This is a genomic window from Pseudomonas sp. ADAK21, from assembly GCF_012935735.1.
In the GTDB taxonomy this organism is placed as follows: Bacteria; Pseudomonadota; Gammaproteobacteria; order Pseudomonadales; family Pseudomonadaceae; genus Aquipseudomonas; species Aquipseudomonas proteolytica.
This window is the reverse complement of sequence record NZ_CP052857.1, coordinates 4,073,069-4,127,885: the sequence shown is the minus strand read 5'-3', so window position 1 is coordinate 4,127,885 and position 54,817 is coordinate 4,073,069. Positions and strand designations below refer to the sequence as shown.

The 54,817-nt window shown below is 60.1% G+C and carries 55 protein-coding genes, 1 tRNA gene and 2 pseudogenes (2 of these 58 cut by a window edge); 34 read left to right on the top strand and 24 right to left on the bottom strand.

Features of this window, described 5'->3' with window-relative positions; translation table 11 throughout:
- Positions 1 to 406: the 5' portion of an AAA family ATPase gene (locus HKK57_RS18735; RefSeq protein ID WP_169390540.1), read on the bottom strand. The gene continues 80 nt to the left of window position 1, outside the view; only the first 406 of its 486 coding nucleotides appear in the window; it begins with the start codon at positions 404 to 406; its stop codon lies off the left edge, out of view.
- Between the two features lie 201 nt (positions 407 to 607).
- Between HKK57_RS18735 and HKK57_RS18730 the strand changes: the two genes are divergently transcribed.
- From HKK57_RS18730 to HKK57_RS18710, 5 genes are all read left to right on the top strand, one after another.
- Entirely contained in the window at positions 608 to 1,663 is a 1,056-nt protein-coding gene (locus HKK57_RS18730; protein WP_169390539.1) for an NAD(P)/FAD-dependent oxidoreductase, read from the top strand.
- Between the two features lie 128 nt (positions 1,664 to 1,791).
- Complete coding sequence (locus tag HKK57_RS18725) at positions 1,792 to 2,478, top strand: MOSC domain-containing protein (RefSeq protein WP_133715124.1); 687 nt, start codon at positions 1,792 to 1,794, stop codon at positions 2,476 to 2,478.
- Between the two features lie 90 nt (positions 2,479 to 2,568).
- Positions 2,569 to 3,828 (top strand): hypothetical protein, encoded by a 1,260-nt coding sequence (locus tag HKK57_RS18720; RefSeq protein WP_029294050.1) that lies wholly within the window; start codon positions 2,569 to 2,571, stop codon positions 3,826 to 3,828.
- 271 nt (positions 3,829 to 4,099) lie between these two features.
- Positions 4,100 to 4,267, top strand: coding sequence for a DUF2986 domain-containing protein (locus HKK57_RS18715; protein WP_081041749.1), 168 nt, complete (start codon positions 4,100 to 4,102; stop codon positions 4,265 to 4,267).
- Positions 4,268 to 4,336: 69 nt separating this feature from the next.
- The gene (locus HKK57_RS18710; RefSeq protein ID WP_029294048.1) at positions 4,337 to 4,969 is read left to right on the top strand and encodes a glutathione S-transferase family protein; all 633 of its coding nucleotides are present in this window, start codon (positions 4,337 to 4,339) and stop codon (positions 4,967 to 4,969) included.
- A 51-nt stretch (positions 4,970 to 5,020) separates the two neighbouring features.
- On the opposite strand, the gene HKK57_RS18705 is transcribed toward HKK57_RS18710, so the two are convergent.
- Genes HKK57_RS18705 through HKK57_RS18685 form a run of 5 tightly spaced genes read right to left on the bottom strand, consistent with a single transcriptional unit; the run spans position 5,021 to position 11,710 of the window.
- A complete protein-coding gene (locus HKK57_RS18705) occupies positions 5,021 to 5,317 on the bottom strand; it encodes a DUF3144 domain-containing protein (protein ID WP_029294046.1) in 297 nt (98 codons plus the stop codon).
- Between the two features lie 54 nt (positions 5,318 to 5,371).
- Positions 5,372 to 6,067, bottom strand: a complete 696-nt coding sequence (locus tag HKK57_RS18700) for a tRNA (adenine(22)-N(1))-methyltransferase (protein WP_029294044.1) — start codon at positions 6,065 to 6,067, stop codon at positions 5,372 to 5,374.
- Entirely contained in the window at positions 6,064 to 7,521 is a 1,458-nt protein-coding gene (locus HKK57_RS18695; protein WP_050492822.1) for an efflux transporter outer membrane subunit, read from the bottom strand. Before HKK57_RS18695 ends, HKK57_RS18700 begins: the two co-directional genes overlap by 4 nt.
- On the bottom strand, positions 7,518 to 10,619 hold the full coding sequence (locus tag HKK57_RS18690; protein WP_169390538.1) for a MexW/MexI family multidrug efflux RND transporter permease subunit: 3,102 nt from the start codon (positions 10,617 to 10,619) through the stop codon (positions 7,518 to 7,520). The genes HKK57_RS18695 and HKK57_RS18690 overlap by 4 nt, the downstream gene beginning before the upstream one ends.
- Complete coding sequence (locus tag HKK57_RS18685; RefSeq protein ID WP_029294038.1) at positions 10,616 to 11,710, bottom strand: efflux RND transporter periplasmic adaptor subunit; 1,095 nt, start codon at positions 11,708 to 11,710, stop codon at positions 10,616 to 10,618. Before HKK57_RS18685 ends, HKK57_RS18690 begins: the two co-directional genes overlap by 4 nt.
- Positions 11,711 to 11,832: 122 nt before the next feature.
- On the opposite strand from HKK57_RS18685, the gene soxR reads away from it, so the two are divergent.
- From soxR to HKK57_RS18665, 4 genes are all read left to right on the top strand, one after another.
- A complete protein-coding gene (gene soxR, locus HKK57_RS18680) occupies positions 11,833 to 12,306 on the top strand; it encodes a redox-sensitive transcriptional activator SoxR (RefSeq protein WP_029294036.1) in 474 nt (157 codons plus the stop codon).
- 248 nt (positions 12,307 to 12,554) lie between these two features.
- Entirely contained in the window at positions 12,555 to 13,853 is a 1,299-nt protein-coding gene (locus tag HKK57_RS18675; RefSeq protein WP_050492821.1) for an MFS transporter, read from the top strand.
- Between the two features lie 291 nt (positions 13,854 to 14,144).
- On the top strand, positions 14,145 to 15,035 hold the full coding sequence (locus HKK57_RS18670) for a bestrophin family protein (protein ID WP_169390537.1): 891 nt from the start codon (positions 14,145 to 14,147) through the stop codon (positions 15,033 to 15,035).
- Positions 15,036 to 15,172: 137 nt separating this feature from the next.
- Complete coding sequence (locus HKK57_RS18665; protein ID WP_169390536.1) at positions 15,173 to 17,032, top strand: DUF3857 domain-containing transglutaminase family protein; 1,860 nt, start codon at positions 15,173 to 15,175, stop codon at positions 17,030 to 17,032.
- On the opposite strand, the gene HKK57_RS18660 is transcribed toward HKK57_RS18665, so the two are convergent.
- Positions 17,013 to 17,513 (bottom strand): DUF2938 domain-containing protein, encoded by a 501-nt coding sequence (locus HKK57_RS18660; protein WP_029294028.1) that lies wholly within the window; start codon positions 17,511 to 17,513, stop codon positions 17,013 to 17,015. The two genes, HKK57_RS18665 and HKK57_RS18660, sit on opposite strands and share 20 nt — an antisense overlap.
- A 111-nt stretch (positions 17,514 to 17,624) precedes the next feature.
- On the opposite strand from HKK57_RS18660, the gene HKK57_RS18655 reads away from it, so the two are divergent.
- Both HKK57_RS18655 and HKK57_RS18650 read left to right on the top strand, forming a co-directional pair.
- Positions 17,625 to 18,287, top strand: a complete 663-nt coding sequence (locus tag HKK57_RS18655) for an ArsR/SmtB family transcription factor (RefSeq protein WP_169390535.1) — start codon at positions 17,625 to 17,627, stop codon at positions 18,285 to 18,287.
- Positions 18,288 to 18,307: 20 nt separating this feature from the next.
- Entirely contained in the window at positions 18,308 to 18,745 is a 438-nt protein-coding gene (locus tag HKK57_RS18650) for an N-acetyltransferase (protein WP_029294024.1), read from the top strand.
- Here HKK57_RS18650 and HKK57_RS18645 read toward each other — a convergent pair.
- On the bottom strand, positions 18,739 to 19,356 hold the full coding sequence (locus tag HKK57_RS18645; RefSeq protein ID WP_029294022.1) for a helix-turn-helix domain-containing protein: 618 nt from the start codon (positions 19,354 to 19,356) through the stop codon (positions 18,739 to 18,741). The genes HKK57_RS18650 and HKK57_RS18645 overlap by 7 nt on opposite strands.
- Positions 19,357 to 19,515: 159 nt before the next feature.
- Between HKK57_RS18645 and HKK57_RS18640 the strand changes: the two genes are divergently transcribed.
- The 4 genes from HKK57_RS18640 (at position 19,516) to HKK57_RS18625 (ending at position 22,891) form a co-directional block, all read left to right on the top strand.
- Positions 19,516 to 20,652: an NAD(P)/FAD-dependent oxidoreductase gene (locus tag HKK57_RS18640; RefSeq protein ID WP_169390534.1), complete on the top strand. Its 1,137-nt coding sequence runs from the start codon at positions 19,516 to 19,518 to the stop codon at positions 20,650 to 20,652.
- 27 nt (positions 20,653 to 20,679) lie between these two features.
- Entirely contained in the window at positions 20,680 to 21,063 is a 384-nt protein-coding gene (locus tag HKK57_RS18635) for a RidA family protein (protein ID WP_169390533.1), read from the top strand.
- A 96-nt stretch (positions 21,064 to 21,159) separates the two neighbouring features.
- Entirely contained in the window at positions 21,160 to 22,221 is a 1,062-nt protein-coding gene (locus tag HKK57_RS18630; RefSeq protein WP_070994557.1) for a YkvI family membrane protein, read from the top strand.
- 211 nt (positions 22,222 to 22,432) lie between these two features.
- Positions 22,433 to 22,891 (top strand): GNAT family N-acetyltransferase, encoded by a 459-nt coding sequence (locus tag HKK57_RS18625; RefSeq protein WP_029294013.1) that lies wholly within the window; start codon positions 22,433 to 22,435, stop codon positions 22,889 to 22,891.
- A 98-nt stretch (positions 22,892 to 22,989) separates the two neighbouring features.
- On the opposite strand, the pseudogene HKK57_RS26820 reads toward HKK57_RS18625, so the two are convergent.
- Positions 22,990 to 23,345, bottom strand: a pseudogene (locus tag HKK57_RS26820) (integrase); the annotation flags it as partial.
- A gap of 79 nt (positions 23,346 to 23,424) precedes the next feature.
- On the opposite strand from HKK57_RS26820, the gene HKK57_RS18620 reads away from it, so the two are divergent.
- Positions 23,425 to 24,057, top strand: a complete 633-nt coding sequence (locus HKK57_RS18620) for a hypothetical protein (protein ID WP_070994558.1) — start codon at positions 23,425 to 23,427, stop codon at positions 24,055 to 24,057.
- A gap of 25 nt (positions 24,058 to 24,082) precedes the next feature.
- On the opposite strand, the gene HKK57_RS18615 is transcribed toward HKK57_RS18620, so the two are convergent.
- Complete coding sequence (locus HKK57_RS18615) at positions 24,083 to 24,652, bottom strand: DJ-1/PfpI family protein (protein WP_029294009.1); 570 nt, start codon at positions 24,650 to 24,652, stop codon at positions 24,083 to 24,085.
- Positions 24,653 to 24,667: 15 nt separating this feature from the next.
- On the opposite strand from HKK57_RS18615, the gene HKK57_RS18610 reads away from it, so the two are divergent.
- A complete protein-coding gene (locus tag HKK57_RS18610; protein WP_143007497.1) occupies positions 24,668 to 24,928 on the top strand; it encodes a hypothetical protein in 261 nt (86 codons plus the stop codon).
- 73 nt (positions 24,929 to 25,001) lie between these two features.
- Here the strand turns inward: HKK57_RS18610 and HKK57_RS18605 are convergent, their stop codons facing one another.
- Positions 25,002 to 25,487 (bottom strand): Lrp/AsnC family transcriptional regulator, encoded by a 486-nt coding sequence (locus HKK57_RS18605; protein ID WP_070994559.1) that lies wholly within the window; start codon positions 25,485 to 25,487, stop codon positions 25,002 to 25,004.
- A gap of 324 nt (positions 25,488 to 25,811) precedes the next feature.
- Here HKK57_RS18605 and HKK57_RS18600 point away from each other — a divergent pair, with 324 nt between their 5' ends.
- Both HKK57_RS18600 and HKK57_RS18595 read left to right on the top strand, forming a co-directional pair.
- A complete protein-coding gene (locus tag HKK57_RS18600; RefSeq protein ID WP_154906878.1) occupies positions 25,812 to 26,234 on the top strand; it encodes a DUF2000 domain-containing protein in 423 nt (140 codons plus the stop codon).
- A gap of 197 nt (positions 26,235 to 26,431) precedes the next feature.
- Positions 26,432 to 27,052 (top strand): LysE family translocator, encoded by a 621-nt coding sequence (locus tag HKK57_RS18595; protein ID WP_154906877.1) that lies wholly within the window; start codon positions 26,432 to 26,434, stop codon positions 27,050 to 27,052.
- Positions 27,053 to 27,084: 32 nt separating this feature from the next.
- Here HKK57_RS18595 and HKK57_RS18590 read toward each other — a convergent pair whose 3' ends face one another.
- On the bottom strand, positions 27,085 to 28,029 hold the full coding sequence (locus tag HKK57_RS18590) for a LysR family transcriptional regulator (protein WP_070994561.1): 945 nt from the start codon (positions 28,027 to 28,029) through the stop codon (positions 27,085 to 27,087).
- Between the two features lie 97 nt (positions 28,030 to 28,126).
- Here HKK57_RS18590 and HKK57_RS18585 point away from each other — a divergent pair, with 97 nt between their 5' ends.
- A complete protein-coding gene (locus HKK57_RS18585; protein ID WP_169390532.1) occupies positions 28,127 to 29,125 on the top strand; it encodes a cyclase family protein in 999 nt (332 codons plus the stop codon).
- 31 nt (positions 29,126 to 29,156) lie between these two features.
- Complete coding sequence (locus HKK57_RS18580) at positions 29,157 to 29,576, top strand: RidA family protein (RefSeq protein WP_070994563.1); 420 nt, start codon at positions 29,157 to 29,159, stop codon at positions 29,574 to 29,576.
- A gap of 39 nt (positions 29,577 to 29,615) precedes the next feature.
- On the opposite strand, the gene HKK57_RS18575 is transcribed toward HKK57_RS18580, so the two are convergent.
- From HKK57_RS18575 to HKK57_RS18570, 3 genes and pseudogenes are all read right to left on the bottom strand, one after another.
- Positions 29,616 to 31,751 carry a TonB-dependent siderophore receptor gene (locus HKK57_RS18575; RefSeq protein WP_169390531.1) on the bottom strand — a complete coding sequence of 712 codons (2,136 nt, stop codon included), beginning with the start codon at positions 31,749 to 31,751 and terminating at the stop codon, positions 29,616 to 29,618.
- A gap of 112 nt (positions 31,752 to 31,863) precedes the next feature.
- Positions 31,864 to 31,944 (bottom strand): annotated as a pseudogene (locus HKK57_RS27045) (ParA family protein); the annotation flags it as partial.
- Between the two features lie 122 nt (positions 31,945 to 32,066).
- Positions 32,067 to 32,142: transfer RNA gene (locus tag HKK57_RS18570), tRNA-Asn, on the bottom strand.
- A gap of 174 nt (positions 32,143 to 32,316) precedes the next feature.
- Between HKK57_RS18570 and HKK57_RS18565 the strand changes: the two genes are divergently transcribed.
- A complete protein-coding gene (locus tag HKK57_RS18565) occupies positions 32,317 to 32,940 on the top strand; it encodes a hypothetical protein (RefSeq protein WP_169390530.1) in 624 nt (207 codons plus the stop codon).
- 15 nt (positions 32,941 to 32,955) lie between these two features.
- Here the strand turns inward: HKK57_RS18565 and HKK57_RS18560 are convergent, their stop codons facing one another.
- Positions 32,956 to 34,188 (bottom strand): CaiB/BaiF CoA transferase family protein, encoded by a 1,233-nt coding sequence (locus tag HKK57_RS18560; protein ID WP_133715141.1) that lies wholly within the window; start codon positions 34,186 to 34,188, stop codon positions 32,956 to 32,958.
- A gap of 281 nt (positions 34,189 to 34,469) precedes the next feature.
- On the opposite strand from HKK57_RS18560, the gene HKK57_RS18555 reads away from it, so the two are divergent.
- From HKK57_RS18555 to HKK57_RS18540, 4 genes are all read left to right on the top strand, one after another.
- Entirely contained in the window at positions 34,470 to 35,327 is an 858-nt protein-coding gene (locus tag HKK57_RS18555) for an IclR family transcriptional regulator (RefSeq protein ID WP_169390529.1), read from the top strand.
- 68 nt (positions 35,328 to 35,395) lie between these two features.
- Positions 35,396 to 36,550, top strand: coding sequence for an acyl-CoA dehydrogenase family protein (locus HKK57_RS18550; RefSeq protein ID WP_169390528.1), 1,155 nt, complete (start codon positions 35,396 to 35,398; stop codon positions 36,548 to 36,550).
- Between the two features lie 206 nt (positions 36,551 to 36,756).
- Entirely contained in the window at positions 36,757 to 38,031 is a 1,275-nt protein-coding gene (locus tag HKK57_RS18545) for an MFS transporter (protein WP_029293985.1), read from the top strand.
- A 142-nt stretch (positions 38,032 to 38,173) separates the two neighbouring features.
- The gene (locus tag HKK57_RS18540; RefSeq protein WP_169390527.1) at positions 38,174 to 38,902 is read left to right on the top strand and encodes an alpha/beta fold hydrolase; all 729 of its coding nucleotides are present in this window, start codon (positions 38,174 to 38,176) and stop codon (positions 38,900 to 38,902) included.
- A gap of 126 nt (positions 38,903 to 39,028) precedes the next feature.
- On the opposite strand, the gene HKK57_RS18535 is transcribed toward HKK57_RS18540, so the two are convergent.
- Complete coding sequence (locus HKK57_RS18535) at positions 39,029 to 40,540, bottom strand: nucleobase:cation symporter-2 family protein (protein ID WP_029293981.1); 1,512 nt, start codon at positions 40,538 to 40,540, stop codon at positions 39,029 to 39,031.
- A gap of 172 nt (positions 40,541 to 40,712) precedes the next feature.
- Between HKK57_RS18535 and HKK57_RS18530 the strand changes: the two genes are divergently transcribed.
- Both HKK57_RS18530 and HKK57_RS18525 read left to right on the top strand, forming a co-directional pair.
- Positions 40,713 to 41,663, top strand: a complete 951-nt coding sequence (locus tag HKK57_RS18530; RefSeq protein ID WP_169390526.1) for a LysR family transcriptional regulator — start codon at positions 40,713 to 40,715, stop codon at positions 41,661 to 41,663.
- A gap of 142 nt (positions 41,664 to 41,805) precedes the next feature.
- Positions 41,806 to 42,639 (top strand): nucleoside-binding protein, encoded by an 834-nt coding sequence (locus HKK57_RS18525; protein ID WP_104910656.1) that lies wholly within the window; start codon positions 41,806 to 41,808, stop codon positions 42,637 to 42,639.
- Here the strand turns inward: HKK57_RS18525 and punC are convergent.
- Positions 42,636 to 43,820: a purine nucleoside transporter PunC gene (gene punC / locus HKK57_RS18520; protein WP_029293975.1), complete on the bottom strand. Its 1,185-nt coding sequence runs from the start codon at positions 43,818 to 43,820 to the stop codon at positions 42,636 to 42,638. The two genes, HKK57_RS18525 and punC, sit on opposite strands and share 4 nt — an antisense overlap.
- Before the next feature lie 122 nt (positions 43,821 to 43,942).
- Here punC and punR point away from each other — a divergent pair, with 122 nt between their 5' ends.
- Complete coding sequence (gene punR / locus HKK57_RS18515; protein ID WP_029293973.1) at positions 43,943 to 44,860, top strand: DNA-binding transcriptional activator PunR; 918 nt, start codon at positions 43,943 to 43,945, stop codon at positions 44,858 to 44,860.
- Here punR and HKK57_RS18510 read toward each other — a convergent pair.
- Positions 44,852 to 46,018 carry an aspartate aminotransferase family protein gene (locus tag HKK57_RS18510; protein ID WP_169390525.1) on the bottom strand — a complete coding sequence of 389 codons (1,167 nt, stop codon included), beginning with the start codon at positions 46,016 to 46,018 and terminating at the stop codon, positions 44,852 to 44,854. The genes punR and HKK57_RS18510 overlap by 9 nt on opposite strands.
- 98 nt (positions 46,019 to 46,116) lie before the next feature.
- On the opposite strand from HKK57_RS18510, the gene HKK57_RS18505 reads away from it, so the two are divergent.
- A complete protein-coding gene (locus tag HKK57_RS18505; protein WP_169390524.1) occupies positions 46,117 to 47,022 on the top strand; it encodes a LysR family transcriptional regulator in 906 nt (301 codons plus the stop codon).
- Here HKK57_RS18505 and HKK57_RS18500 read toward each other — a convergent pair.
- Together HKK57_RS18500 and fabV are read right to left on the bottom strand one after the other, a co-directional pair.
- Complete coding sequence (locus tag HKK57_RS18500; protein ID WP_029293966.1) at positions 47,019 to 47,642, bottom strand: HAD family hydrolase; 624 nt, start codon at positions 47,640 to 47,642, stop codon at positions 47,019 to 47,021. The two genes, HKK57_RS18505 and HKK57_RS18500, sit on opposite strands and share 4 nt — an antisense overlap.
- A gap of 209 nt (positions 47,643 to 47,851) precedes the next feature.
- Complete coding sequence (fabV, locus tag HKK57_RS18495) at positions 47,852 to 49,045, bottom strand: enoyl-ACP reductase FabV (RefSeq protein WP_029293964.1); 1,194 nt, start codon at positions 49,043 to 49,045, stop codon at positions 47,852 to 47,854.
- 328 nt (positions 49,046 to 49,373) lie between these two features.
- On the opposite strand from fabV, the gene ppnN reads away from it, so the two are divergent.
- The 4 genes from ppnN (at position 49,374) to HKK57_RS18475 (ending at position 52,018) form a co-directional block, all read left to right on the top strand.
- Complete coding sequence (gene ppnN / locus HKK57_RS18490) at positions 49,374 to 50,747, top strand: nucleotide 5'-monophosphate nucleosidase PpnN (RefSeq protein WP_092231573.1); 1,374 nt, start codon at positions 49,374 to 49,376, stop codon at positions 50,745 to 50,747.
- 174 nt (positions 50,748 to 50,921) lie between these two features.
- Entirely contained in the window at positions 50,922 to 51,179 is a 258-nt protein-coding gene (locus HKK57_RS18485) for an AbrB/MazE/SpoVT family DNA-binding domain-containing protein (RefSeq protein WP_029293960.1), read from the top strand.
- A complete protein-coding gene (locus HKK57_RS18480) occupies positions 51,176 to 51,571 on the top strand; it encodes a PIN domain-containing protein (protein ID WP_070994575.1) in 396 nt (131 codons plus the stop codon). The genes HKK57_RS18485 and HKK57_RS18480 overlap by 4 nt, the downstream gene beginning before the upstream one ends.
- A 72-nt stretch (positions 51,572 to 51,643) precedes the next feature.
- Complete coding sequence (locus HKK57_RS18475; RefSeq protein ID WP_029293956.1) at positions 51,644 to 52,018, top strand: hypothetical protein; 375 nt, start codon at positions 51,644 to 51,646, stop codon at positions 52,016 to 52,018.
- A 23-nt stretch (positions 52,019 to 52,041) separates the two neighbouring features.
- Here HKK57_RS18475 and HKK57_RS18470 read toward each other — a convergent pair whose 3' ends face one another.
- The 3 genes in view from HKK57_RS18470 to HKK57_RS18460 are tightly spaced (at most 14 nt apart) and all read right to left on the bottom strand, a layout consistent with a single transcriptional unit that may run on beyond the window.
- On the bottom strand, positions 52,042 to 52,947 hold the full coding sequence (locus tag HKK57_RS18470; protein WP_169390523.1) for a DMT family transporter: 906 nt from the start codon (positions 52,945 to 52,947) through the stop codon (positions 52,042 to 52,044).
- A gap of 14 nt (positions 52,948 to 52,961) precedes the next feature.
- Positions 52,962 to 53,933 carry a 2OG-Fe(II) oxygenase gene (locus tag HKK57_RS18465; protein ID WP_169390522.1) on the bottom strand — a complete coding sequence of 324 codons (972 nt, stop codon included), beginning with the start codon at positions 53,931 to 53,933 and terminating at the stop codon, positions 52,962 to 52,964.
- A gap of 2 nt (positions 53,934 to 53,935) precedes the next feature.
- Positions 53,936 to 54,817 carry the 3' portion of a hypothetical protein gene (locus HKK57_RS18460; RefSeq protein WP_169390521.1) on the bottom strand. 111 nt of this gene lie beyond the right edge of the window, so 882 of the gene's 993 nt are visible here — the last part of the coding sequence; the start codon falls outside the window, past its right edge; the stop codon is at positions 53,936 to 53,938.

Below are 54,817 nucleotides of genomic sequence, written 5' to 3'. Positions count from 1 at the left end.
CATCTGTCGCAGAAAACTCATGTTCGGCGCGGCGGTTGCGCCTATGCAACCGGCCTCGACATATGTCCTCGTCCACCTCAAGGTAGTGGACACAATGGGGAACCTCGGCTGAATCAGCGAGGCTGCGCAACCATCGTCGATCTTCAGGTGTGTTGGCGGGAAAATCCAAGACCACCGTCACGCCCGTATTGAGCATATCGATGACGAGCGGGCCCAGCACCTCTCTAATCTGACGTGAAAGACGCACGTAATCGGTGACTGACTTGATCTGATCAGGGTAAAGCCGCGACAGCCAATTATCCTCACTCAGCAGGATCGCCGACTGTTCGGCTGCCAAGTTTTTGGCCAGCGTTGATTTACCGGATGCAATCTTGCCTGACATCAGATGAAGCACGGGTTTTGGCATAGGGGCGTCTCCTTGTCGAAGCCTGATGATGCTCATACAAAAGCATCGAAGCAACCGCAGATACCTCACCTTCCGCTCCGGCTCGTTTTCAGCCGGTCGCGCTCGGCATTGCAGGCGCCCTGTGCCCATTGTCAGTCAGTAAGCGTATTCCTCAACTGCCCACTGTCGTACCCTTCCCATGTCGACAAACCCGAGGTTGCCATGGAAAACAGCCCAGCCCACACAATCATCGTCATCGGTGCCGGTATCGTCGGCGCTTCCCTGGCCTATCACCTGGCCACCAGGGGCGCAAAGGTCACCCTGATCGAGGCCCAGGATATCGCCTGCGGCGTAACCAAGACCTCATTCGCCTGGATCAACACCACCCATCCAGCCCCCGACCCGATTGGACAATTACGCGATGCAGCCATCCAGGAATATCATCGCCTCCAAGCCCAGCTCCCAGGGCTGGAGATCCGTTGGACTGGCGCCCTGACTTACGGTGCAGCACCTGTGCCTTCAGCCCGTCGCGTGTGCCGTTCGCAGATTCTCGACCTTGAGCCCAACCTCAAGCATCCACCCGAACAAGCAACCTATGCCGCTGAAGAGGGTGCCCTGGATGCCGTGGCCGCCACCCACGCGTTGGTCAAAGGTGCCCAGGCCCATGGGGCCACGGTGCTCACCCAGACTCGGGTGCTGGGCTTTGCCACTCAAGGTGATCAGGTAACGGGGGTCGAGACGCCAAGGGGGTTTATTGCGGCCGATGTGGTCGTGCTGGCCGCGGGCACAGGCACTGCGAAGCTGGCTGAGATGCTCGGCGCCGAGCTCCCAATCAACGCCTCCCCGGCGATTTTCATCCGCTACAAGACCCACACCAGCCTGGTAAAAACCTTGATCTCCAGCCCTGAAATGGAAGTTCGGCACGCTGCGGACGGTACGTTGCTGGCGGCAGAGGATTACCTGGACGACACCCTGGACAACCAGCCAATAGCGATTGCAAGACGCACGGCTGAAGCGATCCAGAATGAACTCCAAGGCGTGGTCAGCATTGAGCCTGAACTGGCCTGCGTCGGGCTCAGGCCAATGCCGGCCGACGGCATTCCCATCATCGGTTACCTGCCACAGGTCGGCGGTGTGTACGTATGCGCCATGCACCCCGGGGTGATGTTGGCGGCGGTGGTGGGACGTCTTGCCAGTGAAGAGATCATCGACGGCAAGGTATCCTCTGCGCTTGCTCCATGCCGTCCTGATCGATTTGTCCGTTGCCCTGCCACCTAGGGCAACACGGCATTCTTGAAGATCGGTTCGCTGTGCAGCACGCGAACGCCTTCCGGGCCGCTTTCAAGCAGCCGGCGCTCGCCACCCGCGTTGATCTGTCGTGAACATCAAATACCGGAGGTCCCTGCATGAGTCTGCCCACTATCCGCCTCGACACCTTGCTCACCGGCCGCGTGCAGCCATTCACCCGCCCAGGCACCCAGAGCGCCATCGATAAACAGCCGCAACAAGGCCAACTGAAGGTCTGCACCCTGGGCCTTCACGGCGACGAACAGGGCGACTTGCGCGTGCATGGCGGGGTGGAAAAAGCCATTCACCACTACCCGCTCGAGCACTACGCACGTTGGGCCGACGAATTGGGCGCTCATCCCTTGCTCACGCAGCCGGGGGCCTTTGGCGAGAACTTCAGTACCACCGGCTGGAGCGAGCATGACGTCTGCCTGGGCGATCGGATTCGGGTCGGGACGGCATTGCTCGAGGTGTCCCAGGGACGCATGCCGTGCTGGAAGCTCAGCGACCGCTTCGCCGTCGCCAACCTGGCCCTGCGCGTGCAGCAGTCGGGCCGCACCGGCTGGTACTACCGGGTGCTGGAGCAAGGCGTGGTGAGCGCGGGCGATAGCCTGCAACGGGTCGAACGGCCCTTTGCCGAGTGGTCACTGGCTCGCTTGTCCGCCGTGCTGTTCGACAAGCAAGTAGAGACCGAGTTGTTGCGCGAATGCCTGGCGCTGCCGCTGGTGCCGTCATGGCGGCGTACCCTGGAACGGCGCCTGGAAAAAGGCATGACCGAGGACTGGGGTCCGCGCCTGCAAGGTTGAAACGCAGCGCAAACACTGAGCTGCGTTGCCCCAGGCCAATAAATGTCTGGATAATGCCCAGCTCCCACGCCGATAAGGACATCCCTGCCAATGAAGTTGCCCACGCCTACGCTGCTGCTCGCCTCTGCCCTGCTGCTGCCGTCCCTGGCCCATGCCAGCGACGCCGCCTTGACCGACACGCTCAAGGCGTTCACCCAGTGTGACGCCCGTTTCTTCACCAGCCTGCACGCCCACGGCGACGCCTGGCAGGCCTATGCGCCGCTGGTGCGGGAGAAGAACACCACGTGGATCGCGGTTAAAAGTCGCGCCAACGGCGAGGAAAATTCAGTGCTGGTCAGCGCCCCGCCGATTGCCGGCTTGAAGCTGTTGTCCTACTTCGACGAGAGCACCGACCTCGGCAAGTTGGGGCTCTACTATTACTGGGGTTTTGTGGTTGAAGGCGGTGTCGACGACGTCGCCAAGCGCATCGCGCCACTGCTGGAACAACCTGGGTCGTTGCAAAAAAACAGCCCGGTGTACGTTCGCAGCGAGCTCAAGGTCGGCGACCAGTGGCAAGCCATGCCGCCCCAGCCCGGCTCCGCGCCCGGCACGCGGCGGGTAGAGCGGGTGCTGCTGGTCGAGCCGGAGGGCAAACAGGGCACGCAATCGCGGGTCAGTTGTTCGCTGCAGGGTGGCGTGGACGGTGCGTTGCTCGCCCGCTTGCGTCCGGACATTGCGCCGGCGGACTATCCTCGAACGGTGGCCGAAACTCATATCGACGATGTCCAGGTGCCGACCAGCGTGCTCCAGCGCCTTGATTCGCCGCTGCTGCAACCGAAGTTCAAGACGCTGACCTACACGTCCCAGTCCACCAAGGATGACGGCAGCAAGGATAGCCCGGTTTCCGAGACGTTCACCGCCCAGGGGGGCTTGCTGAAGAAGAAGGAGATCTACAGCGAGCGCTTCAACGTCGACCGCCTCACCCAGGCCGACCTGATCCAGTTGAAGTCGAAGATGAATGGCATAGGCGATGGGCGCGTACTGCTGACCCACGAAATCACGCTGGATATTCCGCCAACCTGGACCCCAGGCCAAACGCTGAGCGCGCGCATGACCATGGCCGATGTGCCGGCCAAGCCGACCGACACATCCCGCATCACGCCCTTGAACTGCGTGGTGGGCCAACGTTTTCCAGCGCGGCAGGTGTTTGCCAGCTTGACGGGCGACGCGATCAAACTGGAATGCGACCAGGGCGACTATAAAACCACGCGCGCGTTTATCGAAGATTTGGGGCTCGCCATGACCCTGGAGTCAACGTCGGACAAAATCCATTACGTGTATGAATACACCGCGCTGGATGTAGTGCGTTAACCCAAAGCCCAACCGACCTGTGGCTAGGGTGATGACCTGTGGCGAGCGGGCTTGCCCCGCGCTGGGCTGCGCAGCAGCCCCAATAAACACACCGAGTTTTACCAGATAATCCTAGGTAGCTGATTTTGGGGCTGCTACGCAGCCCCGCGCGGGCGATGCGGCGTTCCGACAAGCCCGCTCGCCACAGGGGTTGTTCGCGCTGGATAAATGGCAGCGCGAGCCCGCTCGCCATACTGATATCATCCAGGCATTAACGCGCTGAGTAGAAAGCATGAACCGTCGTAAGAAACTCAACCAGATTTTGAAAGCCAACGCCAAGAAGGCCAATGCCAAATTGGCCCCCAAGAGCAAAGACAAGTACATCAGCAAGGCCGACCGCTTGAAACTGGAAGCCGAAGCTGCCCTGGACACGCCGATTGCCTCTGACACGCCCAACTGATTCAGGGCACTCTAGGCCCGCGCAGTAGTCTGTTCCCAGACACCCCACTCTCGCCCGGCGGAGCCTCCCATGATGATTGTTCACCACCTCAACAACTCACGCTCGCAGCGCATTCTCTGGCTGCTCGAAGAACTCGGCCTGCCCTACGCGCTCAAGTGCTATCAGCGCGACCCAAAAACCAACCTCGCACCACCAGAGCTCAAGGCGATCAATGCGCTGGGCAAATCGCCGGTGCTTGAAGATGGCTCGCGGGTGGTGATCGAGTCCGGCGCCATTGTCGACTACCTGATCCGCCGCCATGGCCAGGGCCGCCTGCAACCGGACCCCACCACAGACGCCTACGACACCTACGTGCAATGGCTGCACTTCGCCGAAGGTTCGGCGATGCTGCCACTGATGCTCAACCTGTATGTCGGCCGCCTGGGTGAAGCCGGCGCGCCATTGCATCCGCGGATCGAGTCGGAACTGGCCAATTACCTGGGTTACCTGAACAACGCCCTGGCGCAGTCACCGTACCTGCTGGGTGAGGAGCTGAGCGGCGCGGATATCCAGATGAGTTTTATTGGCGAAATCGCCAAGGCCCAGGGCAAGTTGCAGGCCTACCCGAACCTCGCGGCGTGGGTCCAGCGGTTCCAGGCCCGGCCGGCCTATCGCAAGGCGCTGGAACAGGGTGGGGACTATGCGTTTGCCAAGCTTGAGTAAACGCTAGCCCCTGTAGGGGCCGGCTTGCCGGCCCCTCCCCTTAAATGGCGGTCAGTTGCCTGGGGCCGTCATGTACTGGCTGAAATTGTTGATGTGATCATCCAGATTGTCTTCCAGCATCATCCGGTACTGGTCGCAGAAATACTTCAGCATCGCTTCCCGCGACTCGGCCATTTGGGCGCCGGACTTGAAGTTGCGCGCGCTCGCCCAGGCATTGAAACGGGTCGTGCCGAACATCATCGAGGCGCTGACCTGGCCAAGGTTCTCGAGGGTTTTCAGTTGCTCGTTCGACAGCTCGATATGCGCATCGGCACGGTCGTAGAAGGCTTGGTCTGTAGCGTCTGGCATGCGGGTCACCTGGGTCGGAGGATGGCGTATTGGAGCATTTCTGAGGGTGGCGATCTACACCAGCAACTCGGTGATCCAGCGCACCTCCTGCGTCAGCTCCGCAACCTTCTGCTCAGGTAGCGCCTGTCGCGCCTCGGCCAATTGGTCCAGGGTCCGTTGCTTGTAGCGCAACAGGCGCTGCCACTTGCCCAGGAACGCCTCGCTGCGGGCCTGCATCTGCAGCGGGCCGAAGTACAGTTGCTCGGCGCTGTAGCTCACCGGCCCACTGCGCTCGGCGACGATGATTTCATAGTCGAAGCGATTTTCCCGCAGCAGCTCCTCGCAGAGGATGCGGTAACCGTTGTCCATCAGCCACAGGCGCAGCGGTTGTTCGCCGCCGTTGGGTTGCAGGATCAGACGCTCCTGGCCGCTGAGGTACAGCTTGCCGCGCTCAAGAATGTCGCGGATGGTCTCGCCGCCCATGCCGCAGATGCTGACCGTGTCGATCCGGTCTGCCGGCTCGATGGCCGCCAGGCCATCTGCCAGGCGCACGTGGATGTGCGATTCCTGGCCGTTGTCGCACACGGTCCGCTGGGCCGCGCGGAACGGGGTCAGCGCCACCTCGCCGGCCACTGCCGCGACGATGGCGCCCCGGTTCATCAACGCCACCGGCAGGTAGCCGTGATCCGAGCCGATATCAGCCAGGCGCGCACCGGCGGGTACCTGCGCCGCCACGCGTTCCAGGCGCATGGACAATGTGTTTTGGTTCAACTGCTGTTCCTTTTCAAGGCACCGTTGGCCTCGCTGAGGGCCGCAGGGTAAAGCCTCGGCGCCCGCCAGGCCAGCGCCTTGTACAAGTCCACCGCATTGCCATAGGACGCGGCCTGCGCCTGGGCAATGGCCTGGCGCAGGGTGAGCAGGTCGCGCTGGCTCTGCTGCACCGACAAGTAACTGCCGGAACCTGCGCTGTAACGCCGCTGCGCGATATCCAGCGCCGTCTCCACATGCCGGGCCGATTGCACCAGGTTGAGCAGATGCCGCTGGTGTTCGGCCAGTTGGGTAATGGCGCCCTCCACTTCTTCCACGGCCACCAACAGCACCTGTTCGAAGTGTGCGGTCTCCCGTTGCGATAGGGCCTGGGCGCCGCGCAGGCGTGCACGCACGGTGCCCAGGTTGAGTGCCGGCCAGGTCAAGCCCGGGGTCAATTCGAATGCCCGGGAGGCGCTGCCCAGATCCCCATCGCGCAAGGCGAAGAAGCCGATAAACCCACCCAGGTTCAAGCGCGGATACAGGTCGGCGGTGGCGGCGCCCACGTCCTCGACGCGCGCCGCCAGCAGCCGTTCGGCCTGCCGCACATCCGGTCGATTGCGGATCAACCGGTCGACATCCCCCAGCGGCAATTGCCGCGCCAGTGGCCCCGGCGCCAAGGGGTCGAGGTCGACGCTGAAACTGCCCGGGCGCTGCCCCGACAACACTTGCAGCCGGTAAAGGCTACGTTGCAGCTGGCTCTGCAAGGGCGCAATCGTCGCCTGGGCGCGCAGCGCATTGCCCCGGGCACTCTCCAACTCTTCTGGCAGGCCACTCCCGGCCTGGCTTTGCGCCTCGGTCAGGCCGACGGTCACTTGCCAACTGCGCACGGCATCATGTGCCAGTTGCAGTTGCTGGCGCTGGCCCTGCGCCGCGTAATAGGCATGGGCCACTTGTGCGGCGATGCTCAGTTGCACCTGTTCAAGGTCGGCCTGCGAGGCCTCGGCCCGTGATTGCGCGGCGCGGTTCAAGTGGTCGAGGCGACCGAACAGGTCCAGCTCCCATTGCAGGTCCAGGCCGGCACGCCACGACTCGGACAAGCTGCGGCTCGGCCGCGCGCCCGTCACCGGCTGCTGCTCCAGGCTGCGCTGGTACGCCGCCGTGCTGGTGACGGTCGGCAGGCGCTGCAACGCTTGCTCGTCGACGTACGCACGGGCCAACAGCAGGTTTGCCCGCGCCTGGCGCACATCGTGGTTGTGGGCCACGGCGCTCTCGATCAAGCGCGCCAGTTGGGCATCGTCGAAGAAGGTCCACCAGGCGGCCAGCGGCTGCGCGGTTCCCTGGGCGAAGTCCTCGGCCTGCGGGCTGGCCAGCTGAATCGGCGCGATCTCGGGGGCGCGGTATTGCGGCCCCACCGAGCAGGCACCCAGGCAGGCCAGCGCCCCCAGCAACAACGGGTAATGGATAAATGTGTTCATGGGCGCACCTCGACATGCCCTGGCGCCAGGTGGCGTTCGGCATCCGCCAGTTGCCGCTGGCGCAGGCCCTGCACCCGATGATCGCGCGCCAGCCAGGCATAGATAGTGGGAAGGACAAACAGTGTAAACAGCGTGCCAACCAGCATCCCGCAGACGATCACCACGCCCAGGCCAAAGCGACTATTGGCCCCGGCACCGTCGGCGAACAGCAGCGGCAATACGCCGAAGGTCATCGCCGCCGTGGTCATCAGCACCGGCCGTAGGCGGATCTGCGCGGCGCGGATGATTGCTTCGGCGCGGTCGAGGTGCTCGCGCACCTGGATCTCATTGGCAAACTCCACCATCAGGATCCCGTGTTTGCTGATCAGGCCAATCAAGGTCACGAGCCCGATCTGCGTGTAGATATTCAGCGTCGCCCAGCCCAGTGCCAGGGGGATCAGCGCGCCACAAATGGATAACGGCACGGTGACCAGAATGATCAACGGATCGACCAGGCTTTCGTACTGCGCCGCGAGCACCAGATAGATCACCACCATCGCGGCGAGAAACGCCCATACCAGCGCACTGCCCTCCTGCACGTATTGGCGTGACTCGGACTGCCAGTCATGACTGAACCCCGGCGGCAGTTCGCCGGCCAGTTGCTCCAGCAGAGCCACCGCCTGCCCCTGGGAAACGCCGGGCGCCGGGATCGCCTGCAGGGTGCTGGCGTTCTGCTGATCGAACTGCAACAGGCGGTTCGGCGCCACCGTGATATCCAGATGCACCAGGGCCGACAGCGGGATCAACTGGCCGCCTTCGGTCCGCACATACTGGCGGGCCAGGGCCTGGGGGGTCAGGCGCTGTTCTTCGGTGCTTTGCGTAATCACATCATACGAGCGCCCATACAAGGCGAAGCGGTTGATGTACTGCTCGCCCACCAGCACCGCCAGCGAGTCGCCGATATCGCGCATGCCAATGCCCAGGCTCGCCGCCTTGGCGCGATCGACGCTGACTTTGACTACCGGGTTGTTGTAGTCCAGGTCGCTGTCGACCACGGCAAACAGGCCGCTGTCACGGGCCCGCTGCTTGAGGGTTTCCATGGTCTGGTACAGCACCGGGTAATCCAGGGCGCTGCGCAGCACCATCTGCACCGGCAGGCCACCGCTGGAGCCGGGCAGCGAGGCGACCTGGAAGGCAAAGATGCTGCTGCCTTCGACCTCGCCCACGGCCTGCTGCAACTGGGCCTGGACCTGCTCGGCCGAACGCTCGCGGGCCTGCCAGGCGCTGAGGTTGATCCCGCCGAAACTGGCCGCCGGCCCGTCGGTGCCATTGATGATCCAGGTGTCGGTGGTTTCCGGCAGGCTCTCCATGATCCGGTTGAGCTTGCTCGCAAAGCGTTCCGCGTAGTCGAGGCTGGCGTATTGCGGGGCCTTGATGGCGGTCAATATCGCCGCCTGGTCCTCGGGAGGCGCCAGCTCGCGCTGGGGCAAGGTGTACAACCACGGCAGGCTCAGGCACACCAGCAAGGCAACGCCGCCGCTGATCCAGCGCCGCGCCAGGGAGTAACCCAGCACCCGGCCATAGGTCGCGGCCAGCCCGCCAAACACCCGTTCAGCCCACTTGGCCATGCGCCCTTCTTGCTGCCCAAGCTTGAGCAGCAGCGAGCTCATCACCGGCGACAAGGTCAAGGCGACCACGCCCGAGACCATCACCGCGCCCGCCAGGGTCAGGGCAAATTCGCGGAACAACGTGCCGGTCAGGCCGCCGATCAGGCCGATGGGCGCGTACACCGCCGCCAGCGTCAGGGTCATGGCAACCACCGGCCCGGCGATTTCGCGGGCGCCAACCAACGCCGCGGCCACCGGGGTCAGGCCTTCTTCGATATGCCGGTGGACGTTTTCCACCACCACAATGGCGTCGTCCACCACCAGGCCGATGGCCAATACCATCGCCAGCAGGGTCAGCAGGTTGAGGCTGAAGCCGAAGAACAGCATCAAGGCCGCCGCCCCGAGCATCGACAACGGAATCGCCAGCACCGGGATCGCTACGCTGCGCAGCGAACCCAGGCACAGCCAGATCACCAGCACCACGATCAGCATGGCCTCCAGCAAGGTGTGCAGCACCTCCTCGATGGACGCCTCGATAAAGCGTGCGGTCTCGTAGGCCAGGGCGACGTTGACCCCAGGTGGCAGCGTCTGCTGGATTTGCGGCAGTAGTTGACGAATCCCATCGACGATCACCAGGGGGTTGCCCGACGGTGTGGGAAACAGCCCCAGATGCACCGCCGGACGGCCATTCATGGTGGCGCTGGTCTGGGTCGCCGCTGCGCCCAACTCCACGGTGCCCACATCGCGCAGGCGGACCAGGGCCGTGCCGTCATTGCGGATCACCAGGTCACGGAAGGCCTCGACACTGGTCAGGTCCGTGTCGATATGGATATCGGCCAGCACGAATTGGCCACGGATCTGCCCCGGCGTGGCCTGGTAGTTGTTGCTGCGCACCGCTTGTGCCACATCGGCGGCAGTCACCCCGCGCCCGGCCATGCGATCGCTGTCCAGCCACAGGCGCATCGCCAGGTTCTGGCCGCCGAAGGTTTGCACCTTGGCGACCCCGTCGATCCCGGACAACTGCGGTTCGACCACCCGCGACAGGTAGTCGCTGAGCTCGGGAATCGACAGCGTGTCACTGGCAAACCCCACGTAGGCCACGGCGGTGGAGTCGCCGGCCGAGAGTTCGACCACCGGGTCGTAGGCATCATCGGGCAAGCGGTAACGCACTTGATTGACCTTGGCCATGGTCTCGGCCAACGCCAGGGTCGAGTCGCGGTTGAGGGTCATGCGCAGGGTGATCACGCTACGCCCCTGGACCGACGACGACGCCAGGTAATCGATACCCTCCACCGACGACACGGCCTGGGTGAGCGGTTGGGTGACAAAGCCTTGCATCAATTCGGCCGAGGCACCGGGGTATTCGGTGCTGACGGTGATGGTCGAGCTTTCCAGCAACGGGTACTGGCGCACCGGTAATTTGCCGAGGGCAAACAGGCCGGCGAGGACGATCAGGCTGCTGACGACCAGGGCCAATACCGGGCGCCGTACAAAACTGTCGGTGAAGCTCATGAGCTGCGATTCCCTTCAACGTCCAACGTGTTTTGCTCGACCGCTTCGACGGGCAGGCCGTCGCTGAGCTTGAGCTGCCCGGAAACCACCACCTGGTCGCCCAGTGCCAGGCCCGAGGTGATTTCCACCAGGCCCTGCCAGCGCTCCCCGGTGGTCACCTGCACGCGGCGCACACTCAAGGCGCCGGCCGGATCGGCGCTGGCGATAAACACGGTCTGCCCGTACGCGGTGTAGGTGATGGCGGTTTCCGGCACCACCAGCACCGTGGGTGATTGCACCGCCGATAGACGCACGCTGGCGTACATCCCGGCCTGCAACTGCCCGCCCGGATTGGCCAGGGTGGCTTGCACCCGCACCGAGCGCGACTGGCCGATCAGCGGGTCGATGGCATTGATCTGCGCCAGGAAATGCTCGCCCGGCAAGGCATCCACCGTGAGTTGGGCGCTCTGGCCGACGCGCAAGCCAGGGGCCGCCTGTTCAGCCAGGGCAAAGTTCACATGCAGGCGCTGGGCATCCACCAGGCTGGCGATGGCTTCCCCGGTCTGCAGGTACTGGCCTTGATGCACGCGGCGGATCCCCACCTGCCCGGCGAATGGCGCACGGATAGCTTTCTGCGCAATCAGCGCATCGACCTGTTGCAGCTCACCCTTGGCCATGTCGAGGGCGGCGGTGGCGTTGTCCAGTTGTTCCTGGGTCGCAACATTCACGGCCGCAAGCTTTTTAAGGCGCAGGAACAGCGTCTGGGCATTGCGCAGTTGGGCGTGCAGGCGCAAACGGTCGGCCTGTTCAGGGGCGTCATTGAGTTGGACCAACAACTGCCCGGCCTTGACCGCTTGCCCGGATTCGAACGCGATCCGCGTGATACGCCCGGCGGTTTCCGCCGCCACCTCTACCTGGTTGGCCGCCTCCAGTTCCCCGGCGGCAAAGGCCTGGCGAGGGGCCTCACCCTGGCGCACCTTGGCCAGCGCCACCTTGGCCACCGGCCACGCCGCTGCGGCCTGGGTTGAGGGTTGATTACCCCATAACGTGATAACCAGGGCCAGCACCGCTACCGCTGCCACGCCCCCGCCCACTAGCATCCTTCTGCCCATGCCCTGCTCCGCTCATTTGTGGTGTGTTCGCTGCCGCCCCACCCCGCACTGGCGATGGAAAGCGGTTGCAGCAAAGATCGGGCAGGACTATAAAACCTCAACTTAACTTGAGGGCAACACCCATGGCAGCAGAAAAGAACCCCGACGGTGTGCGCTCCCTCACCATCGGCGAGGTTGCCAGGCGCAGCGGCGTACCGATCTCCACCCTGCACTTCTATGAATCCAAGGGCTTGATCGCCAGCACGCGCAACGCTGGCAACCAACGACGCTTCCCGTCGCTGGTGCTGCGCAGCATCGCGATCATCAAGGTGGCGCAGCGCACCGGCATCCCCCTGGAAGAGATCAAGCGCGCCATGGGCCGCTACCCACCGAACAGCAAACTGACGGCCGCGCAATGGGGAGAAATGTCCTCGGCCTGGCGCGACAACCTCAACGAACGCATCCGCACCCTGGAAGCCCTGCGTGACAGCCTGGACAACTGCATCGGTTGCGGCTGCCTGTCACTCAACGACTGCCCCTTGCGCAACCCCGGCGACACCTTGGCCCAGGAAGGGCCGGGCCCAAGAATCCTCGAACGCGCCAGCCAGCGGATCTGAAATGCAATCTTCCAATCCCTGAAGATCAAGGTGGGAGCTGTCTCGCCCTGCGAGGCTGCGCTGGCGGCGGCATTGCTGGGATTGATGTTGGCTGACCTGCCGCTATCGCCGGCAAGCCAGCTCCCACATTTGATCTTCATTGCCTTGGCAGGTCGGTGCTGACTACGCCGATGACACTTTTGAAGTAAGTCGCTGCGGGCTCTTTCCTGATAATCGAGCGATCACTGACGAAATGCCGAGGCCCCGCCATGACGCGCGCATCTACTGAACAGGTCCCGCCGCAAACCCTGAGAAAAGTCATCGTCGCCGCCGGTATCGGCAATTTTGTCGAGTGGTTCGACTTTGCCGTGTATGGCTTTCTCGCCACCACCATCGCCCAGCAGTTTTTCCCCAGTGGCGATGCCAGCGCGGCGTTGCTCAAGACGTTCGCGGTATTTGCCGTGGCCTTTGCGTTCAGGCCCCTGGGCGGGATCTTTTTCGGCATGCTGGGCGATCGCATCGGCCGCAAGCGCACCCTGGCAATGACGATTTTGCTGATGGCGGGTGCGACTACGTTGATCGGCTTGTTGCCCACCTATGCTGCGATTGGCGTTACGGCGCCGATCCTGTTGTCGCTGATCCGCTGCGCCCAGGGCTTTTCCGCCGGGGGTGAATACGCCGGGGCCTGTGCCTATCTGATGGAGCACGCGCCCAGCGACAAACGGGCGTGGTATGGCAGCTTTATCCCGGTGTCGACCTTTGCCGCCTTCGCCTCGGCGGCGGTGGTGGCCTATGCGCTGGAAGCCTCGCTGTCAGCCGAGGCCATGGGCAGTTGGGGCTGGCGCCTGCCGTTCCTGATCGCCGCGCCGCTGGGCCTGGTGGGGCTGTACCTGCGCTGGCGGCTGGATGAAACACCGGCGTTCCAGGCGGTGAAACAAGAGCATGCCGTGGCCCACTCGCCGCTCAAGGAAACCCTGCGCAACCATGGCGCGGCGATCTGCGGCCTGGGCGCGTTTGTGTCGCTGACGGCGCTGTCGTTTTATATGTTCACCACCTACTTTGCGACGTACCTGCAAGTGGCCGGTGGCCTGAGTCGGGCGACGGCGCTGCTGGTGTCGCTGATTGCGCTGATCTTCGCCGCGGCGATGTGCCCGGCGGCGGGCTGGTACTCCGACCGCGTCGGGCGACGCGTCACGGTGATGACCGCCTGCGGGCTGTTGATGGTGGTGGTGTATCCGTCGTTTTTGATGGCCAGCTCCGGCTCGTTCGTCGCGTCGATCGTCGGCGTGATGCTGCTGGCGGTGGGTGCGGTGTTATGCGGTGTGGTCACGGCCGCCCTGCTCTCGGAAACCTTCCCGACCCGCACGCGCTACACCGCTTCGGCGATTACCTACAACATGGCCTACACGATCTTTGGCGGCACTGCGCCACTGGTGGCCACGTGGTTGATCAGCACAACCGGCAGCAACCTGTCGCCAGCGTTTTACCTGATTGCCGTGGCCTTGCTGGCCCTGGCCGGTGGCCTGGCCCTGCCGGAAACCTCGCGTATTTCCCTGCACGACGCCTGAGTTTGGCTGTAGAGAGCAGCCGTAAAAGAGCGGGTAGTGGCGAGGGGGCTTGTCCCCCGTTGGGCTGCGCAGCAGCCCCATTTCAATAAGACCATTGAGTTTCTTCAGGTGGGCTGAGGGGGTGGTTTTGGGGCTGCTGCGCAGCCCAACGGGGGACAAGCCCCCTCGCCACGGCAACCCTGTTCACCACTACCAGTCTGCTCACCAAGGCAGCCCCCCAGCGAACCTTTCTTGCACATATACCGTCCGAGCTAGGGCATTGATGCTTTTCGCCCGCTCGGAGGTTTGTGTTTGAAAGCTGCCATCGTCAAAAAGTACCGCCTGATTATCAAGACCATGGGTTATGTAGGCTGGGCATTATTCTGGCTGCTGCTTTGGGATATTGCGGTCACCGTGGACTTCATGCTGTTCCTCAACGCCAAGATCAACCTGCCGCTGATGCCCCTGACGCTGCTCGGTTCGGCGCTGGTGGTGCTGATCAGTTTTCGCAACACCAGCGCCTATAACCGCTGGTGGGAAGCACGCACGCTGTGGGGCGCGATGGTGAATAATTCGCGTAGCTTTGCGCGCCAGGTGCTGACGTTGCTGGACGACCCCGACAACGAGGTCAACCCGATCAAGTCGACCCTGCTGCGCCGCCATGTGGCGTATGTGAATTGCCTGGCGGCGCACCTGCGGGGCGAGCCGTGCCCCGAGGAAGTGCGGGCGTTTATTCCCATGGACGAGTTCGCGCGCAACGGTGCCACCAACAACTTTGCCAACGACATCCTCACCGGCTCCGCCGCCCTGCTGGCCCGGGAATACAAGGCCGGGCGCCTGGACAGCATTCGCCTGGCGCGGATCGAATCCACCATGGTCGACCTGTCCAATAGCCAGGGCGGTATAGAGCGCATCGCCAATACGCCGTTGCCCTACCCGTATGTGTATTTTCCACGGCTGTTTATTTCGCTGTTCTGCCTGATTGTGCCGGTGGGGTTGGTGGAGTCCCTGGGCTGGTTCACCCCGCTGGCATCGACGGTGGTGGGTTTTATGCTGCTGGCCATCGAACGGATCGGCACCGACCTGCAAAGCCCGTTTCGCTCCAGTGAACACCAGATCCAGACCGAAGCCATCTGCGAAACCATCGAAAAAAACCTGCAGTCGATGCAGCGTGATTCGTTGGGCGATGTGCACAACCGCTGACCCGCTGCCACGTGGTTGCCATTAAAAAGCCTGCATTGTCCGAGCATCTATATAATAATGCGTCGCATTAAACACTTTGTTTATCGCAATGCGCTCGCCCTCGCCGGGTGAGCGTCGCATTAGTCAGAAGGATCTCTATGCAAGGCTTTTACCTGCCCTCCCTGCGCCTGCTGGGCGTACTGTTTTTGGCGGCTTGTTCACTGACGGCCCAGGCCGCCACCGATGAAACCGACCACTCGGCCACCTTCGAAAAAAATCAACAGTCCTACGTGATCAATGCCGATGGCAGTTTCGTCCAGACCATTGAACTGGTTACGCGGATCAACGAAGAGCGCGCGATCAAGAGCAACGCGCAACGTTCGTTGAGCTACAACCGCTCTCTGGAAACCCTCGAAGTGCTTGAAGCCTTCACCCGTAAACCCGACGGCCGCCAGGTAAAGGTGAGCGCCGAGCAGATCAAGGAACAACAGGAGACAGCCTCCTCGCAGGCGCCGATGTTCCAGGACTCGCGGGTCAAGGTTGTGATTTTCCCAGAGGTGGCGGTCGGTGACCGGCTGGTCCTGCGTTACCAGCGCCAGCGCACTACGGCACTGTTCCCCCAGCAGTTCGAAGACTTCTTCGTGCCGGACTTTTATGACGCCGAGCAGTTGAGCCTGAGCTACGACTTGCCGGCCGACAAGCCGCTGTTTGTCGACGCCCGGGGCTTCAAGGCCAGTACCCCGGCCGCCGCCGCTGGGCGCAAGGTGTACCGTTGGGACTACGTACCGCAGGCCAAGGCGCGCATTGAAAACGGCGCCGTATCCTATGTCGATTACGGGCAATTCCTCGCTGTCTCGACCTTCGCCAGCTACAAGGACTTTGCCCAGGCCTATGAGGCCAGGGCCCAGGTAGAAGTGACACCGGCCATTGCCGACCTGGCCAAGCAACTCACGGCCAACCTGACCACCCCGCGCAGCAAAGCCCTGGCCCTGAGCGACTGGGTGCGCAAGAACATTCGTTATGTAGCGGTGTATGTTGGCGCGGGCGGCGTAGTGCCGCATCCGGCCCAGGCCGTGCTGGATAACCGCTATGGCGACTGCAAGGACCACGTGGCCCTGCTTGAAGCCTTGCTGCGCGCGGTGGCAATCGAAAGCTCACCGGTGCTGGTCAACCAGGGAAACAGCTACACCCTGGCCAAAGTGCCTACCCTGGGTGTGCTCAACCATGCGATCACCTACGTGCCGGCTCTGGATCTGTACCTGGACTCGACTGCCACGGCCATCGCCGCGGGCTACCTGCCGATTCCGGTGCTGGGCAAACCGGTGCTGTTGACGCAGTCCGGCGAACTAACCAAGACCCCGGCCGGGCAAACCGGCAAGGTCAGCAACGACCTGCTGTTCAAGGTCGACAGCAACGGTGCGGCGGACTTTGTGCACGCCACCACCGTGGAAGGCTGGGGCTCGGAGTTCAATCGCTACCTGCTCAATGCCATGAAACCAGCAGACCGCGACTCGATGATCCGCAATGTCCTCGGCTGGTACGGGCAAACGGGCCAGGGCACGTTCAAAAGCGACTCGCTGCAAGATGAAGTCAACCCGTTCAAGAACACCCTTGAAGGGCGCACCGACAACCTGGTCAACCTGCCAGGCCCGACCGGTGTACCAGCACTCAGCAGCCTGGTGGGCGGTATTGCGCAGAACGTGTTTGCCTTCGCCTCGGAAAAAGACCGCACCCAGGGCTTCGGTTGCCTCTCGGGAGAAACCCAGGAGCAGGCCCGCTTCGAGTTTCCCAAGGAAGTCACGGTCCTCGCCGTGCCCAAGCCGCAGTCCCTGCAACAGGCCGGCTTTGACTACCAGGCCACCTACGCCAAGGAAGGCAATACGGTCCTGATCACCCGCTACTTCAAGTTTGCCCATGCCAACACGGTGTGCAGCCCCGAGGACTTCAAGGCGATGAAGCCGGTGATCGAAAGCATGGTCAACGACCTCAAGGGCCAGATCATCGTGCAGACCCTGTAAGCAGGACCAGCGCCCAGGCGGCCAGGTACAGCCCCACCCCAAACACCCCATGGGCCAGCGTGCTGCGCAACCGCGCAGTATTGGGCCTGGGGGTTCTGGACGCGGCGATGCCGGCGCCCATCGCCGGTTGCAAGACGAAGAACGGCGCGACCACCGATAGCACACCAAAGGCCAGGGCCGGCAGCAACGTCGGCTGTCGCGCCCATTCAAGCCCCACCATCAGCAGCAGCAACGCCGCAAAGAACACTCCGATCAGGTAATGGGTGACCCAACCCAGCAGCCCCTCCCCCGGCACCGGTGATGATTGGGCGATACCGGCATGCATCCAGCGCCCACGGGGCAGGTGGCCGACCCAGCGACCGACCATGGAAAAATCCAGGGACGGCACGCCCAGGCAGCGCTTGAGCAACAACGCCCAAAGATCCATGACCAGGGTCGCACCAGCCCCGATAACCACCGAATACCCAAGAAACTCAAGCACGTCCCTACTCCTTTTGATCGTTGGCGGTGAAAGCAACAGACAGACTTAGATGCCTCCAGACAAACATTCAATTAATTGATTGAATGTTTGGCCGATGCTAGGATCTTTGCCATGAAACCGTCAACCCCCCTATTCCCCGCCGATCACTTCACCGCCCTGGCCGACATCGCCCGGACCTTGGGCCACACCCATCGTTTGGCGCTGCTGGAACACATTGCCCAGGAAGAGCGCTCTGTCGAACAACTGGCGCAACTGTCCGGCGTGTCTGTTGCCAATGCTTCGCAGCATTTGCAGCAACTCAAGCGCGCGGGCATCGTGCAGACGCGCCGCGATGGCAAACGGGTGCTCTACAGCCTGGGGGCCGGTCCGGTGGCGCCCTTGCTGGAAGCATTGCGTGGTTACCTGGCGTTCCAGCATGCCGAGATACGCGAGGTCGCCCTCGACAGCCTGTCGCGACGTGAGCGCCTGGAGGGTATCTCCATCGAGGAGTTGCTGTTGCAGATGCAAAGCCAGAGCGTGGTGCTGCTGGATGTGCGCCCCGAAGATGAGTTCGCATCAGGGCACTTGCCCGGCGCGCTGAACATCCCGGCGCAGGCCCTGCAACAGCGTTTGGCAGAGCTGCCAAAAGGCAAGCACGTGGTCGCCTACTGCCGCGGGCCTTATTGCGTGCTGTCCACCGATGCCATCAACACCTTGCACGCCCATGGCTTGCCCGCGCGTCGGCTGCGCGCCGGGTTTGACGAGTGGAAAGCGGCCGGCCTGAGTGTCGAATAACCCATCGCAAGACTGGAAAAATGATCAGACTCCTGCAACCCAAAGACCTCGATAGCGTCCTGCAGATCTGGCTGGATGCCTCGCTCATCGCCCACGACTTTATCGACGCCGCCTTCTGGCAGTCGCAGGTCGAGAACATGCGCAACCTGTATATCCCGGCCTCGGAAACCTACGTCATGGAACGCGACTCAAGGGTCGTGGGGTTCTACTCGCTGCTCGATAACCAGATGGCCGCGCTGTTTGTCGCCCCCGACTGCCAGGGCCAGGGCATCGGTAAACGCTTGATGGCTCACGCCAGGACGCAGCGGCCCGTGCTGACCCTGGCGGTGTATAAAAACAACACCGCCAGTTGCCAGTTCTATCTGTCGCAAGGGTTTGTGGTGACCCATGAACAGGTCGATGAACACAGCGGCCAGGCGGAGTACTGGATGAGCAGTGGCGCCAGCGCGCCTCAGTAATCCGTCATCACCACCATCACTTCAGCGTCTGCCTCGCTTTCCGCCAGGTAGATATGGCCGATGCCACTGTTGAAATAGGCGGTTTCGCGGCAGCCAATGCTGATGGACTCGCCCGTTTCGAATTGAATCCGCACCCGCCCGGACAGCACCACCGCAAACTCCTGGCCGGGGTGGCGGATGTAGTCGTCAAACTGGGTCAGCTCCCGGGCGAAAATGCGCGCGTACATCGGTGTCATGCGCCGCCCGGGGAAATCCCCTGCCATCGGGTGGTAATCGTAATTGCCCGTGCTGTAGCCCGCCGCGCTATCAATGGCGGTGCTGACCACCGTGGGCTGGACCAGATTCAGCGCAGTCTTCACCGGGCTGAATAACTGCGCAATGTCCACGCCCAGCGCCCGCGCTGCCGCCGCCAGCTTTTCGTAGCTGACCGAGACCTGCGCCAACTCCATCTTCGACAGGGTCGACAGCGCCACGCCCGAACGCTCGGACAACTGCTTGAGCGTCAGCTTCTGGTCTTTGCGAATCCCCCGCAAACGGGCACCTACCTGGCTGCGATCTATCAGCGGATGGGCCGTGGAACACGATGCGGGCGCTGTCTGATCGGAACTCATACGGACTCTCTGTCGCACAAAAAACGGGGTAAGGACTAGGGCCGGAATATTAACCCACGACGAAGGCTTGACTGGAAAATTCTCATATCCTACATTTCTCTTATGTGAGAATTATCAAAAACGAGAAAAACCTCATTCGCACACAGAAGGGACTTCGGCATGCAGGACAGTGACTGTTTCGATTTTGCCATCATCGGCGGCGGCATTGCGGGGGCGTCCCTGTCCTATCGCCTGGCCGGCGAAGCCAGTGTGGTGGTGCTCGAACGTGAGAGCCAGCCGGGCTACCACGCTACCGGACGCTCTGCCGCCATGTTCATGGAAGCCTACGGCACTGCGCAGATTCAAGCGCTGACCCGCGCCAGTCGGGCCTTCTACGAGCAACCACCGGCAGGCTTTACCGAGCACGCGCTGCTCGAGCCACGCGGCTGCCTGTATGTGGCCAGTCACGAGCAGCAAGCGTTGCTACACAAAACCTTCGACAGCCATCAGGCCAGCGCGGCCAATGTTTCGCTGATTGACCGCGAACAGGCGTTGGCATTGGTGCCTTGCCTGCGCCCGGAAGTCATCGCCGGCGCCATGCTTGAAACCGAGGCCCGCGACCTCGATGTGCATGCGCTGCACCAGGGTTTCCTGCGGGCCATGCGTCGTGCCGGAGGGGTCTTGCAGTGTGACGCGCAGTTGAGCAGCGCCACCCGCCAGGGCCGGCATTGGCTGCTGACACTGGCCGACGGCCGACAACTGCGCGCGCGCAACCTGGTCAACGCCGCTGGCGCCTGGGCCGATGAGGTGGCACAGCAATGCGGCGTAGCACCGATCGGCCTGCAACCCTGTCGGCGTACCGCCTTCACCTTCGACGGCCCCGAAGGCCTGGACTTTGCAAACTGGCCCGCCGTTATCGGCATCGACGAAAGTTTTTACTTCAAACCCGACGCCGGCCAACTGCTGGGCTCACCGGCCAACGCCGATCCGGTTCCGCCACAGGACGTGATGCCCGAAGAGCTGGACATCGCCACGGGGATTTATCACATCGAAGCCGCCACCTCCCTGAGCATTCGGCGGCCACGTCACAGCTGGGCCGGCCTGCGTTCTTTCGTCCCCGATGGCGACCTGGTGGTCGGTTGGGATGAGCGCTGTGAAGGCTTCTTCTGGCTCGCCGCCCAGGGCGGTTATGGCATCCAGTCGGCGGCCGGAGTCTCGCAACTGGCCTGTTCCCTATTGCTCGATCAACCCTTGCCCGAAGCGCTGCGGCGCCAGGGCGTCGAACCACAGCGCATGGCTCCCGCCCGCTTGCGCTGATCATTCACTCTGCAGAGGTTCCCTGTCATGCCAGAAAGTCTCCAGCGTTACCCCAGCCACCTGCCCTACCCGTTTTCCAAAGCCATTCGGGTGGGCGATTTGCTGTACCTCTCCGGGCAGGTGCCCATGGATCCGAAAGGCGAAGTGGTACGCGGTGATATCCAGCAGCAAACCGAAGCCGTCATGAGCCGCATCGGCGAAACCCTGGCCGAATGCGGCGCCGGGTTTGAGCAGGTGGTGAAAGCGACGGTGTGGCTGTCGGATATGCGGCACTTCGCCGGTTTCAACGAGGTGTACGCACGCTACTTCAAGCAGGGTTTCCCGGTGCGCTCCACCGTCGGGGCGCAACTGGCGCTGGGGGTCGATGTAGAAATCGAAGTCCAGGCCTGGGTCGGCCCGCCAACCCGCTGATACCTGGCGAAAAGCCTCAAGGCAACGCGTTTCGTTGAGGTGTTTCACAAGCAAGCTTGCACGCCCCTTAACAACAACAATTCAAGGGAAGTCGTCATGAAAGAAAGTCTGAAGATTGCCGGTGCATTTGTCGGTGTGATCGTCGGTGCGGGGTTCGCCTCGGGCCGGGAACTGTTGCTGATGTTCGTCGATTTCGGCGTATGGGGGTTGCTCGGTGCGGTGCTCAGCGCCGCACTGTTCACCTTCCTCGGCATGGCGCTGGCGGGCATGGGCAACCGCCTGCGCGCCACCTCCCATAAAGACGTGGTGTATGCATTGTGCGGGCGCCACCTGGGGGTACTGGTCGACCTGATGATCACCTTTTTCATGTTTGCGGTCACCGTGGTCATGCTGGCGGGCGGCGGTGCGTTGCTGGAGCAGCAGTTCGGCATCCCGGCCACATTGGGCAGCGTGGCGGTCACCCTGGTGGTGATCGCTATCGTGTGCCTGGACGTGCATAAAGTCATCGGCCTGATCGGTTCGGTCACGCCGTTTCTGATCCTCACTGCCGTCGGCGTAGCGCTCTACGGCGCAGCCACCCGGGGCCTGAGCTTCGCCGAGCTGGATCAGGTGGCCAGCCGCCAGAGCGCCGGCGCCAGCCATTGGCTGCTCGGTGCATTGCTGTACGTGTCCTATAACATCGTGGCCGGCGTACCGATCCTGGCGATCATGGGCGGCGCGGCGAAAAGCGAAAAACAGGCGGTCTGGGGCGGGATTCTCGGCGGCGCCATCTTGGGCCTGCTGATGCTGGTCATGAGCCTGGGACTGTTGTCGCGCCTTGACAGCGTGGCAGACCTGCCGATGCCCATGCTGTCCATCGCCAGCGAAGCCTCGCCAGCCCTCGGGCTGCTGATGGCGGTGATTATCTTCCTGATGATCCTCAACACCGCAGTCGGCACCTTGTACTCCTTCTCGGCGCGCCTGCTGCCACCCGGCACCCGTAAATTCCGTGTCGGGTCGGCGGCCTTTGCCGCGCTGGCTTTTGCCGGCAGCCTGATCGGCTTCATCAGCCTGGTCGGCCAGGTGTATCCGCTGTTTGGCTACCTGGGGTTCTTGCTGATCGCCGCCGTATTGATTGGCTGGCTGCGGCTCGGGCGCCTTGCCGGCGCAACGGGCTAAACCCAAGGCGGGTGGCTGGTCACGCAGTGTCCGCCACCGCCGCCTGCGGCGATGGCGTCGATATCCAGTTGCAGCAACTTGCGCCCCTTATGCCTGGCAACCAGATGGTCTTGCAATACCACTGCGGCCTGACAACAGTTGCGGAACGGCAGACGGCTGTATGATTGTCCCGAACCCTACCGGCGTGACAAATACATAAGGAGCGTTTCAGATGCTGCGAGTGGATTGGCTCGATAAACAAATGGACAAGTGCGGCGTTATGGCCGAATGGCTTTACCGGGAATTCAGTTATGAGTTTACGCAGCAATCTCTTTCGAGCTGGAAACACGAGTTCTCTGAGGGACAGCGTGATGGCAGTTGGAAGTGTCTGATCGCAACGGAACGAGACCAGTTGCTAGGTGGCGCGACGCTTGCCAACAACGACCTATCTGACCGACCGGATCTAGGCCCGTGGCTTGCGTGCGTGTTCATCGCACCTGAAGCTCGCAGGAGAGGGCTCGCGGCGCAGTTAATCGAAGGCATCTGTGTCCATGCAAGAGACGCTGGGTTCACTACCTTGTACTTGCACACCCATAACCAGAGCAATTATTACACCCAGCTTGGCTGGAAAGTGTTGGAGCGCTTTGAGGCTTGGGGGAAGGAGCAATACCTCATGTCACGGAGTTTATAGTCAACGCCGACTTCAAATTTCCGGCGCTTTTTTATAAGTGGCAAAGCTCTGATCTGACGTCTGCGTTTTCACACAGCCTGGGCCGGTTAGCGACAGTCTGACTTCGTCCTGCGATAGATCAGTGATGCCTTCGTACGTCTCATTGTGTGTGTGCCATACATGGCTGGATCAAGGCCCCGAGAGCAGATCGTGTTTGCTCAGTGATCTCAAACTGCACAGGCCGCTGCGTTTTCTGCTGCATCACCATGGCTCGTGATGATAAGTGCTCCCCATGAGCAACATCGCGCACGCGGAGCTTGGTTAAGTCGCAGGCTCGAAGCTTGCTGTCGATGGCCAGATCGAAGAGAGCCAGATCTGGGGTTCTTTCCGCCATTTGAAGCCTCACTCGGTTGGCCCAGGTATCTCTCAGTCGGAGTGGGGTTTTCTGCCCGACTAGTTTTCCTTTGTTCCAGGGCTATTAGATAAACTTACAACTCTATCGTGCACTGATTAAAATAAAGTAAACTTTAAAAAACCATGCTTCAGGTGAGCTCATGAAAAATATTCATATTGCATATATCTTGTTCGGCTCCGCGCTTTCATTAAAGGTGATGGCGAGCGGGCTAGACGTCGAGCACACACTAATTGAGCATCGCTGGTATACTTTCGAAGACGTGATAGAAAAGAGAACAAAATACAACAGGGTGGATATTTCGCGAGGATACATCGAATACTATTTCGAGGGTGATGAATATACACCCAAGCAGCCAGAAGAGAAATTGTCGCCGCGACAAAAATTCTATTCCAACCATGGTAGCGTTGGAACATACGCGGCGGCTGATTATGAGACCGCGCTAGACAGGGAGTGCATAGATGTTGTCTCTGGTTCTTTAGGATCATTTATAGGCGACTATGAAAACTCCAAAAGACCTGATAGACAAAAATATAAGCGCACCGTTGTTGGCATAAAGTCTTTAACGTACAAAGGCCCTGAGCATAACTTCAAGAGCCCTTCATCTTGGTCGCCTGTAGTGTTACCCAAGAACAACAAAAGTCTTCTTTGTGAAATTTATGAAGTCAAGAGTAAAGAAAGTGATGTGAAATACATTGTTTATGCTGCTTCAGTGGCAACCGCTATGTTTGACGAAATTCATACGGCCCCATTGCCAGATAACAAGGTCGAGTAATTAAAAGTCTTCGCACTCATAGGGGTCACCGATGTTCCGCTGCCAACATTGACCGGAACTGAGAAATGATCGCTGAAGATAGCCCGGCACCTTTGAACACTTCGCAGGTGAAGCTAACGGGTGCAGGGCCCGGTGCCGTTATGATGCGGTCTGCAACCACAGCTACTGGGCTGTTTCGATAAAGCGTGCGCCCTTCATAACCTACGGCATTTTGCGTTAAGAAGTCAGCGCTGTTCGAGGTATGAGCAACCGTGTCGAGAAGCCCGGCCCTAGCAAGTGCCAGCGTTCCCCCACAAATACCGGCAATTGTCGCTCCACTTGCACGACTGGCATGAAGAAAGTCGCGAATATCCGGTGCATCTGCACTTTCCCAGATCATTCCTCCAATGACGACAACGACGTCCGGTTTCCAGTCCAGACATTGTTGCAAACTGCTATCGACCGTTACAGCCAACCCACCCTGCGAGCAGAACTGCCCCGTAGTAGAAGCGAAAAACCTGGCATCGATCCCGTAAAACGGGGACGCAGTTCCAGCAATCAACGCGTATTCCCAATCCGCAAAACCGGGGGTCAGTATCAATCCCACACGTGCCATCAGTCAGAATCCTCCATGAATGCCAATAACGTTTGGCGGCGACAAACATACATCAAAAGTACGCAGGGCTGCGCAGAGCCCGTTGATACCGTGGTATTGCCTGGTCCGCCCTTGGTCGACACGATTGCTGCGATTTTCTTACTGCTTGGCTCTGAATCGAAGGCTTGGAGACAGCTTCATAAAAGTCAGGCTAATAAGATGGCGCTCAGGAAAACCGCCCTGAACGAAAAAAGCCTGCATCTCTGCAGGCTTTTCTCAATATTTCTTGGTCTGTAGGAAAAGTGGACAGCAGCAGCCAGCCACCGCATCTCCTACAGCGCATAACCAACCGAAACCTGGATAGTTGTCCTCAGGCTTCTGGGGAGCGCTTGACCGGGAACGACACAAAGGGCTTGATCTCCTTGAGCACAAACATACTCTGCATCTCTTTGATACCAGGCAGCTGTCGGACTACCGACATCGCGAAATCAGAAAAAGAGTCAAGATCGCGCGCCACTACTTGTATTAGGAAGTCAGCGTCGCCACCGATGCTGTAGCACGCCACCACATCCTCAAGCTGCATCACTTCCTGCTCGAACTTCTTGGCCTCGGCCGCGCTGTGATGGTCGATTCTGACCCTTACAAACACCATCACCCCCAACCCGATCTTGCGTCGGTCCAACACCGCCCGGTAGCCCTGAATATAACGATGCTCTTCCAACTGGCGAACTCTGCGCCAGCATGGCGAGGCCGACATGCCGATCTGGTCGGCCAGGGTCTGGTTGGTGATCCTACCGTCCTGCTGCAAGGCTGTAAGGATTTTAACATCTGTCAGACTGAGCACCTGATCGGTCATAAATTCCCACCATTCGTAATAAACAGGTAAATCCTACCAGAACCAATCCTCCCACGGATCAAAGTAGAAAAAAAATACCGCTCTGAAGGGGATAGTATTTCTTCAGTACCTGACATCGGGTTTACAGGGCCTCAGCCTCTCAGGCACAAATCGATAGATAAATCCAAGGCGGACTGAGGTTTAGGCATGAATGCAAGCAACTTAAAGTGCCTTAAGAATGCAATTAATCGGAAAAATGACTGTGGGTAAGTGATCGCGACCTTGGTCTGAAGTCATTGATAAAGTCAACACAACCAAAGCTTTATAGATGGAATCGAGGTGTATATGAATTTCGATGCTGCCGTTCACAAATGTGTAATTGTTGTCGACAACGCGCTGGGGTTGGGACATGCAGTAAATGCCGTAAGCGTCATAGGTGTCAGTCTAGGACGTTCGGTAGAGGGTCTGGTTGGACCTGCCCTGCAAAGCAGTGACGAGATTAATTACCCTGGAGTTATATACGCACCTTTGCCAGTTTTGCGATCCAACAGTGATTACTTGCGGGAACTTCATAAGAAAGCGCTGCTGGATAATGAAATTCACACTATGCCCTTCAGCGCCCTGGCGCAATCCTGCAAGACGTATGAGGAATATGAGGCGCGTATCTCCGAGGCCGATAGTTCAGGTATAGAGTTGGTTGCCATTGGTTTGGTCGGACCACAGAAAAGCATCAGCAAATTGACGGGCAATCTTTCGCTATTTAAATGAACTGCTGATCGTCGTGCGACCTTTATTGAAGTTCGATTTTGCGCTGAGGCGACATTCAGCTTATTGAACTCACGATACCGTGTTTGTAGAACACTGCCATGGCGTAGATTAAAGACTCAGGCGAACTCGTTTCAATCTTGACTTCCGAGCATGCAAGAAACCAGCAACCTAATAATAAATAATCCGAGAAAAGCCATATGCTCAACTTATCACAAGCACTTACCTATACGGCAGCGCTGGGCATCGCGGCGGCCATTCCCGGTCCCGGCATGGCCGCGCTGGTAGCGCGGAGCGTCAGCGGTGGCACACTGTCGGGCTTTTGCCTGCTATTTGGGTTGATACTCGGCGATCTGACTTACTTGTCATTTGCCATCTTTGGACTGGCGATGGTCGCCGCGCACTTCGATGCATTGTTCCATTTGGTGCGCTGGGCGGCTGCGCTGTACTTGTGCTATCTGGCTTGGCAATTCTGGTTCGCCAACCATCAGGCTATCGAAATGGGGCACCCAGCGAAGAAAAAAGAACTGCTGTCGGCGGCGATATCTGGCCTGACCATTACCTTGGGCAACCCGAAGACCATAGGCTTCTATCTGGCGTTGTTACCGCTCGTGATCAACCTTGAAACAGTCTCGCTACAGACTTGGGGGCTGGTGCTGGTGCCATTGACCATTCTCGTTCTGTTGGGCGTTGGTGCAGTGTTCATTGTCGGCGCGGTGCGCATCCGGCACCTGCTGTCGAGCCTCAGAGCCCAACAGTGGCTGTTCCGCGGCGCGGCGGCGATTATGGTGGGCGCCGCCGCGGCCATGCTGATCACTTGAAACACTCAGAGGTATCCGGTCTCGCAACAGCTTCATTCGCGCCCAAGTCCAGCAGTGCCCGCGGCAACTGTGGGCGCGCTCATCAGCGGTAGCGTTTCCAGTGCATGGGCGAGGAAGTCGACAAACACCCGCACTTTCTGCGGCACATGCCTATGGCTCGTGTAAAGCGCGTAGATCGAGCGCCGAGGCATCGACTGCCCGGGGAGCACCTGCACCAGCTGGCCGCTGTCGAGCAAAGGCTGGGCGATGAACGAAGGCAGAGCGCCAATACCCAGGCCAGCCTGCAACATGTCGCTCAGCATTAAGCTGTTGTCCACCGCAAGGCGCACCGGCAGTTCCAGGCGGCTACTGCCTTGCGGGCCTTGAAGGTGCCAACTGTCGGGGTATTCGGCCAGGCGATAAGCCAGGCAACTGTGTTCACGCAGATCATCAACGTTGTGGGGAGTGCCTTTGGCTTGCAGATAAGCCGGAGCGGCGCAGATCATCTGCTGAACTTCGCCCAAGCGTCGGGCGATCAGCGAGGAGTCGGGTAGACGGCTGCGGATCCTCAGCGACACATCGAAGCCCTCGCTGATGACGTCTAGCAGGCGATCGTTGAGGGTGAGTTCGACCTTGAGTTCTGGGTAGCGCTGCATGAACGCCACCAAGATCGGCGACAGCACCTTGAGGCCGAACGACAGCGGCGCGTTGACCCGTAGACGGCCGCTGGGCTCGCTGGCGCCGACCTGGGTCGCACGTTCCAGGGCGTCCAGTTCATCGAGCAGGTGGCAGCATTCACTGAAATACGCCTGGCCAGCCTCCGACAGGCTCATGCGGCGGGTTGTGCGCAGTAGTAGCAGGCTGCCCAGACGCGCCTCCAACTGCCTTACCTGCTTGCTCACTGCGGCTGTGGATTGCCCCAGGTCAACGGCGGCAAGGCTGAAGCTATCGCGCTCAACCACGCGGCGAAAGGTACGCATGGCCACCAACACATCCATATTGTTTCTCCTGGGTTGAATATCAATCAATTAAAGGCCTGATTATCTATGAATTTACAACCCATAACATGGCCGCTCCCCTTACAGGAGTCATGGCATGTTGTTGAGTTCGTGGATCAAAAACCTTAGCGGGCTGGCCGTCTTGTCGGTGCTCAGCTCACTGTGCAGCGCTGGCGCGCCGGTCAAGCCCGAAGTGGGTATCAGCCCCTGGGGCGAGAAGGATGAGATCGGGCGTCTGAATCTGATGACCCCGCAGTCGCAGGCGGCGATCATGGCTCGGGTAAATGGGGCCCAGGCCTACGATCTAGCAGTGGAGTACTTTGTCGGCATGCCCAGTTGGCAAGCGGCGGGTGATCCGCCTTACCAGATGTGGATGACCCACACCCCACACGGCAATGTCATCGCCGACCCGATGCAGGTCGGCGATCCTATGAACAAGCACGTCAGCTACAGCGGCTCGGCGGTGTCGATGTATGCCCATATGGGTACTCATATCGACGCCCTCAATCACTTTGGCCTCGATGGCAAGATCTGGAACGGCTTTCGTGCCGACCAGCACTTGGGCGACCGAGGCTGGAATGTCACAGGGGCAGAAAAGCTGCCACCGATCATCGCCCGCGGAGTCATGATCGATGTCGCCGCAGCCAAGGGCCTGGATCAACTGGCTGATAACTACCGCATCACCCGCAGTGATCTACAGCAAGCGCTGGCCAAGCAGCGAGTGGCGCTGGAACAGGGCGATGTGGTGCTGATTCGCACCGGGCGCATGCGTGACTATGAGCACGCCCAGATCTACATGGCCAACCCGCCGGGCCTGAGCCTGGATGCGGCAAAGTTTCTGGTGGAGGTCAGCGGTGCCATGGTGGTCGGTGCCGACAATCTGAGTTTTGAGACCTTCCCTTCCGAGGTCGAGGGTAACTACCTGCCGCTGCACACCTATCTGTTGGCCATGCAGGGCGCGCCGATCATTGAGTTGGTGAACTTGGAAGGTTTGTCCAAGGATCAAGTTTATCAATTCGCCTTTGTGGGAGCGTCTTTGAAGCTGCGCGGAGCGGATGCGGCGCCGATGCGTCCGATAGCCTTGCCCGTCCACTGAGGATGCGGCACTACTTTTTCAGGAGATCACTATGTCAATACCTTCCCGAACGCTGACCTTGTCCAACCCGCCAGGGCTATATGACCCCAGCGCCAACGGCTACTCCCATGTTGCCGAGGTGGCTGCCGGTGCCCGGCTAGTCTTTATCGCCGGCCAAGGCGGTGAGACTGCCGACGGTGAGCTCTCGGCCGACTTTACCGATCAGGTTCGCCAAGCCTTGGCCAACTTGCAGGTGGCCTTGCGTTCAGTCGGCGCCGAGGTCAGCCATGTGGCCAAACTCACGGTATTAATCGTCGATCACAGCCAGGCGCGCCTTGAGATTTTCGGCGCGCAATTGCAGCAACTTTGGAGCGCCTCGCCGACACCGGCCTGTACCTTGATACCTGTGCCGCGTCTGGCGCTGGATGGCATGTTGTTCGAAATCGAGGCAGTGGCTGTGCTGCCCGACTGATATTTCGAGCAAGACACAGCGAGCCGTACTCTGATCAGGCTACAGGGTATAAGAAATGCCCACTTGCACCGTACGCGGTTCACCGGGGTAAGCGTAGAAGTTCAGGAACGAGCCTTCTTCGTACTCGCGATTGAACAGGTTCTTCACGTCGAGGTTGAGCCTGAGCTTTTCGTTGACCTTGTAATAGCTGAGCACGTCGACGACGGTGTAGGCCTCCATCGAGAACGTGTTATTGGCGGTCTGCCCGGCACGCTCGGCTACGTATTTTCCACCTGCGCCAAGGCCCAATCCTTTGAACGCGCCATCCTGAAACTCATACATGTTGAGCAGGCTGAAGCTGTTGCGCGGAATATTCGCCAGAGGCGTTCCGGTGCGCACTGAAGTGTCCTTGGTCACAGCGGCATCCACATAGCCATAGCCGCCGATGATCCGCCACTCGGGCGTCAGGTTGCCGGCCACGTTCAGATCGAAGCCGCGGCTGCGGACCTGCCCCGTGGCGACACTGAAGGCCGAGTCAACGGGGTCAACCCCCTGAACATTTTTCTTCTCGATCTGATATATCGCCGCGTCAACGCTCAACTGCCGATCAAGCGCTTCCCACTTCACGCCCACCTCGTAAGACTTGCCCTTCTCCGGCTCGAACCCGCCGCCTTGACGACTGGCACCCGTGTTGGGCTTGAAAGAGCGCGCGGCATCCGCGTAGATCGCGACAGTGTCAGTGAGGTCATACATCACACCGACTCGCGGAGTGACGGCGTTGTCGGCAGCGTTCCAGGGTTTCACGCCGGGCACGTAGGATTTGTACTCGTGCTCGAAACGCTCAAAGCGCGCACCGGCGAGCACCTTTAAACGCTCGGTCAGCGCCACTTGATCCTGGACGAAGGCCGCGTAAGTCTTGAGGTTTTCTTTGTCGTGGGTAGGCGTACGAGTCAGCGCCGGACGTGGCTGGCCATACACCGGGTTGAAGATATCAATTGGAAAAACCCCCAGCTCTGCGCTGGAGCGTTGGATGATGGACTTGTAGTCATAATCTTCGTACTCGACGCCAGTCAGCAACGTGTGATCAAGGCCTCCCGTGGAAAAGTGCCCGGTCAGGTTCAGTTGATAGTCTTTGTCGGTCCAGTCCAACTTGCGGTAGTTGAAGTTGCGCTGGAGTGTTCGCCCATCGGCATTCATGCTGGCAGCACCGTTGGCCTCAACAGCATTACCCTTCATCGTACCGTCCAGCCACTGGAAACCACCGCCCAGGCTCCAGTTGTCGTTGAGCATATGCTCGAACCGCAACTGAGCCATGTTGTTATCGTTGTGCAGATTACCGGCGTATTTTTCACCCCAGAAGGTGTCGCGGGATGCGGTACCGCGTTGGTTGGCAAAGCGAGTCAGGCCTCGATCAAGCGGATGATTGTTACGCATGAAGTCGCCTTCGAAAATCACCTTGGTGTCGTCATTGACCTGCCAGCTCAGTACAGGCGTTACGCCATAGCGTTCGGTTGAGACATGGTCGCGGAAGGTGTCGCCGCCCTCTCCTACCACGTTGAGGCGATAGGCCAGGCGACCTTGCTCATCCAGCGGGCCGGAAGCATCAAGGGTGCCACGCTTCATACCCTGATCATCCAGCTGGCTACCCAATGTGACCGTCCGCTCAGGCAAAGGCTGCTTGGAAACTATGTTGAAGGTACCGCCGGGATCGCCACGTCCATAGAGCATCGTCGCTGGTCCGCGAAGCACTTCAAGCCGCTCAATGCTGTTGGCGTCCGGCATGTTTGGGTAGCCCCGGTTAATCGGAAAACCGTTGCGGTAGAACTCGGCGGTTGTAAAGCCTCGAACGGTGAAGTTGGTAAGCCCTTGGCCGCCGAAGTTGTTCGCGCGGCCAACACCGCCGGCATAGTCCAGGGCCTCCTGCAAGCGAGTGGCACCAATGTCCTCGACCACGTCTTTGGGCACTACGCTGATGGACTGCGGCGTCTCATGAATTGCTGTGTCAGTGCGCGTCGCGCTGGCCGAACGTGTGGCGCGATACCCCTTGACCGGCCCTTGAGCCGTCTCAGTGTCTGATTCGCCCGTGACATTGATGGCTTGCAGTTCAAGGCTGGCATTTTCGGTGCCGGCAACCTGCGCCCAAGCAAAAGGGGAAAACGCCTGAAGCACGCAGAGAGAAAGCAGGGTACGACGCATGGATGTTTGACCTGATGGATGAGCGGACGGGAAGGTGAACCTGCCTGGAAATCGCGAGGCATGATATACCAACAGTTCTCATTTGCCACTCATTCTCATTTGCGTCTTTTTAGGCGCAGAACGCGCCTAGATTGGCGCCCACCGTGGTTTTACCCGGTCCGCCCTTGGTTGAAACGATTGCTGCGATTTTCATACGGCTTGCCTCTGAATCGAAGGATTAGAGACAGCTTCATAAAAGTCGGGCTATAAGATGGCGCTCAGGAAAACCGCCCTGAACGAAAAAAGCCTGCATCTCTGCAGGCTTTTTTCAATGTCTGGCTCCACGACCTGGACTCGAACCAGGGACCCAATGATTAACAGTCATTTGCTCTACCAACTGAGCTATCGCGGAATGCGGCGTATCTTACTGATTGAAAAGGATAAGTCAACCATTTAATGCGCTTTTACGTGTGTACAAGGCGCTGTTTGGGTGCGCTATCATCGCTCGGCTGTCTACAGCAAGCCGCAACGCTCTACAGCATGAACCCAAGAAAAGTGGCAAACCAAACCGACAGGAAGTCGCTCCGTGAAAAAAATGCATCACCACCCCTTTTTCAAGCCCCGCCGTGCCGCCGCCACACCGACACCGAAAAAGCCCAGGTTTTCCTCCGGTACGCTCCTGTCACTGGCAGCGGTGGTGATTTCCATTGCCGCCGCGTCGATTTCCTTCTGGCAACTGGACTTGATGCGCGAGCACAACCGCCTCTCCGTAAGGCCCTACCTGGGGATTACACCGCATTTGACGGCGGAAAAAAGCGGGCTGTATTTGTCCAACGAAGGGATCGGGCCGGGCATCATCACCTCGTTCACTGTTCGCGTCGGCGACGAGCAGTTCGACGGGCTGGGGGACAGTCGCTGGCCCGCCGTGCTGGAGAAGGCGCGATTGAATCCCGAGTGCTTCGCCAAAGGCTGGCCCACCGAAGGTGCTGCGGTCAGGCCTGGTAATGACATCGCGATTCTAGAGCCGACTAAAAGCACACAGTTCGGCCCCTTGTGCCTGCTGCAAATGAGCTTTTTCCTGCAAAGGAATGACGTATTTGTAGAGATGCACTATGAATCGCTCTACAAGGAACCCTTCACCTTTTCCGGCCCGTTGAGCATGAATGAGGCCATGGACATGGGCGCGTTGGGCAAAATATTGCAGCGCTGACCCAGAGGCCCCTCGTTACGGCAACTGCTCAATCACCCCACTACGCTTCAACTGTCCCAACTGCTCACTGGACAACCCCAACCGCCCAGCCAACACCTCATCCGTATGCTGGCCCAACATCGGCGCTGGCCGTACGTACTCCACCGGGGTGCCGGACATCTTGATCGGGCTGCCGACCATGGCGAAATCCGGGTTTTGCGGGTGGGGAATCTTCACCATCAGTTCGCGGGCGATTACCTGCGGTTCTTCCAGCGATTGCGCGATGTTGTTGATCGCGCCCACCGGCACTTTCGAGGCGTGGATGCAGCTGACCCACTCGTCTGCCGTGCGGCCGAGGAAATGCGCCGACAGCAACTCGACGATTTCGCCCCGATGGGCAACGCGATCGGCATTGCGCCGAAAGCGCGGATCATCCGGCAGATGTGGCAAGCCGATGCTCTGGCACAAGGCGATAAATTGGCTGTCGTTGCCGCAGGCGATGATGAAGTCGCGGTCTGCCGCACGGAACACCTGGTACGGCACGATATTGGCGTGGGCGTTGCCAAAGCGCTGGGGCACCTTGCCGGAGGCCAGGTAGTTCATGCTCTGGTTGGCCAGGGTCGCGACTTGCACGTCCAGCAGGGCCATATCGATATGCTGGCCGACGCCAGTGCGTTCACGGCTGAGCAGCGCGGCCTGGATCGCCACGGTGGAATACAGCCCGGTCATCAGGTCGGAAAAGGCCACACCGACTTTCTGCGGGCCGCCCCCTGGTAAGTCATCGCGCTCGCCGGTGATGCTCATCAGGCCGCCAATGCCCTGGATGATGAAGTCGTAGCCAGGCTCTTCGGCACGCGGGCCGGTCTGGCCGAAGCCCGTGATGGAGCAATACACCAGGCGCGGGTTGAGCGCGGCCAGGGTCGCGTAGTCCAGGCCATATCGGGCCAAGGAGCCGGCCTTGTAGTTCTCGATCAGCACATCGGAACTGGCCGCCAGCGCCCGCACCAGTTCCTGGCCTTCGGCGCTGGCCAGATCGATGGCCACCGACAACTTGCCGCGGTTGGTGGACTGGTAATACGAAGCCTGCCCGGATGACTCGCCAGCGGCAGTCTGCATCCACGGCGGCCCCCAGCCGCGCGTGTCATCGCCACTGTGCGGGCGCTCGATCTTGATCACTTCCGCGCCCAGGTCCGCCAGCACCTGACCACACCATGGGCCGGCCAAGACCCGGCTCAAATCCAGTACGCGCAAACCTGTTAATGCACCCATTGTTGTTATTCCTGAAGGTCTGTGTCGCCGACTGCCGGATTTTCTGGCGCAGCCAGCTATTGTTTTGCTGTGCGAAATAGTATTTCGTAATTACACAAAATAGTATGTGCCGATATGGCAGATGTAAATGCAAAAGCACGGCAACCCATCGAATAAAACCATAAGATATTGTTTTAAAAAGACTAATTAGAGAGCAGCGATAAAAAATCAACACAACCAACAATTCCGCACAGCGAAATCATGTTTTGTTTTGTTGATTTTACAAAAAAAGGATGATTACCATGCACCGTCGCAACCCGGACCCAAGTCCATCCCAGACACCTGCAGGCCCCCATGGTTTTGAACACGTGAGGCTGGATCCGATGAGCAACGATGAGGAGGAAGACAAGGATCGGCAGTTCATCACCGCGCTGGCCCGAGGCCTGGAACTGCTGCGCTGTTTTACCCCCAGCGAAAGCGTGCTGGGTAACCAGGAACTGGCGCGCAAGACCGGCCTGCCGAAACCGACGGTGACGCGCATGACCCACACCCTGACCCGCCTGGGCTACCTCAAGCACCTGCCGCAGTCTGGCCGGTACCAGTTGAATGTGGGGGTGATGGCATTTGGTTACGCGATGCTATCCAACCTGTCGGTGCGGGCCGCCGCCCACCCGCTGATGGAGACCATGGCCAAGTACGCCCAGGCTGCCGTCGCGATGGCCTCCCGGGATCGCCTGGACATGGTGTACCTGGACGTGGTCCAGGGCGAAGCGAACATGACCATGCGCCGCCAGATCGGCACGCGCCTGCCGCTGCACTTGAGTTCGGCGGGCCGCGCCTGCCTGGCGGCGATGCCGGAGAGTGAGCGGGAGTTCATGCTCGAACATATCCGCCAGCGCCATCTGGAGGATTGGCCGACGATTCGCAAAGGGCTGGAACGCGCATTCAGGGATTACACCGACTTCGGCTATTGCATGTCGATCGGTGAGTGGCACCGCGATGTCAACGCCATCGCCGTGCCCATGCTGCACACACAACATGGGCTGTTGACGTTCAACTGTGGCGGGCCGAGTTTTCACCTTTCCCGGGAAAAAATCGAAGACGACATCGGGCCGCGTCTCAAGCACATGGTCAATAACATCGAGGCCGCCGCCCGCTAGACAGATCGGTGCGCGGCCCGGCAGATCCAATACAAACGGCCCGCCGAACGGGCCGCCGAGGAATGTACATGATCCGAGATTCGCAAACGCTTCATATCCTGCTGGACTCCATTCGCCAGTTCGTCAACGAAGCGCTGATCCCACGGGAAAACGAAGTCGCCGAGACGGATGAAATCCCGGCGGACATCGTCCAGCAATTCCAGGACATGGGCCTGTTCGGCCTGACCCTGCCCGAAGCCTACGGTGGCCTGGGCGTGACCATGGAAGAAGAAGTGCATATCGCCTTCGAGCTGGGCCGCACCTCGCCAGCATTCCGCTCCTACTTCGGCACCAACAACGGCATCGGCTCCCTCGGCATCCTGCTGGACGGTACCGAAGCGCAGAAACAACACTACTTACCCAAGCTTGCCAGCGGCGAGTTGCTCAGTTCGTTCTGCCTGACCGAACCGGATTCCGGCTCCGATGCCGCCTCGCTGAAAACCACCGCCGTGCGCGATGGCGAGCATTACGTGATCAATGGCACCAAGCGCTTTATCACCAATGCGCCCCACGCCGGGATTTTCACAGTGATGGCCCGTACCAACCCGCACATCAAGGGCTCCGGTGGCATCAGCGCCTTTATCATCGAGCGCAATACACCGGGCGTGTCCCTGGGCAAGCGCGACCATAAGATGGGCCAGCAAGGCGCCCATACCAGCGACGTGATATTCGACAATGTGCGGGTGCCCGCCGAGCAACTGATCGGCGGCGTCGAAGGCGTGGGTTTCAAGACCGCAATGAAAGTACTCGACAAGGGCCGCCTGCATATCGCCGCCGTCAGCGTGAGCGCCGCCGAACGCATGCTCGACGATGCCCTGCGCTACGCCATCGACCGCAAGCAATTCGGCCAGCCGATTGCCGAATTCCAGTTGATCCAGGCCATGCTCGCCGACAGCAAGGCCGAGATCTATGCAGCCCACTGCATGGTGCTGGACGCGGCGCGCAAGCGTGACGAGGGCCTGGATATCGGCACCCAAGCCTCCTGCGCGAAGATGTTCGCCACGGAAATGTGCGGCCGGGTGGCTGACCGTTGCGTGCAGATCCACGGCGGCGCGGGCTATGTGAGCGAATACGCGATCGAGCGGTTCTACCGCGATGTGCGCCTGTTCCGGTTGTATGAAGGCACCACGCAGATCCAGCAGTTGGTGATCGCACGCAACATGATTCGCGAGGCCCAGCACTAAACCCCACACAACCCTTTGGGGGGAACCGGGCTTGTGTGGGAGCGGGCTTGCCCGCGATGACGGTGCATCATTCGATATTAAAGTTGACTGACACGCCGCTATCGCGGGCAAGCCCGCTCCCACAGTAGATCTTCTTTGTTCATGCAACAGCGTTGCAACCTGCAACACCCATAACCTGTGCCCTACAACTACAACAAGGTATCGCTATGGAAGTCGCCACATCGACGGGTGCGTTGTCGCCCGCAAAAAACAACCTGTGGATCATTGTCTTCATCTTCTGCTTCCTCGGCCTTCTGATCGATGGCGCAGACTTGATGCTCCTGTCCTACAGCCTCAGCAGCCTGAAGGCCGAGTTCGGCCTGACCAGTGTCGAGGCCGGCAGCCTGGGCAGTTTCACCCTGGCCGGGATGGCGGTCGGCGGGATTTACGGAGGCTGGGCCTGCGACCGCTTTGGTCGGGTCAAGACCGTGGTGTGGAGCATCATGCTGTTCTCGGTAGGCACTGCGATTCTCGGTCTGACCCACAGCTACTGGCAGTTTGCAGCCACCCGCTTCTTCGCCTCCCTCGGGCTGGGCGCGCTGTATGTCGCCTGCAACACCCTGATGGCCGAATACGTACCGACCCGCTACCGCACCACCGTGCTCGGCACCCTGCAGGCCGGCTGGTCGGTGGGCTATATCGTCGCCACCTTGTTGGCCGGCTGGATCCTGCCGGACCACGGCTGGCGCTGGCTGTTCTACGTGGCGATCATCCCGGTGATCCTCGCCGTGCTGATGCAGCGCCTGGTGCCGGAACCCCAGGCCTGGCTCAACGCCCAGGCCGCCCGCGCGCGGGAAAAAGCCGAAGGCATCCAGCACGTCTCGGCGAAAAAGCCCGATGGCATGTTCAAGCTGATCTTCAGCGACCCCAAGGCCAGCCGCATGTTCCTGCTCTGGGCGCTGACCGCAGGCTTCCTGCAGTTCGGCTACTACGGGGTCAACAACTGGATGCCGTCCTACCTGGAAGGCGAACTGGGGATGAACTTCAAGTCGATGACCAGCTACATGGTCGGTACCTACGCGGCGATGATTTTCGGCAAGATCCTCGCCGGCCTCGCGGCTGACCGCCTGGGTCGGCGCGTGGTGTTTGCCTTCGGCGCCTTGGGCACGGCGGTGTTCCTGCCGGTGATCGTGCTGTATCAGAGCCCGGACAACATCCTCTGGCTGCTGATTACCTTCGGCTTTTTGTATGGCATTCCCTACGGCGTGAATGCGACCTACATGACCGAGAGCTTCGAAGCAAAATTCCGCGGCTCGGCGGTGGGCGGTGCCTACAACATCGGCCGCATTGGCGCGGCAGTAGCACCGGCGGCCATTGGCTTCCTGGCGTCCCATGGCTCGATTGGCGTGGGCTTTTTGGTGATGGGCGCGGCGTACTTTATCTGCGGGGTGATCCCGGCGCTGTTCATCCGTGACAAGCAGTTTGATCCGCAAAAGCAATAACCCCCTGTAGGAGCCGGCAAGCCGGCTCCTACAAAGGGCGCTAGTGCAGGTCCCGCTGAAAAACCTAGCCGTTTTGCCAGTTACTTAAACGCTTTGTTCAAATTATCGTGTACCTGACCAATTGTTGATGGCAGGGCCGGAAATGGAATTCATCGAACAGACCCGCCAGGGCTACGCAGCCTTTCGCGGCTATCAGACCTGGTATCGCGTGACCGGGAACCTCGACAGCGGCAAGACCCCATTGGTCATCCTCCACGGTGGCCCCGGCGGTACCCATGACTATCTGGACGCCTTCAAGGACGTGGCTGCCAGTGGCCATGCGGTGATTCACTACGATCAACTGGGCAATGGCCACTCCACCCACCTGCCCCACCAGCCCGGCGAGTTCTGGACGGTTGAACTGTTTCTCGACGAACTGGACAACCTGCTCGACCACCTGCACATCAGCGGGCATTACGCGATCCTCGGGCATGCCTGGGGCGCCAGGCTCGGCAGTGAACACGCGACTCGCCAACCCAAGGGCCTGCGCGCGTTTATCGCCGCCAACCTGGCTGCCGGCTTCGATGATCAGCCCCTGTGCCGAATCAACCCGTGGCCCGCAGAAGTGGCACGCACGTTCGCCCAGATGGCGGCCGATCCTACGGTGTACAACGCCTTGCACGGGCCGATCAGCATTGGCCGGTTAGCGCAGATCCAAGTACCGACCCTGATGATTTGCGGGCGGCACGACCAGGCCACACCGCTGGAGATCAAGGGTGCGCGCCGGGCGCTGTTCGAAGACTCCAACCATATGCCCCATGTCGAAGAACGCCAGGCCTGCATGGGCACCGTGGTGAAGTTTTTGGATGAAGCCTGTCGCCCCCGATTTTGAAACCACACAAATCAAATGTGGGAGCGGGCTTGCTCGCGAAAGCGGTTTTTCAGTCGCCGGATGTACCGACTGATCCACCGCTTTCGCGAGCAAGCCCGCTCCCACATTTAGTGCGTGGTGTTCGGGCTAAACCTCGCTGGTTTCAGCCCTGCCCGGCGCCGTCGCTTTGTGCTGCGAGTCCGCTACCACCGGTATCTCCTTGCCCTCGGCGTCAAACAATTTGCCTTTGCTGAAGTAATCCCCATCCCGCAGTGCCGCCACATCCTGGAAGCACAGGCTGCGCTCGGTGCCAGCGACGAACACCGATTGCTGGTCTGAGTTACCGGCGGTGAAGTGGTTGAACGCCAGGTTCAGCAGGATCGCCATGATCGCCGAGGAACTGATCCCCGAGTGGAAGATGGTGGCGAACCAGCTGGGGAACTGATCGTAGAAGCTCGGTGCGGCAATGGGGATCATGCCGAAACCGATGGAGGTGGCGACAATGATCAGGTTCATGTTGTTGCGGTAATCGACCTTGGACAGTGTGCGGATCCCGCTGGCCGCCACGGTGCCGAACAACACGATGCCGGCGCCGCCCAGTACCGAGGTTGGTACTGCTGCAATCACCCGGCCCATAAAGGGCAGCAGGCCAAGGATCACCAAGAACAGGCCGCCCGTGGCCACCACGTAACGGCTCTTGACCCCGGTCACCGCCACCAGGCCGACGTTCTGGGCGAAGGCGCTTTGGGTGAACGAACCGAAGATCGGCGCGAACATGCTCGACAACATGTCTGCCCGCAGGCCGTTGCCCAGGCGCTTGGAGTCAACCTTGGTGTCGATGATCTCGCCCACCGCGAGGATATCCGCCGAGGTTTCCACCAATGTCACCATGACCACGATGCACATGGAAAGGATCGCGGCCACATGGAAAGTCGGCATGCCGAAGTGGAACGGCGTGGGGAAGCCGATCATCGGGCCTTGGGTCACGGTGGAGAAGTCCGCCATGCCCAGAAATACCGCGATCAACGTACCAAACACCATCGCCAGCAGGATCGACAGGCGCGAGATAGTGGCGCTGCCCACCTTGCTCAACAACAGCACCAGCACCAGAGTGATGGCCGCCAGGCCAATGTTCGGCATGCTGCCAAAATCGGCGGCGCGGCTGTTACCGCCCATGGCCCAACGGGCGGCGACCGGCATCAGCGTAAGGCCGATGGTGGTAATCACGATCCCCGTGACCAGGGGCGGGAAGAACTTGGTAATTCGCGAAAAGATCGGGGTGATCAGCAACCCGATCAGCGACGCGGCCATCACCGCGCCAAGGATCGCCGGCACACCGCCCGCACCGTCGCTGCCGACAATCGCCACCATGGTTGCCACACCGGCAAACGACACCCCTTGCACCAAGGGCAACTGGCAGCCAAAAAACGGTAGGCCCAGGGTTTGCAGCAACGTGGCCAGGCCACCGGCAAACAGTGACGCGGCGATCAACAGGCCAATATCGGCCGGGGACAACCCGGCCGCCTGACCGACGATCAACGGCACGGCCACGATACCGCCGTACATGGTCAGTACATGCTGCAGGCCGTAAGCCATGTTGGCAGCGACGCCAAGATTCTCATCTTCTGGCCGTTGCGGTGACGCCTTCGGGATAGTCATGGTGAGGGGATCTCTGTTTTTGTTGTGCGCTCACTGTATGCAATAGAAAGATTGGATGTCCATAGAGTTGTATACAATCATTTCCACAAGATGCCTGGCATCGACGTTACAAAAATCCATTCAGCCGCCCTGCCCCAAGGCTTGAAGCCGTGCCCACAAGGATCAGAAAAAAATGCTCAACCGCACGCTGCGCATCCACTCTGCGGCCATTGGCTACTTCGATATGGTCCGCCGCTGCCATTCGATCCGTGAAGCCGCGCGCCGATTGAACGTCGCCTCGTCGGCGGTGAACCGGCAGATTCTCAAACTCGAAGACGAAGTGGGCGCGACCCTGTTCGAGCGCCTGCCCGGCGGGCTGCGCCTGACCGCTGCCGGGGAAATCCTGACTCGCCATGTGACCCTGGTGCTACAGGATGTGGAGCGGGTACGCGGCGAACTGGAAGGCCTGAACCAGATACAGACCGGGCATGTGGAAATCGCCACCGTGGAAGGCGCGACGGTGGAGTTGCTGCCCGCCGTGCTCAGGCGCATGCGCCAGCGCTATCCGGCGGTGACCATCGGTGTGACCGTGCAGGGTTCACAATCGATTCCGGCAGCGGTGATCAACGGCCAGGCAGACCTGGGGTTGGCCTTCGCCCTGCCGCGCAGTGCGGAAACCACGCAACTGTGTGTCGGCCATTTCCGCCTTGGTGCGTTGGTGGCACCGGGACATCCACTGGCCGCCCATGCCAGCGTCAGTTACACCCTGTGCGCTGAACACGGGGTGATCCAGGCCAACAGTGAACTGTCGATCCATCACTTGATCGCCCCACTGCACAAACGTTCGCCGGCCGCGTACAAACCGTTGCTGCAAAGCAATTCCATGGAACTGGCACGGCAGTTGGCGCGCCAGCAGCTAGGGGTGGCATTCCAGACACGGATCGGGATCGAGGCCGACTTGGCCAGGGGTGAACTGCTGCATATCCCCTTGAGCGATCAAGGCGGGATGTTCAGCGACCTGGGCCTGTATGCGCGCAAGGGCCGGGATTTGCCTACGGCGGTCGAGTCGATGGCCTACCTGATCAGCGAGGAAATCGCTTTGCGCGAACGTGAAGAATCCGCTTGTACCCCCCGTATTTCCTGACCTTCGGGCCAACTTGCGCGCTGCCGATTCGGCAGCAGGCCAGTCGATATTCTGTTCTTTGAGCATCACAGCGATTGTGCCGATACTGCGCCCGGCGGCCCGGCACGGCTGCCATGAGCCAAACGCCAAAGGAACTAAAACAATGAAAAAGGCACTGCACGGCGCAACCGTTTTACTCACACTCCTCGGCGGCGGGGAGGCTGTCGCGGTGGAATGGATGAACAACAGCGTAGGATTTCGCTACGGGCAACAGTTCACCAATCCGAACAACCCCAACGAATTCAGCAAACGCATCTACAGCTTCACCCACGCCAGTGGTTATCAGTACGGCAGCAACTTTCTCCATCTCGACGTATTCCTGTCCGACAGCCGCGACCCGCGCAAAGGCACCGACCACGGTGGCAGCGAAGTGTATGCGGTCTATCGGCACCAACTGTATGCATCACGGGTATTCGACAGGCCACTGGGCACCGGGCTGATCAAGGATTACGCGCTGACCCTGGGCTTCGATGCCAACCGCAACAACAACCTGGCCTCGGCCAAAAAACGCGCCCTGGTGCTCGGGCCGACCCTGAAGTTCAATACCGTCGGGGTGCTGGACCTGAGCCTGATGTACTACAAGGAAAACAACCATTCCGGTATCCCTGGCGCGAAGGATCCGAACCATACCTTCGACGACACCTACATGCTCAACCTGACGTGGATGCGCCCGTTCGAAATCGGCAACCATGGCGCGAAGTTCCAGGGGTTCATCAACCATGTCGGTGACAAGGGCCACGATTACAACAGCCGCGACACCGCCGCCGAGACCCTGGTGCGCACCGCGCTGATGGTTGCGGTACGACCGGGTAAAAGCGTCAAGCCCAACCTGTACCTGGGGGTGGGCTACGAATACTGGCATAACAAGTTCGGTGTAGATGGCGGCCGAGGCAGCCGCACCTCGACGCCAACCGTGAACATGGAAGTGACGTTTTAAGCGGCCGCCAACTGCGACTCATCCGACTTGGGCCGCGCCAGCCAGTAACCCAACACCGCCAGCGGCGCGGTCGCCAGCATCACGATTGCGGTGATCTGCAAGGGCTCTTCGATCAGCGACGACACCAGCAGGCTGGCGACGAAGCACAAACCCAATTGCAGAGTGTTTTGCAGCGCGGCAGCCTTGCCGGAGTTTTCCGAAAAAGGCATCAGCGCATTCGCCACCACAATCGGGTAGCTGGCGCCGTTGACCAGGGCCATCAGGCAGAACGGAATCAGCAAGGTGGTCAGTGTCGGCACCGTCAGGGTCGCCACCAGATACAGCGCCACCATGCTGATGCAGTACGCCACCAGCAACCAGGGCAACAGGACTTTGCCCTGGAATCGTTGCAAGGCACTGCGGCAACTGTAGCCACCCACCAGAAACGCCAGGGTCGGCAGGACGTAGCTCAGGCCTATGTCATTGGGGCTGTAGCCCATGCCACCGAGAATAAATGGCGATGCGGTCAGCCAGGCGAAGAAACTGGCGGAGCACGCGGCAAAGATCATCACATTGCCGGTGAACACCCGCGACTTGAACAGTTGCCCGTAGCCCAACCGGGCTTTTTCGCCATCGGCGGCCAGGCGCTTGGGCATAGGTTTGAGTAACAGCGTGGGTACCAGCAATAACAGCGAGACGCCCAGCAACACGGCGAAGATCGCCTGCCAGCCCCAGTGATTCAACACCACCGCACCCAACAGCGGTGCCAGCGCCGGTGACAGGGACATCAGCGGCATGATGCTGGCGAAGACCCGATGCGCCTTGTCCGCCGGGTAACGGTCAATCACCAGCGCCTGCCAACTGACGGCAGCGCTACACACCCCAATCGACTGCACAAAGCGCAAGGCCAGCAGTTGCGGCGCGGTCTCGACCCAGAACATCCCCAGGCAGCCGAGCACAAACAGGCTCAGGCCGGCCAGCAGGATTGGCTTGCGCCCCAGGCGATCAGACAGTGGCCCCCAGAGCAGTTGCCCCACGGCAAAACCGGCGAGGAAAATGCTCAGACTGGCGCCCACCGCACCGGGTGAAATCTGCAGGTGCTCCCCCATGGCGCCGAACGCGGGCAAGTACATATCCATGGCCAGGTAGCCGAGCATGCTCAGCCCCGCCAGGTACCAGGTAAAACCAAAAGAATTTTTCATTGAAGCCTTGTAGGTACTGCCATCAAACAATTTGCTGACTGGCGCCTATTATGAAGCTGACAGTTGAGCTGTGAAGCGATAATAATTGAACACTCTTATCAATATTTTTGAAGGCAGCGCCCATGTGGTCCGAATACTCCCTGGATGTGGTGGATGCGGTAGCCCGCCATGGCAGCTTCAGCGCCGCCGCCCAGGAACTGCACCGCGTACCCTCGGCCATCAGCTACACCGTACGGCAAATCGAGGAATGGCTGGCGGTGCCGTTGTTTGTCCGCCGCCACCGTGATGTGGAACTGACACCTGCCGGCCGCCTGTTCATCGACGAAGCCCGTGGCGTGATGAAAACCATGCTCGGCACCCGCCGCCTGTGCCAGCAGGTGGCCAATGGCTGGAGCGGCCAGTTGAAAGTGGCGGTGGACTCCATCGTCAAACAACAGCGCTGCCGGCAGTTGGTCCTGGACTTCTATCGCCAGTTCCCCGACGTGGAACTGCTGCTGGAGTACGAGGTGTACAACGGCGTGTGGGACGCCCTGGCAGACGAACGCACCGATATCGTGATCGGCGCCACCAGCGCGGTGCCGGTGGCCAGCCACTTCACCTTTCGTGACATGGGGCTATTGAACTGGTTATGCGTGGTCAGCGCCCGGCATCCGCTGGCGCAGGTCGAGGGTTTGCTCAGTGACGATCAACTGCGGCCCTTTGCGTCGCTGTGCATGACCGACACCTCACGCAACCTGCCCAAGCGCGACACCTGGACCCTGGACAACCAACGGCGCCTGGTGGTCCCCAACTGGGCATCGGCCATGGATTGCCTGCAGGATGGGCTCTGCGTCGGCATGGTTCCGGCGCATCTGGTGCAACCGTTGATCGACAGTGGCGAGTTGGCGGCGCTGCAACTGTCACGGCCCTTCCCGGCCAGCCCGTCCTGCGTGGCCTGGGCGCAGAACAAATTGTCCCCGGCCATGACCTGGCTGCTGGAGTACCTGGGGGACAGCCAGACGATGAACCAGGAGTGGCTGAACGGGCCAGATTTACAGTAATCGAGCGATGGCCCGCACAATCATCTCCACCTCCTTGCTATCCAGGGTCAGGGGCGGCAGCAGGCGAATGACCTTGCCCCGCGTGACATTGAGCAACAACCCCTGCTCCCGTGCGGCCCGCTCGGCCAGGTCGCGCTGCGGCGTGGCCAGTTCAATGCCGATCATCAAGCCGCGCCCACGGATCGCCAGCACTTGCGGGTGCTCGCTCAATTCCACCCGGAGCCGCGCCAGCAGCCGCTCGCCTTGATGCGCGGCGTTCTCCAGCAGGCCTTGTTCCTCGATGATATCCAGCACCGTACAGCCCACGCGACACGCCAGCGGGTTACCGCCAAAGGTGCTGCCATGGCTGCCGGGGGTGAAGAGCTTGGCCACCGCGGCCCGCGCCAGGCAGGCGCCAATCGGGATACCGTTGCCCAGGCCCTTGGCCAGGGTCATGACGTCCGGGACGATTCCCTCATGCTGGAAAGCAAACCAGGTGCCGGTACGCCCGATGCCGGTCTGGATCTCATCGAGCATCAATAGCCAACCATGCTGGCTGCAGTGCGCGCGCAGCGCTTTCAGGTAACCCGGCGCCGCCAGTTGCACACCACTTTCGCCCTGGATCGGCTCCAGCAATACGGCAACTATCCTGGGGCCGAACTCACGCGTCACCGCCTCCAATGCCAGCAAATCACCAAAGCCCACCTTGATGAAATCCCCCGGCAAACGCTGGAACCCCAGGCGCACCGACGGCCCATCGCTGGCGGCCATGGTGCCCAGGGTGCGGCCGTGGAAGGCGTTCTCCATGACCACCACCAACGGCTGCTCGATGCCTTTTTTCCAGCCATGCAGGCGCGCCAGTTTCAACGCGGTTTCATTGGCTTCGGCGCCGGAATTGTTGAAGAACGCCTGATCCAGGCCAGACAACTGGGCTAACCGTTGGGCCAGGCGCTGCTGCCAGTCAATGCCGTACAAATTGGAGGTATGCAACAGCAACCCGGCTTGCTCGCTGATTGCCGTCACCAGCCGCGGGTGGGAGTGACCGACATTGGTCACAGCGACTCCGGCCACGGCGTCCAGGTACTCACGGCCCTGCTGGTCCCACAGGCGCGTGCCCAAGCCACGGGTAAAACTCAGGGCCAGGGGTTGATAGGTGGTCATCAGGCAAGCGGCGGTCATGGCATCGGGCTCCATAGGGGTCAGGGCCTTAGTATCGTTAGCCACTCAAGCTGGATAAACTGCGCACATCTGCAATGACTTTGAATCAAGGGTTGATAATGGATTTGTTCCAGGCAATGACCGTCTACGTCAAAGTGGTAGAGGCCGGCAGCATGACCGCGGCGGCCCAGGCTTGCGGCCTGTCGACCACCATGGTCGGCAATCACCTGCGCGCCCTGGAGCAACGCCTGGGCGTCAGCCTGCTTAAACGCACCACCCGTAAGCAAAGCCTGACCGAGTTCGGCGGCCTCTATTACCAGCGCTGCCTGGAGGTACTGGGGTTAGTGGCCAACTCCGAGCAGTTGGCTGAGCAAATCCACAGCGAGGCGCCACAAGGGTTGCTGCGCATCACCGCCCCGCCCGCGTTCGGTGCCGAGCGCCTGGCACCGGCGCTCAGTGAGTTTTCCCGACGCTACCCAAAGATCCAGCTGTACGTGGTCCTGAGCAATCAAGCCATGGACCTGATCGATAGCGGCTTCGACGTGGCGATCCGCTTGGGTGAACTGCAACCTTCCAGCCTGATCGCCCGGCCGTTGCAGGACTACACCATGACCCTGTGCGCGTCGCCGGACTACCTGGCGCGCCGGGGTACGCCCCAGCAGCCCATGGATTTGCAGGCCCATGACTGCCTGGCGTTCGCCTACCCTTCGACCGATGACTGGCGCAACGCCGACAAACTCTGGCGCCTGCGCGCAGCCGACGGTGAAGTGGAAGTCGCCGTGTCCGGGCCCATGACCATCAACAGCTCCCAGGCGCTGCACCGTGCCGCTGTCGAAGGCATGGGCATCGTGATGCTGCCCGACGCCCTGGTCGGCGCCGATCTACTGGCGGGGCGGCTGGTGGCGCTACTGCCAAGCTACCAGTCACCCTCGCGCTCGATGCACCTTTTATATGCGCAGGACCGCTATCGCCTGCCCAAGCTGCGGGCGTTTGTCGACTTCGTGATAGAACAATGGGCGCGCTAGACGCTCACCCCCAAGGCCTGCAACTGGCGCCGGGTCTGCTCGGGTGATACGTGGTGAATACCCTGCCAGCCCAGGGCACTGGCGGCATTGGCGTTTTCGGCCACATCGTCGATAAACACCAGTTCTTCGGCCCGGATATCCGGCAGATGGGCACGCACCTGATCGAGGCTGGCGCGGTAGATCGCCGGGTCAGGCTTGATCAGCTTCACCTCGCCGGACACCACGATGTTGCGAAAGTATTTGAGAAACGGGTAGTTGGCGCGGGCATAGGGGAAGGTTTCTGCGGACCAGTTGGTCAAGCCGAACAACGGTACTTTGGCTTCATGCAGGTCTTCAAGAATCGCCACGCCATCGGCGAGCGGGCCGCGCAGCATTTCATGCCAGCGGTCGTAGTAGGCCCGGATCAAGGCCTCATGTTGCGGGTGCTCGGCGATCAGGCTGTGGGTAGCCTCAGCCAGGGTGCGCCCAGCGTCTTGTTCAGTGTTCCAGGCCTGGGTACAGATGTTCTCGAGGAACCATTGGCGCTCCTCGTCACCGGTAATCAGCTTGCGGTACAGATGCTGCGGGCTCCAGTCAAACAGGACACCGCCGAAATCAAAAACTACTGCACGAATCGTCATGAAGATCCTCCGTTAGCCTAGTGTGATAACGGACGCAGTCTGGCACACCAAGGTCAAGAAGGGGCAAGCAAGGAAAGGTAGGACGGTTCCCAAATGTGAGCTTTTGTAGGAACCGGCTTGTCGGCGAAAAACCCGAGAACGCCACGGGGCGCCAGGCACCCCGCGTAATCGTTGACGATTTTCGCCGGCAAGCCGGCTCCTACAAGGGGTTAAGCCTGGACCAGGCCTTCGATCTTCACGGTCGGATTGACGTCAGCGTCGTAATCCACGCCATCAATCTCAAAACCGAACAGACGCAGGAACTCGGCCTTGTAGCCGGCGAAATCGCTGATCTCGTTGACGTTGTCGTCGGTGACCTGGTTCCACAGCGCCGCGACGGCGTCCTGGACCTTTGGCTCCAGCTCAGCCAGGTCGGCACGCAGGCGGCCATCGGCGTCAAGCTTCGGCTCGCTGCCGTACAGGCTGTCCTTGAACAGGCCGTAGACCTGCTCGATGCAGCCTTCGTGGGTGCCCTGCTCTTTCATCACTTTGAACAGCAGCGACAGGTACAGCGGCATGATCGGGATTGCCGAGCTGGCCTGGGTGACCACGGCCTTGAGCACCGATACACGGGCATCGCCCTTGAGTGCAGCGAGGTTGTCGCGCAGGGTCAGGACTTTCTTGTCGAGGTCTTTCTTGGCCTCGCCGATGGAGCCGTTCCAGTAGATATCCTGGGTCAGCTTTTCGCCCAGGTAAGTGAACGCGGTAGTCTTGGCGCCTTCGGCCAACACGTCGGCGTCACGCAGGGCGTCGATCCACAGCTGCCAGTCTTCGCCGCCCATCACTTTGACGGTACCGTCGATTTCTTCCTGGGTCGCCGGCTCCAGCGTGGTGTCGACCACAACGCCCTTGTCGGTGTTGATCCCGCGCAGGGTCACAGCCTTGCCAATCGGCTTGAGGGTAGAGTTATGCACGACGCCTTGCGGGTCGGTGCGGCGTGGCGCGGCCAGGCTGTAGACCACCAGGTCGATCTTGCCCAGGTCTTTCTTGATGGTTTCGATGGTCAGGCGCTTGATCTCGTCAGAGAACGCATCGCCATTGATGCTCTTGGCGTACAGGCCTTTTTCGGCGGCAAACTTGTGGAAAGCGGCGCTGTTGTACCAGCCGGCAGAACTGAGCTTGCCTTCTTCGCCTTCTTTTTCAAAAAACACGCCAAGGGTGTCGGCGCCACAACCAAAAGCGGCACTGATACGTGCTGCCAGGCCGTAGCCGGTGGACGCACCGAGCACCAGGACTTTCTTCGGGCCGCCTTCGATGGCACCGTGCTCGGTCACGTAGTCGATCTGCTCTTTGACGTTCGCTTCGCAGCCAACAGGGTGGGCGGTCACACAGATAAAGCCACGAACCCGCGGTTTGATGATCATAAAATTTCTGCCTCTTCCAAGGTGCCGATGGCCAATGGTGGCCATTACGGCGTCAATCGTACTGGTCTATGACGTCCGAAAAACCGAAGCGTCACGATAGTCGCAATTCTTCTGTTCTCAAAATCCAATCCACAGCGGGGAAAGGCACTATATTTTTCCAACAAGGACGCGAATTCAGCAAATTGTGCGGCATGATGAAGCTGTACGGAGTTTGCGTCCTGCCTGTAGGGCAGGGAAAATGCCCGTCCTGTGCGACCGTATTCGGCGCTCGTCATCCTCATGCCACTGGCTGTTCATCGCCCGGTGGCTGCGCTTTCAGGGAATAAGAATGCCTCAACGCCAAGTCATCAATGCCTCCGTCAGCCCCAAGGGCAGTCTCGAAACGCTGTCGCAACGTGAAGTCCAGCAACTGAGCGAAGCCGGTTCCGGCAGCATCTATACGCTTTTCCGCCAATGCGCCCTGGCAATCCTCAACACCGGCGCCCATATCGACAATGCCAAGACCATCCTCGACGCCTACAAAGATTTTGAAGTCCGTATCCATCAACAGGATCGCGGCGTACGCCTGGAACTGTTGAACGCGCCCGCCGACGCATTCGTCGATGGTGAAATGATCGCCAGCACCCGGGAAATGCTGTTCAGCGCCCTGCGCGATATCGTCTACACCGAAAACGAACTCGATAGCCAACGCATCGACCTGAGCACCTCCCAGGGCATCACCGACTACGTGTTCCACCTGCTGCGCAACGCGCGCACGTTGCGGCCCGGGGTCGAGCCAAAGATCGTGGTGTGCTGGGGTGGGCACTCGATCAATACCGAAGAATACAAATACACCAAGAAAGTCGGGCACGAACTGGGCCTGCGCAGCCTCGACGTGTGCACCGGTTGCGGCCCGGGCGTGATGAAAGGCCCGATGAAGGGCGCGACCATTTCCCACGCCAAGCAACGCATCACCGGCGGGCGCTACCTGGGCCTCACCGAGCCGGGCATCATCGCCGCCGAGGCACCGAACCCGATCGTCAACGAACTGGTGATCCTGCCGGATATCGAAAAACGCCTGGAAGCCTTCGTGCGCGTCGGCCACGGCATCATCATCTTCCCAGGTGGCGCTGGCACGGCCGAAGAGTTCCTGTACCTGCTGGGCATCCTGATGCACCCGGACAACCGTGATGTGCCGTTCCCGGTCATCCTCACCGGGCCCAAACAAGCGGCGCCGTACCTGCAACAGCTGCATGCGTTTGTCGGTGCGACCCTCGGTGAAGCGGCCCAGGCCCACTACCAGATCATCATTGATGACCCCGCCGAAGTCGCCCGGCAGATGACCGCGGGCCTGAAGTCGGTCAAACAGTTCCGCCGCGAGCGCAACGACGCCTTCCACTTCAACTGGCTGCTGAAGATCGACGAAGGCTTCCAGCGCCCGTTCGACCCGACCCACGCCAACATGGCCAGCCTGCAACTGAGCCACGCCCTGCCCGCCCATGAACTGGCGGCCAACCTGCGCCGTGCGTTCTCGGGGATCGTGGCGGGTAACGTCAAGGACAAGGGCATCCGCCTGATCGAACAGAACGGGCCCTATGAGATCCACGGCGACCCGACCATCATGAAGCCGCTGGATGAGTTGTTGAAAGCGTTCGTGGAGCAGCACCGGATGAAGCTGCCCGGCGGCGCGGCGTATGTGCCGTGCTATCGAGTCGTGCAATAAGGCAAATTGCCAGGTCATAGGTTGTATTGCTTTAGGACTGTCTGTGGGGTGTCGAGGGAACGAAAGCGGACTAGGGTTTTAACTATTCCGATCACTGACCCCACAGAAGAGCAACCTATGGACCAACGGATCTTGTCCTCCATTATTCCTTACCCTAAGGTAAGGAATATCCCGATGGAGACCTTCATTATGGCCACCGCCACACTCACCTCAAAAGGGCAAATCACCATCCCCGTTCAAGTCCGGACCGCATTGGGCCTGGACACCGGAGACCGGGTGGAGTTTGTCGAAATGGAAGACGGCAAGTTCGCCATCATCGCCGCCAACCACAGCATCCAGGACCTCAAGGGGCTGATCCGCAAACCCGCCAAGGCCGTCAGCATTGAACACATGAACCAGGCAATCGCCGCGCAGGGAGCGAAGGCTGGATGATTGGCCTGGATACCAATGTGCTGGTGCGCTACGTCACCCAGGATGATCCGGCGCAATCGGCCAAAGCCTCGCACCTGATCGAATCCCTGACCGTTGCTGCGCCCGGTTTCGTCAGCCTGGTTTCGGTGGTGGAACTGGTCTGGGTACTACAGAGCTGCTACCCCTGCACCAAGACGCAAGTGGTAGCCGTTCTGGAAACCCTGTTACGTACCCGCGAACTGATCATCGAGCATGCCGAAGTCATCTGGCAGGCCGTGCGCCGATTTACCACAACCAAGGCGGATTTCGCCGACTGCCTGATCGAACGCTGTGCCCACGCCGCCGGGTGTGAATACACCGCCACCTTTGATCTAGACGCCGCGAAAGCCGCTGGTATGCGGCGCCTGGGCTGAACCCTGGCGTTGCTGCAACGGGCCTGCTTTGGTAAAACCTGTGTTCCATTGCCCCTTGAGAGACTGCCCAACGTGCGTACGCTTCTGCTCGCTGCCCTGCTCCTGACACCCGCCCTGGCCTTGGCGCAAACCATCGCCTGGCCCGACCTGCCGGAGACCTGCTTTGTCAGCGGGCGGTCCGCCACCAACGAGGATGTAGACAGTGGTTGCGCGGCGTTTCTGATCAATGTGAAGGGCAAGGCAGCCGGTACACCGATCAAAATGGACATTCCCCAATACGCCATGCACATCGAGGCAGGTACGCTTAAGGAGACCCCGGTGGTCATCATCCAGGCGGAACAGAATGGCAAGATCAAGGCTGTGGGGTACAAGGAGGTGGGCACCGAACAACTGGGGGCAGCGTTACTCAAGGAACTGCGGTTGCTGGGAACGAAAAAGCCGACCTAGTGGGGCAAAAAAGCGCTCACGGCTTATGGCGTACACACCATGGTTTGTCGTTTCAAACGCACCAGAATCAGCCCCGCCACCACCACCACGATGCCCACATAAGTCGACGTATAAATCACATCGCCAAACATAAGTGCTGCCCAGACCAACGTCACGGGTGGCTCCAGATAAACCAGGACCGCCACATGGGTGGCCGTCATTACCCTTAGCAGCATCCAAAGGCTCAGATACGCGATAAACGTTGAAAAAACCGTCAACCAAACGATCGAGATCAACACGCCAGCCCCCTGCGGAACATTCAACGTATCGGTGTAAAGCACTGCAGCGGTAAAGCCGATCAAGGTAACCAGCGACTGAATGAACAGCGACAGGCTCAGCGTACTGCGATGAGTTTGCGTCAGTGCTGCGCGGCGCTCATACAGCGTTGCCATCGTCAGCCCCAATGCCGAAACAAGCGGCAGTAAATACATGACCAGCCCGACCTCGGCACCGCTATTGCGGTATTGCCCAGCGATCACAATCGACACGCCACAAAAACCGATCATCAACCCCAACCACTGCCAGCCCCCGCTACGCTCCACGGTACTGCCTGACGAAAGGGCCGCTGTCATCAGCGGCTGTAGGGCAGCAATGATCGCCGCAATGCCTGGAGGCAAACCATTTTGAATGGCCACATAGACACAACTCAAATAGAGAAACTGCGACAAGAAACCAATCACCGCATGATGGCGGATTTGCGCCCAGGAAATCTTCAGCAGTGCGACATTCAAAAACAGCGCCAGGCACACTGACACCAGCAAGAAACGCCAGAACAGCAAGTTGAACGCGCCGGCATCCTGGGCGCCCATCTTGGCCCCAATGAAACCGGAACTCCAAGACAGGACAAATACAACCTGCAATAGCAGTAGCTTCAGCGCATCCAGGCGCATGAGTTTGAGAAACCTCATAGGCGAACCGCAAGGTCGGCAAAGGTAACAGGCTCAATATCGAGCCGCCGGTATTGCTCATCGGCAGGTAAGGCCAAGTCGCGCTTAAGTTGAAGCCATGGACTGATCGTCCTCAACACACCGTCATCGGAAGCAAGGTGCCAGAACTTGTTCACATCGGCTGTGCTGTAAGGACAATGGAATGAAAGCACCAGCGACATGCGCCTACCGGAGATGAGTGGGCGAACCCCATGAAACACACGACTGCCGTAGATATAAACAGCATCACCGCAGGCCTTGGCCACACTGGTGCAAAGACGTTCACCCAAGTCATTCACATCAAAGAGCTCGTTTGGCCCCTCAAAAAAGACAAACTCCCCACCCTCATACTCGTCAGGGCCCGATAGCAGGATATTCAAGACGAAACTCGTACCATCGGTATGCCACATGCCGACTTGGGCCTTGGCCTCGGGGGCCTGGGGCGGGTAAAAATAGTTAACCTGCGAACGCGCCCGCAAAAACGGATGTGGCACCAAGGGAACGCCTGCAATCCGTGACACCGCTAACAAGAAGGCGCGACTGCCCATCATTTCCCGCAGCAGGGTCGAAGATTCGGTAGCCGCCCGGGTACGATTGGAAATAATCCAATCACTGGTGGTAGAGCCTGCTTCCAATTGATAACAGGCCCGGCGTAATTGCACGACGCCTTCTTCACTGAACAACCCCGAAACCTGTGCCACTGCTGTCAACTGTTCAGCCGCGGCAATATCCACCGACGAACTGGCATAGCCCAGTTCGGCTAGGCTTCGCTGGTACCCAAGCACAGGCGCCGTCTTGTTCAAGTAGCCATCATTCCAATGCTGCAAGGTATCCAGCAATGCACCAGGATGCTTGCAGCGCAACGATGATGGCGAAAGCGATGCCTGCAATGCCAACTTCAGCCGTCCGGCCCCCTGTGCAAAGACGGGTAGGTCACTGTCTCGCCTCATCGTTACAAACCTCCCTCGTGGTCCAGGCAGTACTCAGCCAACTGATACATGACACTGCCATCGCCACTGCAATACTCGCCAATGACCCGGCAACTGCCGTATTCCTGCCGCACACGGATGAATTGTTCACGGGTGTATTTCAGGCAGACATTCGTCAACAGATAGCCGTCATTGTGACCATCATTGACCGGGAGCAACGTTGCGGCGACGCGGTAGCAGTGGTCGTGGTGCTCAATCTGGGAAATGACGACTCGATGGTCATCCGTTTTCTTCAAGCCCAGTTTCAAACCGATCAGGTCAGAAAACCGGCTCATGCAATCGTGCCCATAAAAACGATGGATATGCGCGTCCCCCCCAGCGGTGGACAGCTGCATTTCTGATAAGACGTACGTTCGCGTACCGCCCACCCGGCGGATGATCTCGCCAATGGTATCGGGCAACTCGTTGCCCTCTTGAAACCCCAGCATTGTGATCAGCGTTACATCCTGCCCCCGTTCGAGCTGATGCCTGTGCAGGTCACGAAAGTCAGTGGCCAGGTAGGAAAACCCTTGGGGAGTTGGCAGCAGCGGTTCTACCACTCGACGCATGACCGCCTGCGAAGCGCTATTGATATCCACTGCTGTGTAGTGTTGCGGTTCGCTGCCGCAGTCAAGCAAATAGCCCATCAGCGCAGACGTCTTCACCGGTTCCGGACCCAGCTCAACGTAATGCAAGCTCCCCGGTCCCAGAAGATCAACCAAGTCAGAGGCAACCGAATACAGGATTTCGCCCAAGGAGCCCGACCCACAAGGCGCGGCACACAAACCTGCACCGCTTATGCCCTCAGTGTTCAACGTTGTCATCAGTGCCAGTATTTCTTCACTGACCTGTTGATTCAGGGCCGA

What these genes read in the sequence shown, in the direction of transcription:
- HKK57_RS18615 (WP_029294009.1), bottom strand. Translation starts at nt 24,652, where the DNA reads ATGGCACGTGTGGGATTGATACTGACCCCCGGTTTTGCGGATTGGGAA.
- HKK57_RS18550 (WP_169390528.1), top strand. Translation starts at nt 35,396, where the DNA reads ATGATCCGAGATTCGCAAACGCTTCATATCCTGCTGGACTCCATTCGC.
- HKK57_RS18535 (WP_029293981.1), bottom strand. Translation starts at nt 40,540, where the DNA reads ATGACTATCCCGAAGGCGTCACCGCAACGGCCAGAAGATGAGAATCTT.
- HKK57_RS18630 (WP_070994557.1), top strand. Translation starts at nt 21,160, where the DNA reads ATGAAAGAAAGTCTGAAGATTGCCGGTGCATTTGTCGGTGTGATCGTC.
- HKK57_RS18720 (WP_029294050.1), top strand. Translation starts at nt 2,569, where the DNA reads ATGAAGTTGCCCACGCCTACGCTGCTGCTCGCCTCTGCCCTGCTGCTG.
- HKK57_RS18540 (WP_169390527.1), top strand. Translation starts at nt 38,174, where the DNA reads ATGGAATTCATCGAACAGACCCGCCAGGGCTACGCAGCCTTTCGCGGC.
- HKK57_RS18500 (WP_029293966.1), bottom strand. Translation starts at nt 47,642, where the DNA reads ATGACGATTCGTGCAGTAGTTTTTGATTTCGGCGGTGTCCTGTTTGAC.
- HKK57_RS18595 (WP_154906877.1), top strand. Translation starts at nt 26,432, where the DNA reads ATGCTCAACTTATCACAAGCACTTACCTATACGGCAGCGCTGGGCATC.
- HKK57_RS18580 (WP_070994563.1), top strand. Translation starts at nt 29,157, where the DNA reads ATGTCAATACCTTCCCGAACGCTGACCTTGTCCAACCCGCCAGGGCTA.
- fabV (WP_029293964.1), bottom strand. Translation starts at nt 49,045, where the DNA reads ATGATCATCAAACCGCGGGTTCGTGGCTTTATCTGTGTGACCGCCCAC.
- HKK57_RS18560 (WP_133715141.1), bottom strand. Translation starts at nt 34,188, where the DNA reads ATGGGTGCATTAACAGGTTTGCGCGTACTGGATTTGAGCCGGGTCTTG.
- HKK57_RS18715 (WP_081041749.1), top strand. Translation starts at nt 4,100, where the DNA reads ATGAACCGTCGTAAGAAACTCAACCAGATTTTGAAAGCCAACGCCAAG.
- HKK57_RS18725 (WP_133715124.1), top strand. Translation starts at nt 1,792, where the DNA reads ATGAGTCTGCCCACTATCCGCCTCGACACCTTGCTCACCGGCCGCGTG.
- HKK57_RS18555 (WP_169390529.1), top strand. Translation starts at nt 34,470, where the DNA reads ATGCACCGTCGCAACCCGGACCCAAGTCCATCCCAGACACCTGCAGGC.
- HKK57_RS18625 (WP_029294013.1), top strand. Translation starts at nt 22,433, where the DNA reads ATGCTGCGAGTGGATTGGCTCGATAAACAAATGGACAAGTGCGGCGTT.
- HKK57_RS18695 (WP_050492822.1), bottom strand. Translation starts at nt 7,521, where the DNA reads ATGAACACATTTATCCATTACCCGTTGTTGCTGGGGGCGCTGGCCTGC.
- HKK57_RS18650 (WP_029294024.1), top strand. Translation starts at nt 18,308, where the DNA reads ATGATCAGACTCCTGCAACCCAAAGACCTCGATAGCGTCCTGCAGATC.
- HKK57_RS18640 (WP_169390534.1), top strand. Translation starts at nt 19,516, where the DNA reads ATGCAGGACAGTGACTGTTTCGATTTTGCCATCATCGGCGGCGGCATT.
- HKK57_RS18590 (WP_070994561.1), bottom strand. Translation starts at nt 28,029, where the DNA reads ATGGATGTGTTGGTGGCCATGCGTACCTTTCGCCGCGTGGTTGAGCGC.
- HKK57_RS18645 (WP_029294022.1), bottom strand. Translation starts at nt 19,356, where the DNA reads ATGAGTTCCGATCAGACAGCGCCCGCATCGTGTTCCACGGCCCATCCG.
- HKK57_RS18665 (WP_169390536.1), top strand. Translation starts at nt 15,173, where the DNA reads ATGCAAGGCTTTTACCTGCCCTCCCTGCGCCTGCTGGGCGTACTGTTT.
- HKK57_RS18575 (WP_169390531.1), bottom strand. Translation starts at nt 31,751, where the DNA reads ATGCGTCGTACCCTGCTTTCTCTCTGCGTGCTTCAGGCGTTTTCCCCT.
- HKK57_RS18465 (WP_169390522.1), bottom strand. Translation starts at nt 53,933, where the DNA reads ATGAGGCGAGACAGTGACCTACCCGTCTTTGCACAGGGGGCCGGACGG.
- HKK57_RS18675 (WP_050492821.1), top strand. Translation starts at nt 12,555, where the DNA reads ATGACGCGCGCATCTACTGAACAGGTCCCGCCGCAAACCCTGAGAAAA.
- HKK57_RS18505 (WP_169390524.1), top strand. Translation starts at nt 46,117, where the DNA reads ATGGATTTGTTCCAGGCAATGACCGTCTACGTCAAAGTGGTAGAGGCC.
- HKK57_RS18635 (WP_169390533.1), top strand. Translation starts at nt 20,680, where the DNA reads ATGCCAGAAAGTCTCCAGCGTTACCCCAGCCACCTGCCCTACCCGTTT.
- HKK57_RS18705 (WP_029294046.1), bottom strand. Translation starts at nt 5,317, where the DNA reads ATGCCAGACGCTACAGACCAAGCCTTCTACGACCGTGCCGATGCGCAT.
- HKK57_RS18545 (WP_029293985.1), top strand. Translation starts at nt 36,757, where the DNA reads ATGGAAGTCGCCACATCGACGGGTGCGTTGTCGCCCGCAAAAAACAAC.
- soxR (WP_029294036.1), top strand. Translation starts at nt 11,833, where the DNA reads ATGGCAGCAGAAAAGAACCCCGACGGTGTGCGCTCCCTCACCATCGGC.
- HKK57_RS18585 (WP_169390532.1), top strand. Translation starts at nt 28,127, where the DNA reads ATGTTGTTGAGTTCGTGGATCAAAAACCTTAGCGGGCTGGCCGTCTTG.
- HKK57_RS18710 (WP_029294048.1), top strand. Translation starts at nt 4,337, where the DNA reads ATGATGATTGTTCACCACCTCAACAACTCACGCTCGCAGCGCATTCTC.
- punR (WP_029293973.1), top strand. Translation starts at nt 43,943, where the DNA reads ATGTGGTCCGAATACTCCCTGGATGTGGTGGATGCGGTAGCCCGCCAT.
- HKK57_RS18525 (WP_104910656.1), top strand. Translation starts at nt 41,806, where the DNA reads ATGAAAAAGGCACTGCACGGCGCAACCGTTTTACTCACACTCCTCGGC.
- HKK57_RS18685 (WP_029294038.1), bottom strand. Translation starts at nt 11,710, where the DNA reads ATGGGCAGAAGGATGCTAGTGGGCGGGGGCGTGGCAGCGGTAGCGGTG.
- HKK57_RS18655 (WP_169390535.1), top strand. Translation starts at nt 17,625, where the DNA reads ATGAAACCGTCAACCCCCCTATTCCCCGCCGATCACTTCACCGCCCTG.
- HKK57_RS18510 (WP_169390525.1), bottom strand. Translation starts at nt 46,018, where the DNA reads ATGACCGCCGCTTGCCTGATGACCACCTATCAACCCCTGGCCCTGAGT.
- HKK57_RS18480 (WP_070994575.1), top strand. Translation starts at nt 51,176, where the DNA reads ATGATTGGCCTGGATACCAATGTGCTGGTGCGCTACGTCACCCAGGAT.
- HKK57_RS18605 (WP_070994559.1), bottom strand. Translation starts at nt 25,487, where the DNA reads ATGACCGATCAGGTGCTCAGTCTGACAGATGTTAAAATCCTTACAGCC.
- HKK57_RS18610 (WP_143007497.1), top strand. Translation starts at nt 24,668, where the DNA reads ATGAATGCCAATAACGTTTGGCGGCGACAAACATACATCAAAAGTACG.
- punC (WP_029293975.1), bottom strand. Translation starts at nt 43,820, where the DNA reads ATGAAAAATTCTTTTGGTTTTACCTGGTACCTGGCGGGGCTGAGCATG.
- ppnN (WP_092231573.1), top strand. Translation starts at nt 49,374, where the DNA reads ATGCCTCAACGCCAAGTCATCAATGCCTCCGTCAGCCCCAAGGGCAGT.
- HKK57_RS18620 (WP_070994558.1), top strand. Translation starts at nt 23,425, where the DNA reads ATGAAAAATATTCATATTGCATATATCTTGTTCGGCTCCGCGCTTTCA.
- HKK57_RS18730 (WP_169390539.1), top strand. Translation starts at nt 608, where the DNA reads ATGGAAAACAGCCCAGCCCACACAATCATCGTCATCGGTGCCGGTATC.
- HKK57_RS18530 (WP_169390526.1), top strand. Translation starts at nt 40,713, where the DNA reads ATGCTCAACCGCACGCTGCGCATCCACTCTGCGGCCATTGGCTACTTC.
- HKK57_RS18470 (WP_169390523.1), bottom strand. Translation starts at nt 52,947, where the DNA reads ATGCGCCTGGATGCGCTGAAGCTACTGCTATTGCAGGTTGTATTTGTC.
- HKK57_RS18485 (WP_029293960.1), top strand. Translation starts at nt 50,922, where the DNA reads ATGGAGACCTTCATTATGGCCACCGCCACACTCACCTCAAAAGGGCAA.
- HKK57_RS18600 (WP_154906878.1), top strand. Translation starts at nt 25,812, where the DNA reads ATGAATTTCGATGCTGCCGTTCACAAATGTGTAATTGTTGTCGACAAC.
- HKK57_RS18690 (WP_169390538.1), bottom strand. Translation starts at nt 10,619, where the DNA reads ATGAGCTTCACCGACAGTTTTGTACGGCGCCCGGTATTGGCCCTGGTC.